The following is a 56,800-nucleotide window of genomic DNA, read 5'->3' as shown; positions in this document are numbered from 1 at the left end:
TCAACGCGATCCTTGCCGAAGCCGGCTGCAGCTTCGACGATGTGCAGGACGTGACACTGTTCATCGTCGATCCACAGGACAAGTTCGACACCATCTGGAACCTGGTGCGCGCGGAGTTCTGGGGGCCTGCGCCCTACCCGACCGTGACGGCGATCGGGGTCACCTGGCTGTATGGGTTCGATTTCGAGATCAAGGTGGTTGCCCGGTTGCCGGCGTAATCCCCACACCGTGTTGGAGCCACGGCCCTTTCACTCCAGCAAATTGACGATCCTCGGCGCCACCTCGCGTGCACTCACCTCGAGCAACGCAACGCTCACCGGCAACTTGAAGCGCCTGGGCCCGGCACTGCCCGGGTTGAGATAAAGCCGCCCTTCGCGCCAGTCGATGCACGGCTTATGGGAATGCCCGGTGATCACCACCCGCACGTCCCTGGCGAGCGTGTCGGGCACGTCGGCCTTGTCGTGCACCAGCAGGGTCGTCCATCCCCCCATGTCGAACTGGCGCACGTCCTCCAGCGCCTCGGCCCAGGGCAACCCGAGATCGTTGTTGCCCCGCACCACCTGCAGGGGGGCCAGTGCCGCCAGGGCATCGAGTATCTGCGGTTTGCCGATGTCGCCGGCATGGACGATCAGCTCGCAGCCTTGCAGCGCCGCGAGCGCTTCAGGTCGCAGCAGGCCATGGGTATCGGAGATGACGCCGACCTTCATGCACAGGCTCCCGGTATCGAGGATTGACCCGGCAATCATACCCTGCGATGGGCCTCGCAACGCCTCGGCTCGGTTATATCGGTGTCATATTGCCCTGTTCAACTGGGCCCTGGGGATGGCACATGCACAGACGCGGTGGCACCGTGGTAGCAACCTGCAACAGAACTCGGACGAAATGCGCCTTGCGCCCTTTCGATATGCGGCAAGTGAAGGCACAATGCGTGTCCTTTTTTTGGCCGGCCTGGCCGGGGGCCTTTAAATGATCAAGACGCCGTATTACCTCATCGACAAACAGAAGCTGCTGGGCAACATGCAGAAGATTGCCTACGTGCGCGAGCAGTCCGGGGCCAAGGCCCTGCTGGCACTGAAGTGCTTCGCCACCTGGTCGGTGTTCAACCTGATGCAGCAGTACATGGATGGCACCACCTCTTCGTCGCTCTACGAGCTCAAGCTCGGTCGCCAGAAGTTCGCCGGCGAAACCCACGCCTACAGCGTGGCCTGGGCCGACGACGAGATCGAGGAAATGCTCGCCAACTGCGACAAGATCATCTTCAACTCCATCGGCCAGTTGCAGCGCTTCGCCGAGCAGTCCGAAGGCAAGGTCCGCGGCCTGCGGGTCAACCCACAGGTGAGCAGCTCCGACTACCTGCTGGCCGACCCGGCGCGCCCGTTCAGCCGCCTGGGCGAGTGGGACCCGGACAAGATCGAGAAGGTCATCGGGCAGATCTCCGGCTTCATGTTCCACAACAACTGCGAGAACGGTGATTTCGGCCTGTTCGACAAGATGCTCTCGCACATCGAGGAACGCTTCGGCCACCTGCTGCACAAGGTCGAGTGGGTCAGCCTGGGCGGTGGTATCCACTTCACCGGCGAGGACTACGCCCTGGACGCCTTCTGCGCGCGCCTGAAGGCGTTCTCCGAGACGTACGGCGTGCAGGTGTACCTGGAGCCGGGCGAAGCGGCCATCACCCAGAGCGCCTCGCTGGAAGTCACCGTGCTCGACACCCTGTACAACGGCAAGCACCTCGCCGTGGTCGACAGCTCCATCGAAGCGCACATGCTCGACCTGCTGATCTACCGCCTCAACGCCAAGATGGCCCCCAACGACGGCGAGCACACCTACATGGTCTGCGGCAAGTCGTGCCTGGCCGGTGACATCTTCGGCGAGTACCAGTTCGATCGTCCGCTGGCCATCGGCGATCGCCTGTCGTTCATCGACGCGGCGGGCTACACCATGGTCAAGAAAAACTGGTTCAACGGTCTGAAGATGCCGGCCATCGTGGTCAAGCAGCTCGACGGCAGCGTCGAGGTGGTTCGCGAGTTCGGTTTCGAAGACTACGTGTCCAGCCTGTCCTGACGACAGGCCTTCAGTAAGGAGAAAGGGTTAAATTGAAGAAGAACGTTCTTATCATTGGTGCAGGAGGTGTCGCCAAGGTGGTGGCCCACAAGTGCGCGCAGCATAACGACGAACTCGGTCGTATTGCGATTGCGTCGCGGAACATCTCCAAATGCCAGGCCATCATCGACAGCGTCAAGGCCAAGGGTAGCCTCAAGGTGCCCGCCGACATCCAGGCCTTCGCGCTCAATGCCCTCGATGTCGAGGCGACCAAGGCGCTGATCCGCGAGACCGAATCGCAGATCGTGATCAACGTCGGTTCCGCCTTCCTCAACATGTCGGTGCTGCGTGCCTGCATCGATACCGGTGCCGCCTACCTGGACACCGCCATCCACGAAGAACCGGGCAAGATCTGCGAGACGCCGCCCTGGTACGGCAACTACGAGTGGAAACACCTCGAAGAGTGCCAACAAAAGAACATCACCGCCATTCTCGGCGTCGGTTTCGACCCGGGTGTGGTGAACAGCTACGCCGCCCTTGCGCAACAACAGTATTTCGACCGCATTGATTCGATCGACATCCTGGATGTCAATGCGGGCTCCCATGGCAAGTATTTCGCCACCAATTTCGACCCGGAGATCAACTTCCGCGAATTCACCGGGCAAGTCTGGAGCTGGCAGAACAGCCAGTGGACCAGCAACAAGATGTTCGAAGTCAAGCGCACCGACGACCTGCCGGTCGTGGGCTCGCAGAACCTCTACCTGACCGGCCACGACGAAGTCCATTCGCTGTCGAAGAACCTCGACGTGCCGAACATCCGCTTCTGGATGAGCTTCGGCGAGCACTACATCAATGTGTTCACCGTGCTGAAGAACCTGGGCCTGCTCTCCGAGCAGCCGGTCAAGACCGCCGAAGGCCTGGAAGTGGTGCCACTGAAGGTGGTCAAGGCCGTCCTGCCAGACCCGGCCTCCCTGGCCCCGGGCTACACCGGCAAGACCTGCATCGGTGACCTGGTCAAGGGCACCAAGGACGGCCAGCCACGCGAAGTGTTCATCTACAACGTGGCCGACCACGAGCAAGCCTACGCCGAGACCGACAGCCAGGGCATCTCCTACACCGCCGGCGTACCGCCGGTGGCCGCCGCCCTGCTGGTCGCCCGCGGCGACTGGGACGCCAAGCGCATGGTCAACGTCGAGGAGCTGTCGGCCGAGCCGTTCCTCAAGGCGCTGGACGTGATGGGCCTGCCGACCCGGGTCAAGGATGAGAAAGGCGATCGTCCCTGGGACGCCGAAGCCTAAGCGGCAAGACGAAGGGGCGCCATGAAGGCGCCCCTTCTGGTTTGTGCAGGGCGCACAAAGCTGGGGTCGTTACGCATCCCTTTTCCGACTGTTCCGGCGCCCTGGCAAGGCCGCTCCCATGTTAGTGCCCTCAGTCTGTGGGAGCGGCCTTGTGCCGCGAAAGGGCTGCAAAGCTGCCCCAATTGGCACAGTGCTTCAATCACCTGGAAGTGCTGGCCTATTCGCGGGGTAAGTCGAGTCATCGAACCACCGCCCTCATGGCTGCCACTGTCACCCAACGTTCACGCCACTGTCGTAATCTGCGGGACAACTCCATGCCAAAGGCCTCCGGCATGCCCCGCTTCCTCGCCCTGTTGCTCTACCTGTTCCCCCTGCTGGCCCTGGCCGAGCCGGCGCAGCTGCGCATCCAGGGCTCCAACACCATCGGCGCGGGCCTGGCACCGGCGCTCGTGCAAGGCTTGCTGCGTGCCCAAGGTGCCATGGCCATCGAGCAGACGCCTGGGGCCGTGGCCAATGAAAGCGAGATTCGCGCCCGTGACAGCCAAGGCCACCCCGTGCGCATCACGATCGCCGCCCACGGCTCCAGCACCGGCTTCACTGCCTTGGCGAGTGGCGAGGCGGACCTGGCTGCCGCCTCGCGCTCGATCAGCGACGACGAGGCGCAGCGCCTACGGAGCCTGGGCAACCTGCGCAGCAGCCGGTCGGAGCACGTCATTGGCCTGGACGGCGTGGCGGTGATCGTCCACCCCGACAACCCGCTGGCACAACTGACCATCACGCAACTGGCACAGGTGTTCTCCGGCCAGGTACAACGCTGGGAACAGCTGGGCGTACCCGGCGGAGCGATCCGCCTGTACGCGCGCGACGACCGCTCCGGCACCTTCGAGACCTTCAAGGCGCTGGTGCTCGACCCGCACCACAGCGAACTGGCCGCCCAGGTGCAACGCTTCGAATCCAGCGAAACGCTGGCCGAGCGGGTCAGGGCCGACCGCCAGGGCATCGGCTTCAGCAGCCTGGCCACGGTGCATGGGGCCAAGGTCCTGGCCATCGCCGAAGGCGACGCGCCGGCCATGCTGCCCAGACGCGCCCTGGTGGCCAGCGAAGACTATCCGCTGACACGACGGCTGTACTTCTACCTGCCCACCAATGCCCGCCCCCTGGCCCAAGCCCTGGTCGAATTCACCCAAGGCCCCGCCGGCCAGGCCATCGTCGCCGACCAGGGATTCGTCTCCCAACAGGTCAAGGCCCTGCCCGTGCCGATCCAGGCCAACATGCCGCCCCGCTACCAGGCCCTGGCCGGCGAGGCACAACGCCTGAGCGTCAACTTTCGCTTCCAGGAGGGCAGCGCCAGCCTCGACAGCAAGGCCCAGCGCGATGTACAGCGGGTCGCCGATTACCTGCGCCAGGCCGGCAAGCTGCAGCGCAAGGTGGTGCTGGTGGGCTTTGGCGACCCCAAGGACACCCCGGGGCGCGCTGCCCTGCTCTCGCGCCTGCGGGCGATGGCGGTACGCCGGGAACTGGCCCGGGATGGGGTGGAAACCAGGGAGGTGACCGGCATGGGGGATGAGCTGCCGGTGGCCGACAACGACGTCGAGCAGGGACGCCTGCGCAACCGTCGGGTCGAGGTGTGGGTGTACTGAACGTTGCGAACGGGGCCGCACAGCGGCCCCGAAAAGCGCTGGGCCTTTAGAAGTCGTACCGCGTGGTCAACATGAAATTGCGCGGGTCACCGTAGTAGCCACCGTTGTAGAAGCCCAGGTTGTTGAAGTACTTCTTGTCGGTCAGGTTGTTGCCGTTCAGGGTCACCGACAGCTGGTCGGTCACCTGGTACCTGGCCATGGCATCGAGGATCAGGTAGCTCGACTGGGTGTAGCGTTCGGTTTCGCCGTTGCCTGCCGGGCTGTCCAGGTCCTTCCACACCTTGCTCTGCCAGTTGGCCGAACCGCCGACGGTCAGCTTGTTCCATACGCCCGGCAGGCGGTAGGTGGTGGACAGGCGCAGCAGGTTCTCCGGCTCGATGGTGGAGATCTTGTGGTCGTCGCCATCCCGGGTGATGCGATGGGTGAAGCCCCCTTGCACGTGCCAGTCCGGGGTCAGCTCGCCGGCCACTTCCAGTTCGAAGCCACGGGTCTTGGCGCCCTGGATCGAGCGGTAGATGCCACGGTTGGTCACAGGGTCGGTCGCCGCGAACTCCGCGAGGTTGTCCTGCTGCACCTCGAACAGCGCCAGGCTGGCATTCAGGCGGCCGTCGAAGAACTCGCTCTTGATCCCCAACTCGTAGGCATCGCCCTCCTCCGGCTCGATCATCTTGCCGCTGGCGTCCTGTTCGCTTTCATGGGGCTTGAAGATGCTGGTGTAGCTGCCGTAGACCGACCAGGTGTCGTTCAGGTCGTAGACCACCCCGGCATAGGGCACGACCACGCCATTCTCCTCCAGGTCCTGGACCTTCTCGCGCTGGTCGGTCGCGGTGGTCAGGCGCGTGCTGTCCAGTTCCCAGTTGGACAGGCGGCTACCGACGATCACCGAGAGCTTGTCGGTTGGCTTGAAACGGGCGGTCAGGTAGGCAGCCTCTTCACGCAGTCGAGTATCGACCTTGGTGAGCGGGCGCCCCCAGTCCGGCTCAGGGAAATCGCCGGCCCACTGGTAGATATTGGCGCTGCCGAAAAAGAACGGCCAATTGTCCTCGTGGGCGCGGATATCACGGTGGGAAATCCCGGCCACCAACTCGTGCTCGCGGCCCAGCAACTGGAACGGGCCGCTGGCATACAGGTCGTAGGCGTTCTGGTCGGTCTTGTAGCGGTAGCGCCCCAGCCATACGCCCATGCCACCACCGGTGGCCGCATCGGGAAAGCCACTGGCCGCCGAGCCCAGGGTGGCCGGCGAATCGGTTTCGGTACGGCTGGCCGAGGCCTTGATCGTCCAGTCGTTGGCCAGGCGCTGCTCGAGGGTGACGAACAGGTTGTCGGCGGTGTTGTCCCACTGGCTCCACTTGGCGGCGGGGTTGAACGAGCGCGACATGGCGAAGTCGTTACCATTGTTATCCAGCAGCGGCGTCGACGGCCCCCACGAAGAACCTTCCGGGCGATTGGTCTGACGGCTGAGCCCGACGCTGAGCAGGGTGTCTTCCGACAGGTCGGCCTCGACGATGCCGTACATCACCTGCTTCTTCTCGGACAGGTTGTCCATGAACGACTGGCTGTCCTCATAGGCGGTGACGAAGCGTCCGCGCACGTTGCCGCCCGGCGTCAGTGCGCCACCGATGTCGAACTCGCCACGGTAGGTGTCCCAACTGCCGGCACCGAGGGAGGCATAGCCGGAGAGCTCGCGGGTCGGCCGCTTGCGCACCAGGTTGACGGTGGCCGAAGGGCTGCCGAAGCCGCTGAGCAGGCCGGTGGCGCCACGCAGCACCTCGACGCGGTCGTAGATGACCATGTCGGTCTGGTCGATGCCGTTGCCGAAGCGAAACGCCGCCGGAACGCCATCGATCTGGAAGTTATCGATCTCGAAGCCACGGGCCTGGAAGCTGGTGCGGTTGCTGTCGAGCTTGGTGACGGTCACACCGGGCGTCTTGCCGAGTACGTCACTGATGCTGGTGAGGTTCTGGTCGTCCATTTGCTGGCGGGTGATCACGCTCACTGACTGTGGCGTTTCCCGCGGCGACAGGGCCATGCGCGTGGCGGTACGGGTAGCGCCGGTGGTGTAGGAGCGGCTGCCCTCGGTAATCTCGCCCAGGCGAGTGTCGGTGATGGCGGTGGCGCCCAGCTCCAGAGGGCCCTTGCTGCTGGCGTCCTCGGCCCAGGCCATGCTGCTCGGTGCGGCCAGGCTTGCCGCAAGAACGGCCAATGCCAGCGGCTGGCGCCGCAAGCGAACGGTGACGGCATTCCCTGCCAGGTGGACCGCGTTCAGAGAGTGGTGCTGTTGCACGCTTGTTGACCCCTAGTTGATCTGTTTGCTCGATACGTTTGGGGGCTCATCACGGGATTTATTCTTGGTTTTGAATGCATTGCCGAACGGCATGCCCGCTCTGCGGCAGGCCGGAACGAATCTTAATGTTTTTCACGATTTATTTACAATTGGGAATTAATCTCAAATATTGGATCCAGGCAAAAAAATGTAACAGCACATCGGTCGGCATTCCTGGCAAAACAGGTCTAGGCTCAAGCCCATGTGATGCCGGGCCCCTCTGACGGCTGCCGAGCCGCCATGTCGGAATCACTGTTGCCATGCAACGTCGACAATCAAGGAGGGGCTATGGCGGCTCTACAGACATTCCTCACGACTTCTTTCCTCGGCACCAGCACCTGGTTGTGGCTGGTGTTCATCGCTATCGTCGTCGGCCTGCTGGTCCTGGACCTGGGCGTGCTGCACCGTGAGAACCGCGAGATCGAGATGCGTGAAAGCCTGCTGTTGTACTCAGGCTATTTCAGCGTCGGCGTGCTGTTCGGCGCATGGGTCTGGTACGAACTGGGCGCCCAGTCGGCCCTGGAGTTCTATACCGGGTTCCTGGTGGAACAATCGTTGTCGATGGACAATGTGTTCGTCATGGCGATGATCTTCGGCTTCTTCGCCATCCCTCGCCGCTACCAGCACCGGGTGCTGTTCTGGGGCATCCTCGGGGTGGTGTTCCTGCGGGCGATCATGATCGGCGTGGGGGCGGCGCTGGTGCAGAACTTCGCCTGGGTGCTGTACCTGTTCGGCGCCTTCCTGCTGTTCACCGGGGTGAAGATGGCCTTCTCGCGCCAGGAGAGCCATCCGGACCTGGCCAACAACCCGGTACTGCGCTTCGTGCGCCGACACATGCGGGTGACCGACCAACTCCACGGCGCGCACTTCTTCGTCCGCCTCACCCCACCAGGAACGCACAAGGCCTTGCGCTATGCCACCCCGCTGTTCCTGGCCCTGGTGCTGATCGAGCTGGCCGACCTGGTGTTCGCCGTCGACAGCGTGCCGGCGATCTTCGCCATCACCCAGGACCCGTTCATCGTCTATACCTCGAACATCTTCGCCATCCTCGGCCTGCGCTCGCTGTACTTCGCCCTCGCGGCGCTGATGCACCGTTTCGTCTATCTCAAGTACGCACTGGCCCTGGTGCTGATCTTCATTGGCTGCAAGATCTTCTACCATGGGCTGGTGGGCAAGGTGCCGGCGCTGTTGTCGCTGGGGGTGACGTTCGGGTTGCTGCTGGGTGGGGTGGTGTTGTCGTTGGTCAGGACGCGGGATGGGCATGCCAGTCCGGTAGCGGCCACTGTCGAAGATGCAAAGCCAGAAGCGCCGTCGTCAGCGGTTGACAGCAAATCAAGGAATGAAGAAAAGAAAGACCCGCATATGCGGGTCTGACTCTGGGCTTGACCATTACCGATGCGACTCAAGGCCGCTGGCTCCGTCGAACGTCAAGGCTGTGAAGATGAACAAGCGACGTTTTTCTTCGAGAGCGAAAACTGGGAACTCAACCGTGGCAACGTGACGTAATGACAAATCAGCCTTGTCGTTCTATCACCAGGCACCCGAGAAAAAACCAGAGACAGTCAATCGTTATCAGCCAAAACGCTATTTGCATTCTACACCTCAAACCAGGCGGGAACTTGCTAATTTCTTCTGCACTCAATAATCCCCTCCGTAGCCGAGATCCCAGAAATGTAACCAGGGCAATTACCGTACTGACCAGAAGGCAACGTGATCGCAGGCTTGCCCCCAGTATCGCTTCATTCGCTCCAGATACTGGTGATGGCAGAGTACGCGACCAAGGTAGTACAAGCTTGAAAACTTACTTCGTCTTTGCGAGCTGTATCAGCGCATACCCGACCATCATCCAACTAAAACCAACGATTGCCAGCCAAGTTGAGAGCACCAGCTTGCGTTTTAGGGCGTTAGGAAACCCCTTTAACTCCTCCAAACTAACAAGCCCCCTACGCGCATGATATCTAGGAAAAGAGAGAAGCCCACCCGCTAGGCAAACCACTATCCAGCGCGCCCGACAACTAGTGGTACCCAAAGAATTCTTCATTTGTTCCAAGTAAGGACTACTGCGTATCGACGACTTCACGATCTCGAACTCATGCGACCAAGCAACGTACGCGCTGATAGCCACTCCCGCCATCATGAAAATGAGTGGTGTAACCGTAAAGGCAAGCTGCACTTTCAATGGCCAGCTGTTTATATCAATCATGCTGACCGTCATAAGTTTTCCTCACCAAAAACTTGCCAAAGCCTTCGCCAGCAAGCCAACCCCGCCATACAGCGAAAAAGGTGTGGTGGCGTCGCCCTCTCGAAGGACCATACGCCTGTCGGACTCACACGCATGTGCCAGCTCCTTGTGCTTGATGAAGCCAAGGAACCTAGCAGCTCAGGAAGGGGCTTTTTCCCTGCTTGCGGCGTTATAGACGTTTCCTACAGCCAACACAGAATTTACGGTCAACCTGCACCATGTTAATGGCGACGCGGACTCCGCTAGCGACTTACTCCAACAGACGATCGATGCCCCCTGCGTCTATCTCAGGCAAGCGCTCGCCCCATCGCCAGCAAGCCCACGTTGCTCTGCATGACACACGATTTGTGAGCACCGCAGACCTCGGCGATGGGCTGCAAGGCAGCCCCAAGATGCCAAAGACAGGCTCCAATCAATGCCCGCCGCGCAACATCTCCCGCGGCACGTACTTGCCGATCTCGTACTTGCCAATGGCCGCTCGGTGCACTTCGTCCGGACCGTCAGCCAGGCGCAGGGTGCGCTGCATGGCATACATGTAGGCCAACGGGAAGTCGCCGCTGACCCCTGCCCCGCCATGCATCTGGATCGCCCGGTCGATCACCTTCAACGCCACGTTCGGCGCCACCACCTTGATCTGGGCGATCTCGCTGCGTGCCACCTTGTTGCCGACGGTGTCCATCATGTAGGCAGCCTTCAGGGTCAGCAGGCGCGCCATGTCGATCTCCATGCGCGAGTCGGCGATCTTGTCGACGTTGCCGCCCAACCGCGCCAGGGGGCGACCGAAGGCGGTGCGGCTCACCGCGCGCTTGCACATCAGCTCCAGGGCGCGCTCGGCCATGCCGATCGAGCGCATGCAGTGGTGGATGCGGCCCGGGCCCAGGCGCCCCTGGGCAATCTCGAAACCACGTCCCTCGCCGAGCAGCACGTTCTCGTAGGGCACCCGCACGTTCTCGAACAGCACCTCGGCATGGCCATGGGGAGCGTCGTCATAACCGAACACCGGCAAGGGCCGTACGATCTTCACCCCGGGCGCATCGGTCGGCACCAGGATCATCGAATGCTGCTGGTGGCGCGGCCCTTGCGGGTTGGACAGGCCCATGAAGATCATCACCTTGCAGCGCGGGTCACAGGCGCCGGAGGTCCACCACTTGCGGCCATTGATCACCCACGCATCGCCGTCGCGCACGGCGGTGGCGGCCATGTTGGTGGCGTCCGAGGAGGCCACGTCCGGCTCGGTCATGGCGAACGCCGAACGGATCTCGCCACGCAGCAATGGCTCGAGCCACTGGCGCTTCTGCGCCTCGCTGCCGTAGCGTACCAGCACCTCCATGTTGCCGGTGTCCGGCGCCGAGCAATTGAACGGCTCCGGCCCCAGCAGCGAACGCCCCATGATCTCGGCCAACGGCGCGTACTCAAGGTTGCTCAGGCCCGCACCGTACTCCGACTCGGGCAGGAACAGGTTCCACAGGCCTTCGGCACGGGCCTTGGCCTTGAGCTCCTCCATGATCGCGGTGGGCTGCCAGCGGTCGCCCTCGGCGACCTGGCGCTCGAACACCGGCTCGGCAGGATAGACGTAGGTGTCCATGAACGCGGTGACGCGCTCGCGCAGCGCCTGGACCTTGGGCGAATAGGCGAAATCCATGAGGGGTTACCTTCAGTCGATGAAGAACATGCAGCAGAGCCTAGAGCACCGGCGCTCCATCCACCTAGTCTATTTTCTATGTGTATAAACATTCATAACCGATATATGATCGGCCAATAATTCCAACAAAGAGCGGCGCCCATGAACCTCAGCAAGGTCGACCTCAACCTGTTCATCGTCTTCGATGCCATCTACACCGAAGCCAACCTGACCCGTGCCGGGCAGATCGTCGGCATCACCCAGCCGGCAGTGTCCAATGCCCTGTCGCGTCTGCGCGAGACCTTCAACGACCCGCTGTTCGTGCGCACCGCCCAGGGCATGGTGCCCACGCCCATGGCGCAGAACATCATCGGCCCGGTGCGCAACGCCCTCGCCCTGCTGCGCACCTCGGTGCAGGAAAGCCGCATCTTCAACCCGCAGCAAGCCAACAAGACCTTCCGCATCAGCATGACCGACCTCACCGAGGCGGTGATCCTGCCAGCGCTGTTCCAGCGCCTGCGCCGCCTGGCGCCTTCGCTGGTGATCGAGAGCTTCCTGTGCAAGCGCCGCGAGACCACCAAGGAGCTGGCCGCCGGGCGCCTGGACTTCGCCGTCGATGCGCCGCTGAACATCGATCCGCAGGTGCGCCACGTCAAGCTCATGCACGACCGTTATGTCTGCGCCCTGCGCCCGGGCCACCCGCTGGCCGACGGCAAGCTGACCCTCGACAGCTACCTGGGCATGACCCACATCCATATCTCCAGCCGCCGCAATGGCCTGGGCTACGTCGACCTGGCCCTGGGCAAGATGGGTGTGCAACGCAAGATCGCCCTGCGCTCGCAGCACTACCTGATGGCCTCCCAGGTGCTGCAGCAGACCGACATGGTGATGACCGTCCCCGAGCGCTTCGCGCGCCGCCACCAATTGCGCCATCTGCCCTTGCCGGTGGAAGTGCCGCCGCTGGAAACCCACCTGTACTGGCACGAGAGCACCGACCAGGACCCGGCCAACCGCTGGATGCGCGAGCAGATCATCGAGCTGTGCGAACGTGTGGTGGCGCAAGAGGAAAAAACCTCGGAACCGACCTGACCTGGCGAACGGTTAGAGATGAGCACCTTCAAATAAGAGAAATATTTCCTACAAAAAGACCAAAAATGGAAATATTTTCTTAGCCTCCAGAAAAAGAGCGAACAGAAGGCAAAATGCATCCCGCTGCGCCGCGTACGATGGCTCCATCGATCGCCATCCCAAGGCGACAAGCACGGACTCGCCCATCATGCCTAGCGCCCCGCTCTACTTCGACTATGCCGCCACGACCCCGGTCGACGACCGGGTCATCGAAACCATGCTCGCCTGCCTCGGCCGCGAGGCCAATTTCGGCAACCCCGCCTCCCGCGGCCATCACTATGGCCAGGCTGCCAGCGAGGCCGTGGAGCAGGCACGTCGCCAGGTGGCCGCACAGGTCGGCGCCGACCCAGCCGACCTGGTCTGGACCTCCGGCGCCACCGAGTCCAACAACCTCGCGCTCAAGGGCATCGCCCAGGGCGTCGAGCGACCGGGCCACCTGATCACCAGCCAGCTGGAGCACAAGGCCGTGCTGGATACCGTGGCCGAGCTGGAAGGCCTGGGCTGGACGGTCACCCGCCTGGCACCTGACCAGGCCGGCCTGATACGACCGCAGGCGGTGCACTCGGCGCTGCGCGAGGATACCCGGCTGGTCTCGCTGATGGCAGTCAACAACGAGCTGGGCACCGTCACCGACTTCGCCGCCATCGGCGACCTGGTGCGTGCCCATGGCGCCCTGTTCCATGTGGATGCGGCCCAGGCCGTGGGCAAGGTGGCCATCGACCTGGCCCGGGTAGCGGTCGACCTGATGTCGTTCTCGGCCCACAAGGTTTATGGCCCCAAGGGCATCGGCGCGCTCCATGTCGGGCCTCGGGCACGGGCAACACTGCGCGCGCAGATACATGGCGGCGGGCACGAGCGCGGCCTGCGCTCCGGCACCCTGGCCACCCACCAGATCGTCGGCATGGGCAGCGCCTTCGCCCTCGCCGGCCAGCCCGGCGACAGCGAGCACCAGCGCATCGAGCGCTTGAGCCAGCGCCTGCGCGAGGGCCTGCTGGCCCTGCCGGGGGTGAGCCTCAACGGCTGCCCTACCCAGCGCATTGCGCATACCCTGAACCTGTGCATCGATACCCAGGGTTTCAACAGTGCCGCCCTGGCCAGCGAGCTGGCGCTGTCCTCGACCTCGGCATGCAACTCGGCCAGCAACGCCGCCTCCCATGTGCTGCTGGCCCTGGGGCTGGATGAAAGACAGGCACGCAACAGCGTGCGCCTGAGCCTCGGGCGCTATACGACCGAGGCCGAGGTGGACAAGGCGATCGAGGTCTTCGCACGGGTGCTGACGGCAGCCAGCGCGTCGTTGTGGTGAGGGAGGGAGGCGCTGTCGCCGGCTCCCAGGCGGCAGCGTCTCGATGTTTGAACTCCGGCACGGCAGGTGGCTCCATCGGGTAACCACTCTTCGCCAGCGAAGGACCTGCCATGACCACCCGAGCCCTGCGCGAGCCCAGCACCACGGACCAGCACCTTTACGCCACCGATATCCCCGCGCGCCTCGATCGTCTGCCCTGGACCCGCTTCCACACATTGCTGGTGCTCGCCCTGGGCATCACCTGGCTGCTCGACGGCCTGGAGGTGACCCTGGCCGGCTCGGTGTCCGGCGCGCTCAAGGACAGCCCGGTGCTGCGGATGAGCAACACCGAGGTCGGCCTGGCCGGCGGCGCCTACATCGCGGGTGCCGTGCTCGGCGCCCTGTTGTTCGGCTGGCTGACCGACCGCCTCGGCCGGCGCAGGCTGTTCTTCGTCACACTGGCCTTGTATATCGGTGCCACGGCGGCGACGGCCTTCTCGTGGAACCTGGAGAGTTTCCTGCTGTTGCGCTTCCTGACCGGCGCCGGTATCGGCGGCGAGTACACCGCGATCAACTCGACCATCCAGGAGTTCACTCCGGCGCGTTTTCGGGGCTGGGTCGACCTGACCATCAACGGCACCTTCTGGCTAGGCGCCGCCCTGGGCGCACTGGGCTCGGTGGTGCTGCTCGACCCGGCGCTGGTCGGCGGCGAACTGGGCTGGCGCCTGTGCTTCGGCATCGGTGCGCTGCTGGGCCTGTTCATCGTGCCGATGCGCCTGTGGATCCCGGAAAGCCCGCGCTGGCTGATGATCCACAACCAGCCGCAGAAGGCTGAGCGCATCGTCGCCGGCATCGAGCGTCGCTACCGTGAGCGTGGTATCGAACTGCCGCCCATCGACCGCCCTCCCCTGCACCTGCACGCCCGCGACCACACGCCGCTGCGCGAAGTGTTCCACAGCCTGTTCGTCGATCATCGCCGCCGTGCGCTGGTGGGCCTGACCCTGCTCAGCGCCCAGGCGTTCTTCTACAACGCCATCTTCTTCACCTATGCGCTGGTACTGACCGATTTCTACGCGGTGCCCTCCGAAGACGTCGGCTGGTACGTGCTGCCCTTCGCCCTGGGTAATTTCTGCGGGCCGCTGCTACTCGGCAGGCTGTTCGATGTGGTCGGCCGACGCATCATGATCAGCGGCACCTACCTGGTTTCCGGCGTGCTGCTGACCCTCAGCGGCTACCTGTTCCAGCAGCAACTGATCGATGTCACGCAACAGACCATCGCCTGGATGGTGATCTTCTTTTTCGCCTCCGCCGCCGCCAGCTCCGCCTACCTGACCGTGGCCGAGACCTTTCCCCTGGAGATCCGCGCCCTGGCCATCGCCGTGTTCTACGCCTTCGGCACCGGCCTCGGCGGGTTGCTCGGGCCGACCCTGTTCGGTGCATTGATCGAGACTGGCGAGCGCAGCAACGTGCTGTACGGTTACCTGGTCGGCGCCGGGCTGATGATCGCCGCGGCCTGGGTGCAGGCACGCTGGGGCGCGGCGGCCGAACGCCAGCCACTGGAACAGGTGGCCAGGCCCCTATCGCAGGTGCGTGACCGGCGATAGGTCGCAGGTGACTGATTCTGGGGCGCGGGCGGCCCCGATCAGCCAGGTTTCAAAGGAAGGTGAACACGGCCGGCGCTGGCAGGCGCGACTTGTTCAGACCGGCGTTGAAGTCCTCCTCGCTGCGGTAACCCAGGCTCAGCAGCACCACGCTGGTGAAGCCACGCTCGCGCAGACCCAGTTCGGCATCCAGCACCTTGCTGTCGAAGCCTTCGATGGGGGTAGCGTCCAGCCCATGGGCGGCGGCGCCGAGCAGCGCGGTGCCCAGGGCCAGGTAGACCTGCTTCTCCATCCAGTGCTGCAAGTCCTTCTGGTCGAAACGGTGCAGGTCGACATAGCCAAGACGTGTCTGCGCCTGCCCGGCGCGAGCCTGCTCGGTGCGGAAACGGCCATCGGCGGCTTCCTGCTCCAGTACCGCCTGCAGGTGCGACTCGGGCATCTCGGTACGGGCGGCGAAGACGATCACATGGGAGGCGTCGAGGATCTTCGGCGTGTTGTAGGCGAAGGCTTCGGTGCTCCTGGCGATGCGCGCCTTGCCTTCGGCGCTGTCGGCCACCACGAAGTGCCAGGGCTGCGAGTTGACCGAGGACGGGCTGTGGCGCAGTTGCTCGAGCAGCGCGTCGACGGTGGCCTGGGGGATCTTGCGGCTGGCATCGTAGGCCTTGGTGGTGTAGCGACGTTTGGCGAGCGTAACGGTATCCATCGAAGCGGCTCCTTGGGGAGAATGACGTTGCCGGGCATCTTATCTTTCTTTTGAAAAAGAAAAACTGGCACAATGCAGCAACACTTTCACCCCTGGAGTGAAAATGCTGCGTATCACCGATCTGGCGTTGTTCGTCCGCAGCAGCGCCCTGGGCAGCTTCACCGCCGCCGCCCATGAGGCCGGCCTGCTCCCCGGCCAGGTCGCGGCGGCGATCAAGCGCCTGGAGCGCGAACTGGATGTACGGCTGTTCGCCCGCACCACCCGCAGCCTGCGCCTGACCGCCGAGGGCGAGCTGTACCTGCCCACCGCCCAGGGCGTGCTCGACACCCTGCGCCAGGGCCGCGACAACCTGCACGGCGCCCACAGCACCCTACGCGGCGTACTGCAGGTCTCGGCCCCCTCGGACCTGGGGCGCAACATTCTGCTGCCCTGGCTCAGCGCCTTTCGCCGCGAGCACCCGGACCTGAGCCTGCGTTTCTTTCTCTCCGACCAGGTGGCCGACCTGTACCGCGACCCGGTGGACGTCGCCATTCGCTATGGCCTGAACCAGGAAGCCAACTACATCGCCCTGCCCCTGGCCCCGTGGAACCGTCGGGTGCTGGTGGCCTCGCCCGGATACCTGGCCCGTCACGGGCGGCCGCGCACGCCCGAGGAGCTGCAGCAGCATGCCTGCCTGTTGTACCTGCAGCAGGGGCGGATCTACGACAAATGGCGCCTGGGCAGCCTTACCGTGCAGGTGCGGGGCCCACTGTTCAGCGACGATGCCGATGTGGTACGGCGCTGGGCACTGGAGGGGGAAGGCATCGTCTACAAGTCTTGGCTGGACGTCAGCGCCAACGTCGCCGCTGGCGAGCTGGAGGTCCTGCTGCCGGATCATCCCGGCGAACTGACGCCGGTGACCTTGGTGTGCCCACACCGCAAGCAACTGTCGCCGGCGGTGTCGCAGTTGCATCTATGGCTGCGTGAGCGTTTCGCCGCGCTCGAGCCCTGAAGCCGCTGTTCCATTAGTCAGTCAAACGGCATTGCGGCCGCCGCACGGTAGCGCTGCACGCTAGCCACCGCCAGCACCAGGCCAGCCAGCGCCACGCCACCGCCAACCAAGCCGATATGGGCCACGCCCAGTTGGCTGCTGACGATGCTGCCCAGCAACGCGCCGCCGCCGATACCGATGTTGTAGATCCCGGAGAACAGCGCCATGGCCACGTCGGTGGCGTCCGAAGCGAGTTTCAGGGTCTTGGACTGCAGCGACAGGCTGAAACTCAGGATCGCCACGCCCCAGACCATGCTCAGGGCGGCGAACAGGTAGAAATTGCCCGACAACGGCAGCAGCAACAGCAGGCAGGCCGCCAGGGACGCGATGGCCGCCACCAGGAAGCCCTGCGGAAAACGGTCGCTGTAGCGGCTGAACAGCACCGAGCCGAACACCCCGGCGCCACCGAACAGCAGCAGCAACAGCGTGGTGCGCTCGCCGCCGATCTGCGCCACATGCAGGGCGAACGGCTCGATGTAGCTGTAGGCAGTGAACTGCGCAGTGATCACCAGCGTCACCAGGACATAGGTGATCACCAGCGCCGGCCGCTTGAACAGGATCGGCAGGCTGCGCAGCGAGCCGGAGTTCTGGCTCGGCAGCAAGGGCAGCGACTTCATCAGGCAGAGCATGGTAGCCAGGGCCACCCCAGCGATGCTGAGGAAGGTGATACGCCAGCCCAGGGCTTCGCCCACCACACGCCCCAGGGGGATGCCCATGACCATCGCCAAGGTAGTGCCGGTGGCCAGCAGGCCCAGGGCCTTGGCCTGCTGGCCGGGCGGTGCCACACGCACCGCCAGCGAGGCGGTGATGGCCCAGAACACGGCATGGGCCAGGGCGATCCCGATACGGCTGACCAGCAACATGGCGAAACTCTGCGACAACCACGACAGCAGGTGGCTGAGGATGAACACCAGGAACACGAACAGCAGCAGGCGGCGCCGCTCGATGTTGCGCGTCAGCAGCATCATCGGCAGCGACGCCAGGGCCACCACCCAGGCGTAGATGGTCAGCATCAGGCCGACCTGGGCGGTACTCATGTCGAAGCTACGGCCGATGTCGCTGAGCAGCGCCACCGGGACGAACTCGGTGGTATTGAAGATGAAGGCCGCCAGGGCCAGGGCGATGACGCTCAGCCAGCTGCCGCCACCTGCGGTCGGCGGCAGGGTGGTGGGAATGGGTCCGTTCATGGATGGAAATCTGTTCTCCGCAGACAAGGCGACAGGACGCTCGCCACCTGCCCAGGTAAAAGGCAGGTGACGCACGGTTTGTTATTGGAAGGAATGCCCGGCATGGTACGCGTCCAACCAGGGCCTCACAACCATGACAGCAAGCGCAGTACCATGCCCGCTCAGCCTGGACACACCGCGGAACGTCGCGAGTACTGGCAGCATTACCTGGGCTCGACCATCAGTGCCCTGGACTGTCAGGGCAGCCTATTCGAGGGCAAGCCAGCTCTAATAGAAAAGATCGTCACCCATTGATTTATCAGGGGTCCATGGAAGCCGGATTACCGGATGGGCCGCACAGCGGCCTCAACCACAACTTCCCCTATCTACTGGCGCAGCACCATGGCCACGATGGTCGCCTGTAACTCATCCTTCGCCCGCCCGGCCTCCAACTCCCCCGCCGCCGCAGCCTGCGACAGCGCCTCTGCCGCCCCCACCAGCACCCGCAACCCAGCAGCGCCGATATCCCCCCTCGGCGCGAACGGCGCCAAGGCCTGTCGGCACTTCTCCAGGAACGGCCCCTCGTAGCTCCGCTTGAGCGCCTCCAGCTCCGGCGACCCGGCCAGCGCCGCGGACACACCAGGTATCTCGCGCCCCTGGGTCATCACGCACTCCACGTAGGCCGCGGCGATCACCCCGGCACGTACCTGCAGGCTGGCGGCGCTGACCGCCAACGCCGCCTCGAGCATGCCCGTCTGACGCGCGTCGTACTCCTCGTACAGCGCTACCAGCAATCCCGTGCGGGTTTCGAAATGGTCATACACCACCGGCTTGGTCACCCCAGCCTGCTCTGCCAGGCGCCCCAGGCTCAAGGCGTCGGTGCCCTCGTCGCGGATCAGTTGCCAGGCCACGTCGAGCAATTGGCGGCGCCTCGCCTCACGGGACAGGCGTTTGCGCGGCAGCGGTTTGTCATCGCTTGACATCGATTACCTACCAAAAGTAACTTACCAACAGTAACTTACTACGAGTATATAACGCCGCCCCCACTCACGCACCCTTTCACCTGGAGAACCGCCATGCATGCCCTGATCGTCATCGGCCACCACGACCCAGAATCATTGACCCATGCCCTCGCCCAACGCATCGCCGACGGCCTGGCCAGCGCCGGCCACACGGCCGAAATCGCCGACTTGGCCCGAGAAGGCTTCGACCCCCGCTTCGGCCTGGCCGACCATGCCGTGCATCGTCGCCTGGCCCCACCGCCGGCGGATGTGCTCGCCGAGCAGGCGCGCATCGAGCGCGCCGATGCGCTGGTGCTGGTTTACCCGGTCTACTGGTGGTCGCTGCCAGCGCTGCTCAAGGGCTGGGTCGAGCGTGTGTTCAGCAATGGCTGGGCCTTCGACTACCAGGTCAACGGCCCGACCATCAAGAAACTCCAGGGCCTTACCGTGCACCTGGTCGGCGTCGCAGGTGCCGATGCCGGTACCTTCGAGCGGCATGGCTACGGCGAGGCGATGCGCGTGCAAATCGAACACGGCATCTTCGACTACTGCGGTGCTCAGGTACTGAGTTCGAACGTGCTCACCGACAGCGAGGGCCAGGATCCCAAGGGCCACCTGCGCACCGCCTGGCAACTGGGCCAGCAGTTGTTCGAGCCGGCCCGCAACCAAACAGCATAGGAACCCGACCTTGCTTGCCCATGCCTTAGCCCGTCAGCGACCATTCGGCCAACGGCCAGTAGCGACCCTTGCGTGACTCGTAGAGGGTGAAGTGCCGGACAGCGAGGAAGAACGCCGGTGCCGCCGCGGCTTCCGGCGGCTGGCCACGGAAGTCCCTCGACAGCGTCAGGTGTGGCCGATACTCGCGGACCTGCTCGGCAATGCCCAGCGGCAGCGCCGCCTGTTGCAGGGCATAGACCAGTTGCCGCAGCGCCGGTGGCGTCTCCCCAGGTTCGAGCACCAGCACACCGGCGCGCTGCCACACCTGCAAGCGGTCGAGCAGCAGGCGCAAAGGCGCGTCCGGGCGCGTGAGATTGTCGACCGCAGCGCACAGGGCCGGCAACCGCGCGGCATCCACATCGCCCAGAAACAGCAGGGTCAGGTGGAAGTTCTCGGCCGGTACGGGCCTGCCGCTGCGCAGCCCCAGGCTGCGCCGCCACTGGGCGATGGCACGGCGCTGGGCATCGCTGACCGGCAAGGCGAAGAACAGGCGCTTGAAGGGTGCGCCGCTGGGGCGTGAATCCTGGGCCATGCATGCTCCTCGATCTGTGGGGCGCCAGCCCCGAGTGTACGCTCACCTCGATACCTGGCAGATGAACCAGGATGAAACGTTTGCGCCTTCCACTTAAGACGGGTGCACAGGCCTGGCACGATTGTTTATGCTGGCGGGCTCAAGCCATGGCGCATGGCCATTTCGACAAGTATCCGTTCATGAAAATCGCACTCGTCCTGATCTTCGCACTCTCGATCGCCTATGTTCACTTGCGCGGTCGGGTTCGCCACAAGCTGACCCGCCAACTGGGCGATCACTCCAGCTTCCTGGCTCCGGTCAACAGCTTCCTGTACCTGTTCTCCCAGCACCCGGCCAAGCCCTACCTGCCGGTCGAGTCCTTCCCCGAACTGCAGCCGCTCAAGGACCACTGGCGGGAAATCCGCGAGGAGGCCCAGCAACTGCTGCACGTGGGCGAGATCAAGAAATCCGACAACTACGACGACGTCGGATTCAATTCGTTCTTCAAGACCGGCTGGAAGCGTTTCTACCTGAAGTGGTATGGCGAGAGCCACCCCTCGGCGATGAAGCTGTGCCCACGCACCACCGAGTTGCTGCAGGGTATCGGCTCGGTCAAGGCGGCCATGTTCGCCACCCTGCCGCCAGGCGCCAAGCTGGTGCGCCACCGTGACCCCTATGCCGGCTCCTACCGCTACCACCTGGGCCTGGACACGCCCAACGACGACGGCTGCTACATCGATGTCGATGGCCAGAAGTACGCCTGGCGCGACGGCGAGGCAGTGGTGTTCGACGAGACCTACATCCACTACGCCGCCAACACCACCGAGCACAACCGCATCATCCTGTTCTGCGACGTCGAGCGCCCGCTCAAGTACCGCTGGGCGACCGCCTTCAACCGCTGGTTCAGCCGCAACGTCATGGCCGCCGCGGCGGCCCCCAACGACGCCAACGACAAGACCGGCGGCATCAATCGCCTGTTCACCCGCATCTACCGCATCCGCGAGCGCGGCAAGGCCCTGAAGAAGCGCAACCGCACCCGCTACTACCTGGAAAAGTGGGCGGTGGTCGCGGCGCTGGTGCTGGTGTTCATCTACATCTGAAGCGAAGACGCTGCCCTGGCCATCACAGCCCCTCCAGAGCCTCGTTCTTCGACTAGCCTGAAAGCTCCTGTCACCACCGAACAAGGTGAAAACCATGAGCATGATGGACTGGGACGCCTACCGTAGGCAGTTGATGGCCGGCATCGGCGATCTCAAGCAATTGTCCCCCGATACCGTGGCCGGCTACATGACTGCCAGCGGTGCCGGGGCCAAGACCAACCACCTGGATGCCAAGACCCGCGAGCTGATCTCCCTGGCCGTGGCGGTGACTACCCGCTGCGACGGCTGCATCGCCGTGCACTCCCAGCAGGCCGTCAGGCACGGCGCCACCCGTGAGGAAATCGCCGAGGCGCTGGGCGTGGCGGTGGCGATGAACGCCGGTGCCGCGCTGGTCTACTCGGCCCGCGCCCTGGATGCGGTCGGCAAGGCGAGCGACTGAACGCCTCCGGCGCCGCAGCCCTTGCGCGGCGGCGCCGGGCCACCCAGACTTGGCGGCCAAGCCCGTGCAGGAGCCGCCATGATCCACATCCGTCCCATGACCCCGGAAGACTTCGAACGCTTCTGGCCCACCTTCCAGGCCATCGTCCAGGCCCGCGAAACCTATGCCTTCGACCCCGGGCTCAGCGTCGAGCAGGCCCGCCAGCTCTGGCTGGAGCTGCCCCTGCGAACCCTGGTGGCCGAGGCGCATGGCGAGTTGCTCGGCTCGTACTACCTCAAGGCCAACGCCGCCGGCCCCGGCGCCCACGTGGGCAATTGCGGCTACATGGTCGCGCCGGCCGCCCGCGGCCGTGGCGTGGCGCGGCTGATGTGCGAGCACTCGCAAAAGCTGGCACGCCAGGAGGGCTTCCTGGCCCTGCAGTTCAACTCGGTGGTGGCGACCAACGAGGTGGCCGTGGCGCTGTGGCACAAGCTCGGCTTCGAGACCGTCGGCCGCCTGCCCAAGGCCTACCGGCACGCTCGCCTGGGGCTGGTGGACTGCCTGGTGATGTACAAGTGGCTGGCGGACGAGCCGGTGGTGGAGAAGCCCGCCCTGCTGATCGGGCGCAAGAACATCGAGGCCAGGGTATCGCGTCGGCGCGGACGCTGATCGCCCTCCTGGACCAGCGCAAGCTGCATCCGAACGATTGACTCCCCACCCGTTCGGTGGTCAGATGCGCGCCAGTTTCAGGTGTCCTGCGCCGCCGCGCGCAGGGTGAAACGGGAAGCCGGTGCGTCGTTGCCACGACAAGTCCGGCGCTGCCCCCGCAACGGTAGGCGAGCGAACCCTTCGACATACCACTGTGCGCATGCATGGGAAGGTGAACGGTTCATGCTCCTCGCAAGCCCGGAGACCGGCCTGGAGCTTTTCGTTGGCAACCCGCGGTGGGCGGGCGCAGGCCGGTTTTCGCGTGCGCGCCTGCGTACGTGCTTGGTCGTCTATGCGTTGTTTCCACCGGGATCCATTCATTCCTGCGACAGTGGAACGACATGTCCCGTATCTCCAAGCTTCATACTCTGGCGGCCTGCCTGGCCGTTTCCCTTCCGGCCCTGGCCGATGAACACGACGGGCCAGTACTGGCCCTGCCCTCCACGGCCATCACCGACACCCGCGACGAACAGGTCGTCGACCTGGCCACGCCGACCCGGGCCGGTTCGCGCCTGAACCTGAGCGCCCTGGAGACCCCGGCCAGCACCAGCAGCATCAGCGCCGGGCAGATCCAGCAGCGTAACAACCTCACCGTGCAAGACGCGGTGACCCGCTCGCCAGGCATCACCTCGGTCGGCACCCCAGGCAACGGCGGCACCGCCCTCTCCGCCCGCGGCTTCACCGGCCACAGCTCGGTGATGACGCTGTTCGACGGCTCGCGCCTGTACACCGGCGCCGGTACCCAGAGCTTCCCGGTCGATCCGTGGATGGTCGAGCGCATCGACGTGATCCGTGGCCCGGCCTCGGTACTCTATGGCGAAGGCGCCACGGGCGCGGTGATCAACGTCATCCCGAAAAAACCCTTCGCCGGCGAAATCCGCAACCACCTGCGCCTGGGCTACGGCTCCTGGGACCGCCAACAGCTCGGCCTGGACAGCGGTGGCAGCCTGAGCGAGCGCCTGAGCTACCGGGTCACCCTGAACACGCAGCAAGGCAACGTCTGGGTCGATCGCGGCGACTCGCGCAACCTGGCCCTCAGCGCCGCTCTGCGCTTCGACGCCAGCGACGACCTGAGCTTCACCCTCGCCCACGAGCGCGGCGATGCCGAGCCGATGAACTACTTCGGCACCCCGCTGATCGACGGCCACTACCGCGACAGCCTGCGCAAGAAGAACTACAACATTCGCGACGACGTCCAACGCTATCACGACGAGTGGACCCGCCTCGACACCGACTGGACGATCAACGACCACCTCAGCGCCAGCAACCAGCTGTACTACATCAAGAGCCGCCGGCACTGGCGCAACGCCGAGGACTACACCTGGGATGCCGACCGCGGCCAGCTCGAACGCGGCAGTTACCTGGAGATCAAGCACAACCAGGAGCAGATCGGCGACCGCCAGAGCTTCACCTTCGACCACAGTCTGTTCGGCCTGGCCAGCAAGACCGTGGTGGGTGCCGAGTACAACAGGATCCGTTTCAACGTCGACAACAACTCGCCGTACGAAGACGTGGGCGGCGACTACATCGACCCCTGGCAGCCGGCACCGGGCGGGTTCCACAGCCGATCGGCGCTGCGCCCACAGACCCTGTCCACCACCCGCACCTTCGCGCTGTTCGCCGAGAACCGCACCCAGCTCACCGATCGCCTGTCGCTGGTCACCGGTGTACGCCGTGACCAGAACCACATCGATCGGGACAACCTGGTCAGCGACACCCGCAGCGACCGCAGCCTGCAGGGCGGCAACTGGCGCGCGGGCCTGCTCTTCGCGGTGACCGACGAGCTGTCGCTGTACGGCCAGTACTCCACCAGCGAGGACGGGGTCAACAACCTCATCAGCCTCAACCCGACGCAGATGAACTATGACCTGACCGAGTCGAAGCAGACCGAACTGGGCCTCAAGCAACGCTTCTGGGACGGCCGTGGCGAGTGGACTCTGGCGGCCTACCACATCGTCAAGAAGAAGCTGCTGGTGGACGACCCGGTCACCCACGAGAAGCAGCAAGCCGGCCAACAGACCTCCGACGGCCTGGAGGCGACCCTGGAGCTGGCCCTGGCTAACCAGTGGCAGGTATCGGCCAACGCCGCCGTGGTACGCGCCAAGTACGATGACTTCGATGAAAGGGTCGGCGGCGTTCCCCAGGACCGCGCCGGCAACCGCCCGGCCAACGTGCCGCGCCGTACCGCCAACCTGTGGCTGAGCAAGGGTTTCGGCCAGACCGTGGATGCCGGCATCGGCCTGCGCTACGTCGACGAGCGCTACGCCAACACCGCCAACAGCCAGAGCGTCCCCGGCTACACCGTGGTCGATGCCAACCTCGGCTGGCAGGTGCTGCCGGACGTGCGCCTGGGGCTGCAGTTGAACAACCTGTTCAACCGTGACTATGTGGTGGCCGCCCACAGTGGTGAGCAATGGCTGCTCGGCGCGCCACGGTCGTACTTCGCGACGGTCGACTACAGCTTCTGACCTGAGCGGCTTTCTCCAATTGAGCGGTACTGGGGCTGCTTTGCAGCCCATCGCACAGCCCCCCACCTGAAAAAGCGCTATCGAACCTCAACAAATAGTTATAAGATAACATTTCATCTCACAATCCCTCTTGCCTGCCCCCATGACAAGCGCCTCCCCCACCCCAACCCTGCTCACCCAGCGCCTGCAAAGCATCGACGCCCTGCGCGGCCTGGTCATCCTGTTCATGCTGCTGGACCACGTGCGCGAAACCTTCTTCCTGCATCGCCAAGTCAGCGATCCGATGGCCATCGACGCCACCGAGCCGGCCCTGTTCGCCAGCCGTACCCTGGCCCACCTGTGTGCGCCGGTGTTCGTGCTGTTGACCGGCCTCAGTGCCTGGCTCTACGGCGAGAAGCACCAGGGCCGTGGCGACGTCTCGGCGTTCCTGTTCAAGCGTGGCCTGTTCCTCGTGGCGCTGGAATTCACCTTGGTCAACTTCGCCTGGACCTTCCAACTGCCGCCAAGCGTGATCTACCTGCAGGTGATCTGGGCCATCGGCCTGAGCATGATCGCCCTGTCGCTGCTGGTCTGGCTGCCGCGCGCGGCGTTGATCGCCATCGGCGCGCTCATCGTCGCCGGGCACAACCTGCTCGATGGGCTGCACGTCGCCGAAGGGTCGATGATGCACGTGCCCTGGGCCATCCTGCATGACCGTGGCTGGCTGGCGTTCTCCGAAACCCTTCGCCTGCGCACTTCCTACCCGGTGCTGCCGTGGATCGGCGTGATCGCCCTGGGCTATGGCCTGGGCCCGTGGTTCGCCCGCGGCAGCGATGCCGGCACGCGCCAGCACCGCCTGCTGCTGGCCGGCGCCCTCGCCCTGCTCGGTTTCATCGCGCTGCGCCTGCTCAACGGCTACGGCGAAGCGCCCTGGAGCGTCTACCCGACCCTGGTGCAGACCCTGATGAGCTTCTTCAACATCACCAAGTACCCACCGTCGCTGCTGTTCCTGGCCCTGACCCTGGGCTTCGGGCTGCTCCTGCTGCGCGGTTTCGAGCGCGCAGGCCAGGCGCGCTGGATCGGTGTGCTGGCGGTGTTCGGTGCTGCGCCGATGTTCTTCTACCTGCTGCACCTGTATGTGCTGAAGCTCCTGTACCTGGCCTGCGTCGCCCTGTTCGGCCTGAACCAGGGCGACTACTTCGGCTTCGACGGCATCGGTGCGGTATGGCTTACCGCGATCCTGCTGGCCGTGGCACTGTACCTGCCAGTGCGCGGGTTCGCGCGCCTGAAATCCCGTCGCCGCGACATCGCCTGGCTCAAGTACTTCTGAATGCCCGACGCCTCGATCCACCTGTTTTCGCAGCACTCCATGCCGCGACGCACCGTCCCTGCGCTTCTGGCCAGCGCCCTGTGTGCGCCGCTGGCCTTGGCCGACTCCGCCCAATACCAATCCAAAGGCTTTGTCGAAGACAGCAGCTGGCACCTGCTCAACCGCAGCGTGTTCGACCAGCGCGACTATCGCCATGGCGCACGCAACAGCAGCGCACGCAACGCCTACAAACCTCGCACCGAACGCAACGGCAAGGCCGAGGAATGGGCCTACGGCCTGATGGGCACCTTTCAATCTGGCTTCACCCAAGGCTTGGTCGGAGTCGGCGTCGATGCCCACGCCTACTTCGGCGTGCAACTCGACAGCGGTGGCGGCCGCGCCGGCAAGGCCCGGCTGCTGGGCGTGGACAACCAAGGTCACCCCAAGAACGAATACAGCCGCGGTGGCGCAGCGGTGAAGCTGCGCGTAGCCAACACCGTGCTGGCCTATGGCGAGCAACGGGTGAAGACCCCGGTGTTCAGTTCCTCCGACAGCCGCCTGCTGCCCGAGACCGCCACCGGTTTCTTCCTCAGCAGCAACGACATCGACACGCTCAAGCTGGTGGCCGGACACTTCAACGAAAGCACCGACCGCCATGCGTCGAGCCACGACCAAGGCTTCGTGGTGAACTACTCCAATGCCCGCCAGGGCGACAGCGTCGACCTCGCAGGCGCGGTGTGGAACCCTGACGCCGCATTCAGTGCCAGCCTCTACACCTCGCGCTACGCAGACACTTGGAACCAGCACTACCTCGGCAGCACCCTCAGCCATGCCCTGGATGACCGACGCAGCCTGAGCCTGGACCTGAACCTGTACCGCACCACCGACACCGGCAAGGCCCTCTCCGGGCGCATCGACAACACCACCTGGAGCCTGGTCTCGCGCTACCGCCAAGGGCCGCATACCTTCAGCCTCGGTTGGCAGCAGGTGGATGGCGATACCCCGTTCGACTACGTAACCCGTGGCGCGATCTTCATCGGCAACGCCGTGCAGCTGTCCGATTTCAACGCCCCCAATGAAAAGTCCTGGCAGGCGCGGTACGACCTGGACATGGCCGCCTACGGAATACCAGGGCTGAACCTGAGCGCCCTGTACGTGCGTGGCTTCGACATCGACGGCAGCCATGCCGACCCCAACGGAGGCTATGCCTACCTGGGCTACGGCAAGGGCGGCAAGCACTGGGAGCGCGACCTGGAGGCGCGATACGTGGTACAGGGCGGCAAGGCCAAGGGCACGGCGTTCTCGTTGCGGCACAACGTGCACCGGGGCAACACCGCGCAGGCGGAGTTGGATGCCGACCAGATTCGCCTGGCCGTCGAGTATCCACTGACAGGTGGATTCTGACAGCAGGCCACAAGGCCCATCGCCTGAACGAGCCGCCCGATTGATGGTATGGTGCCAGGCGGTCCCCTCCCACCACGCGCCCAAGGCCACCCGATGCCACGCCTTCGCACACTGCTGCCCTTGCTCTTGCTCGGCGTTCTCGCCGCCTGCGACCAGAAGCCCACCCGTGAAGAGCAGATCCTGGCCAACCTGCCCTTGCAGGAGGCCTACGATCACAATATCGACAGGATGGCCACGTTGCTGACCAAGACCCACCCGCAACTCTCCAAGGAGGCCATCGAGGGCGTGCTGCGCAAGCACCTGACGGTGCAGGACCAGCGCCAGGACCTGTTCAAGCTCTACAGCGAGAAGCACTTCGACGATGCCGAGTTCGACACCATCGTCGCAGCGACCCGCGACCCCGTGAAGGCCAGGGCGCTGAACGAAACCGAGGAAGGCCAGCGGCTCAGCGAGAAACTGACCCGCCTGATGCGTGAAAGCGCCAACGATGAAAAGGCCCAGGCACGGGCCCAGGAACGCATGCAGCAGATAGAGGAAGACCTGGCCGGGCTGGAGACAACCGGCGACTGATACGACACTGCGCGCAGCCCTGCGCTGTACCGATAGCCGCCATCCCTCATAACAGGTAAGGTTATCCCCTTCCCCCATCGATGAGGTCAGGATTGCCACACGCCAAGAAAGGCCTGCGCCTGGATCTGCGCACGCTGATCCTCGTTCTCTGCGCACTCACCGCCGTGGTGATGCTGCTGACCAGCTACTTCGCCAGCTACCGGGTACAACGCCAGTTACTGATCGACCACGCCCTGGAGGCCAACCGTGTCTATGCGGCGAAACTGGCGTCGATCACCGAGACCTTCCTCGGCAGCACGCTGCAGCAGTTGGCCGTCAGCGCCCAGCTGCAAGGGCAGCGACTGGATGAACCCATGGCGCTGCAGGCAGAAACCGAACGCCTGATGCAGCAGGGCAATGTCTTCAACTCGGTATTCGTGGTCGATGCCCAGGGTGTGCTGCGGGCGATCTCGCCAGCACCGCTGCGCAAGATGCTCGGCACCCGCCTGCAGACGCCCGGCGCACTGGAGGCGCTGCGGGAGCGACAGACGCTGGTGTCCATGCCCTTCCTCTCGGTGGCCGACAACCTGGTGGTGGCCTTGTCGCAGCCGATCCTCGACAGCCACGGCAAGTACCTGGGCTATGTGGGCGGCAGCCTGTACCTGCGTGAACAGAACATCTTCAACAGCCTGCTCGGCGAACACTTCTACAAGGACGGCTCCTACCTCTATGTGGTCGATCGCAACCGGCGCCTGCTCTATCACCCGGACGCCCAGCGCGTCGGTACGCTGGTCAAGGGCAACATCCTGGTCGACCAGCTCGCCACCCTAAACAGTGGCACCCAGCAGGTGGTCAACAGCGATGGCGTGGAAATGCTCGCAGGCTTCGCCACGGTGCCAAGCACCGGTTGGGGCGTGGTGGCCCAACAGCCCCTGGCACAGACCGTGGTCCCGCTGCGCCAGCTGATCCTCGATGTCATCGACATTTCCGTGCCGCTCGCCCTGGCCGGCAGCCTGGCCCTGTGGTGGCTGGCCCTGGCCATCACCCGCCCGCTCTGGCAACTGGCCGCCGGCGCACGGGCACTGGACAGGGTCGGAACCGCGGCGCACCTGCACCAGGTCAGGGCCTGGTATTTCGAGGCCGCCGAACTCAAGCGCGCCTTGCTGTTCGGCCTGAACCTGCTGCAAGAGCGCATAGGCAGGCTGCGCCAGGACGCCCAGACCGACCCGCTCACAGGGCTGGGCAACCGCCGCAGCCTGGAGCTCAGCCTGGCACAGTTGGAGGCCGAAGGGCGCGACTTCTGCGCAGTGGTGCTGGATGTCGATCATTTCAAGCGCATCAACGATGGCCACGGCCACGATATCGGCGACCAGGTATTGCGCCGCTTGGCGGAGCTGATGCGCGGCTGTTGCCGGGAGGGCGACGTCCTGTGCCGCACCGGTGGCGAGGAGTTCCTCATGCTGCTGCCGGGGGCCAGCCTGGAGGTCGCCACCAGCGTGGCGCAGCGCCTGCGCCTGTGCGTGCAGGACACGCCCATCGAGCCGGTAGGTGCGGTGACCGTTTCCCTGGGCATCGCCCACTGGCAAGCGACGGGCATGGATACACCGGCCGATACGCTCAGCCGGGCGGACCGGGCGCTGTATGCGGCCAAGCAGGATGGACGCAACCGAGTGAAGGTCGCGCCTGGCGAGGCGTAGAGGCCGGTGTGACGCGCGGTAGATGTAACAAGCCTTGTCTTAATACTGTCATCTTTGCTTCATAGGATTGTCCCTGTTCTGACATTTTCCATTCAGGGATGAACTGTCCATGCGTCGTGTCGTATTCAATCAGAAAGGTGGCGTCGGCAAGTCCAGCATCGCCTGCAACCTCGCCGCCGCCAGCGCCGCTGAAGGTTACCGGACACTGCTGGTCGACCTCGATCCCCAGGCCAACGCCACCTACTACCTCACGGGGCTTGCCGGCGACGCGATCCCCTCGGGCATCGCCGACTTCTTCCGCCAGACCCTCTGCGCCACGGCGGCCGGCAAGAAGAGCCGCGTGGCGATCACCGAGACCCGCTACGACAACCTGCACCTGATCACCGCCAGCCCGGACCTGACCGACCTGCAGACACGCCTGCAGAGCAAGTTCAAGATCAACAAGCTGCGCAAGCTGCTGGTGGCGCTCGCCGAGGACTACGAACGGATCTACATCGATACCCCGCCGGCGTTGAATTTCTACACCTTCAGCGCCCTGGTGGCGGCCGAACGCCTGTTGATCCCGTTCGATTGCGACCGTTTTTCGTACCAGGCGCTGCGCAGCGTCATGGCTGAGGTGGAGGAGCTGCGCCAGGACCACAATACGGCGCTCCAGGTCGAGGGCGTGGTGGTCAACCAGTTCGCCGGACGCACCGCCCTGCACCAGACCCTGGTCGATCAGTTGCGCGCCGAAGGCTTGCCGGTGCTGCCGGTGTACCTGGGCAGCTCGATCAAGATGCGAGAGTCCCACGAGGCCGCGATACCGTTGGTGCACCTGGCACCGCGGCACATGCTGTCGCTGGCGTTCGCCGACTTGCTGGATGTGCTGGAGCGGGCGGCCTGATACGTCAACGGAGCATCAGTCAAGGCTTTGCAGACGATGGCGCGCACGCGACCTCCCGACCTATGACTTGCACGCATAACCCGTTGACTTCTTCTCCCTACTGCTCCTTCTCCCCCGCCTGATACAACTGGCCGCGACATCGCCCAAGAACAACAACGAGCGTCGCGCCATGCCTGCATCCCCACGTTCTCGCATGCCCCTCCTTGCGCCAGCACGCTGCGTCGTTGCCCCAGGTTTCGTTCATTCCATCCATTGATCGAGGTATCCCATGCAGCCACTCGCCCTATATATCGGTGAAGGTTTCGAAGGCCCAGGCGTCAACGCCGCGCACATCAACATCCTGCTCGGTCCGCGCAACGGCCCGGCCGGCCAGGCCTTCGCCAACAGCCTCGCCTCGCCCAGCCAGGGTCACTGCCCGTTCATGGTGATCGCCCAACCGAACATCCCGGTCAAGCCGATGACCCTGTACGTGAACAAGGCCGAGATCAACGGCGAGCTGCACGGCAACGCCACCTGGGGCGCATCCCAGGCCGGCATCGCCAAGGCCGTGACCGAGGCGCTGCTCGACGGCACCCTGCCGGCCGAGGCCGAGGACGAGTGGGCCATCGTTACCGCCAACTGGGTCAACCCCGCCTGCGATGACCTCGATGCCGTCTACCTGAACAACTACAACGCCTGCCGCACCGCGATCCGCGCCGCCCTCCAGGGCCTGCCGGCGCGCGCGCAACTGGCCGATGTGGTCGATCGGATCACCAACCCCTTCTACACCCCGAAAGCCTGAGGTGCCCGCCATGCAATACATCCGTCTGGGCCACTCGGGCCTGCAGGTCTCCAAGCTGTGCCTCGGCACCATGAACATGGGCACCCCGCAGTGGAAGCCCTGGATCTTCGATGAAGCGGCCAGCGAGCCGATCGTCCGCCATGCCCTGGACAAAGGGGTCAATTTCATCGACCTGGCCGACTTCTACTCCGCCGGCGTCGGCGAGGAAGTGGTCGGTCGCATCCTCAAGCGCCTGGTGCGCCGCGACGACGTCGTGGTCACCACCAAGGTGGGCTACGGCACCCGCAGCGGCATCAACGCCAGCGGCCATTCGCGCAAGCACATCTTCGACGGCATCGATGCCTCGCTCAAGCGCGCGGGCATGGACTACTTCGACGTGTACATGCTGCACTTCTTCGACATCAACACCCCGGTCGAAGAGACCATGGAAGCGCTCAATGACATCGTGCGCGCCGGCAAGGCCCGCTACATCGGCGTCTCGACCATGCTCACCGGGCAGTTGGCGAAGATCCTTCTGGCCTGCGAGCGCCACGGCTGGGCCAAACCGATCAACATGCAGTTGCAGCTCAACTGCGCCTACCGCGAGGAAGAGCGCGAGATGATCCCGTTCTGCCGCGACCAGGGCCTGGGCGTGTCGGTGTTCAGCCCGCTGGCACGCGGCCTGCTGACCGGCGACGCGCAGTCCACCCGCAACCAGACCGACTTCTTCACCCAGCAGATGTACAGCGACGAGGTGTCGTTCGAGATCGCCCGTTCGGTACAGCGCGTCGCCCAGCGCCACGGCGTGTCCAACGCCCAGGTGGCCCAGGCCTGGGTGCTGCGCCACCCAGGCGTCGACAGCATGCTGGTCGGTGCCGACTCCACCGCACAGTTCGACAGCGCCCTGGCGGCCCTGGAAATGCACCTGGACGACGAGGACCTGTACGAGCTGGAACGTAACTACACCCCCTGCGACCTGATCAACGACTACACCGCTGGCAAGCGCATCCTGCGCGTGACACGTCCGCCGCGTGGCGCTTTCGCGATCCAGGAGGCGGTGGCATGAATGCACTGCTCAAAAGCGGCCACTACATCGACGGCCAGTGGCTGGAAAGCGGCCCCACCTACCCGGTGTTCAACCCCGCCAGCGGCCAGGTCATCGTCGAGGTAGCGCGTGGTGGTGCCGAGCAGACCAATGCCGCCATCGCTGCCGCCGAACGTGCCCTGCCGGCCTGGCGTGGCAAGCTGGCCAAGGAGCGCGCGGTGATCCTGCGGCGCTGGTCCGAACTGATGCTCGAGCAACGCGACGCGCTGGCTACCCTGCTCAGCCGCGAGCAAGGCAAGCCGCTGGCCGAGGCCAAGGGCGAAGTGGCCTACGCGGCAAGCTTTCTCGAATGGTTCGCCGAGGAAGCCCGGCGCGTCTATGGCGACATGATCCCCTCGCCCAAGGCCGACGCCCGGGTACTGGTGGCCAAGGAGCCGATCGGCGTAGTGGCAGCGATCACCCCATGGAACTTCCCCCTGGCCATGGTCACCCGCAAGGTCGGCCCAGCCCTGGCCGCTGGCTGCACGATGATCCTCAAGCCCTCCGAGGAAACCCCACTGTCGGCCTTCGCCCTGGCGGTTCTGGCCGAACGGGCCGGCGTACCGGCGGGCGTGTTCAACATCGTCTCCGGCGACGCCCCAGCCATCGGTGGTGCGCTGCAGGCCTCGAGCGTGGTGCGCAAGCTGTCGTTCACCGGTTCCACTGCCACCGGCAAGCTGCTGATGCGCCAGGCCGCCGACACCTTGAAGAAAGTCTCGCTGGAGCTGGGCGGCAACGCCCCGTTCATCGTCTTCGACGATGCCGACCTGGACGCTGCGGTACGCGGGGCCATGGCCTCGAAATTCCGCAACACCGGGCAAACCTGCGTGTGCGTGAACCGCTTCTACGTGCAGGATGGTGTCTACGAGGCCTTCACCGCCAAGCTCGTCGAAGCCGTGCAGGCCCTGCGCGTGGGCGACGCATTGCAGGGCGAGAGCGATCAGGGCCCGCTGATCAACCAGGCGGCGCTGGCCAAGGTCGAGCAGCACGTGGGCGATGCTCTGGAGCAAGGTGCGCGGTTGCTCTGCGGCGGCCGCCGGCACGCCCTGGGCGGCACTTTCTACGAGCCGACCGTGCTGGCCGATGCACAGCCAGGCATGCTGATCGCCGGCGAGGAGACGTTCGGCCCGGTGGCCGCGTGCTCCCGCTTCAAGGACGAAGCCGAGGTACTGCGCCTGGCCAACGATACGCCCTACGGCCTGTCGGCATACTTCTACAGCCGCGACATTGGCCGCGTCTGGCGCATGGCCGAAGGCCTGGAAGCCGGCATCGTCGGCGTCAACGAAGGGATCATCTCCACCGAGGTCGCGCCCTTCGGCGGCATCAAGGCATCGGGCATGGGCCGCGAAGGCTCGAAGTACGGCCTGGACGACTACCTGCAAATCAAGTACGTGCTGATGGGCGGCCTGCACACCTGACCCGACACGTCCCCCCACGTACCGTGCCCCGCTCGGGGCGCGGTGCCCCCGCAAGGCCCTGACCCAACAAGAACAACGAGGTGTCAACATGACGGGACAGACAGTCAAGATCGATGACCTACCGATCGGTCGCTTCCATATCAAGATCGCCGGCCTGACCTTCGGCGCCCACTTCACCGACGGCTACATCCTGGGCCTGATCGGTATCGCCTTCACCCTGATCAACCCGCAGATGCAGCTCAACCCGTTCTGGCAAGGCCTGATCGGTGCCTCGGCGCTGTTCGGGCTGTTCTTCGGCAGCCTGTTCTTCGGCTGGATCTCCGACCGCCTGGGGCGGCAGAAGATCTTCCTGATCAGCTTCGTGCTGATCACCCTGGCCTCGGTGATGCAGTTCTTCGTCGAGAGCGCGATGCAACTGTTTCTTTGCCGGGTGCTGATCGGCATCGGCCTGGGCGGCGACTTCAGCGTCGGCCACGCCATGCTCGCCGAGTTCTCGCCACGCAAGCACCGCGGCGTGCTGCTCGGCTCGTTCAGCGTGATCTGGACCTTCGGCTACGTCGCCGCAACCTTCGTCGGTACCGCTCTGCTGCCAATGGGCGACGACGCCTGGCGCTGGATGCTGGCCTCCTCGGCGATCCCGGCGGCGTTGATCCTCATCGCCCGCATCGGCACCCCCGAGTCGCCACGCTGGCTGGTGCATCAGGGCCGGGCCGAGGAGGCCCGCGCCATCGTGCACAAGCACCTGGGGCCGCACGTGGTGCTCGACGACGAGATCGCCCGGCCGAGCCAGGCCGGCTTCGGCGCACTGTTCAGCCGCGAATACCGCAAGCGTACGGCGTTCAACTGCCTGTTCTTCATCTGCATCGTCATGCCCTACTTCGCCATCTATACCTTCCTGCCGTCGATCCTGCGCAAGATGGGGTTGGCCGAGGGTTTGGGCACCGAGATGATGCTCAACGCCCTGCTGATCGTCGGCGCACTGCTGGGAATCTGGTGCACGGTGAAGTTCAGCCGCCGCGGATTTCTCATCAACAGCTTCCTGGTCCTGGCGGCAGCGCTGTTCCTGCTGGTGCTGATGCCCGGCAGCATGGCCTGGGCGATGGTCGCGCTGTTCGGCCTGTTCACCCTGGTGCTGTCGGCGGTGAGCAACCTAGTCGGCGTGTACCCGGCCGAAAGCTTCCCCACCGAGGTGCGCGCCAGCGGCATCGGCCTGGCCACTGCAGCCAGCCGACTGGGGTCGGCGGTGAGTACCTTCCTGCTGCCGGTGAGCGTGGCCGGCATCGGACTGAACCCGACCATGGCGATACTCGGCGGGATCCTGTTGTTCGGCGCCCTGGTGTCGATGGCCTGGGCGCCGGAGACCAAGAGCTTGTCGCTGAACGAGGCGTGTCGGGGGGATGCGGCAGGTAACGGGGACGTGCGCAAGGCGGCCGTTGTGTAGCAAGGAGCGCAGCGGCCCTGAGCGTCTTGAGGTGAACAGCACCTGCAGAACCGGCCCGATCGCCTCAGGGATTGCTCACTGTCGCCAGCCACTCGGCGAACCGCTCGACCTTCGACAGCCCGCGCTTGTCCGCCGGCACCTCCAGCCAGTAGCCATAGGGCCCGATCACCTCTACCGGGGTGATCGGCAGCAGGCTGCCGCTGGCCAGCTCGCGCTCGATCATCTGCCGGTCGATCACCGCCAGGCCACCCCCAGCCAGGGCGGTGTGGATCACCTGGTCGAGGGTACTGAACTCGATGCCGCTGCCCGCATCGATGTCGTCGCGACCGGTGGCCGCCAGCCAGTTCTCCCAGACCTTCAGGCGCCGCCCCTCGTGGAGGATGTGCAGCAACGGGTGATGGCTCAGGCAGGGCTCGCGGCCGTCCTCGAACAGTTCCGGGCTAGCCACGGCGATGTGACGCTCCATCACCAGCAACTGACGACTGCCGGCCAGCGCTTGCTCGCGGCTGAACAGGATGCGGCAGTCGAGCTCGCCGGGATGCTCGTCATCACGCTGACTGGTGACGCTCAGGCTGATGTCGGGATAGCGCTGCATGAAACCGCGCAGACGCGGCGACAGCCAACGAGTGGCCCAGGTCGGCGGAGCGAGGATTCGCAGGCGCTGCCGCAAGTTGGGCACCCGTACGGCCTCCAGGGCTCGCTCGATGCGGTCGAAGGCCTCGCCCAGGTGCGGCGCCAGGGCGTTGCCCGCCTCGGTCAGGGCCAGCCCGCGCGGGCCACGCACGAAGAGGATCACGCCCAGGTAGTCCTCCAGGTGCTTGATCTGCCGGCTGACCGCGCCCTGGGTGACGTTGAGCGCATCGGCGGCGCGGTTGAAGCTGCGATGCCGCGCGACTTCCTCGAAGACCTTGAGCATGTTCAGGGGTGGCAGGGTACGCATGGCGGAGTCGCTGGTCGTTGTTTTTGTAGGACGATTCTACAGGTATGCCGCGCGCCGCAAACATGCGTTTTTCTCGGGTTACTGCTGCGTATTGGTCGTTTGTGCCGGGGCAAGGACCTTGGATAGGGTCGCTGACAGCCGGAGGTGGCATAGGGCCGCTGCCCGCGATACGGGCCACGCGGCGATCCCTTGCTCCCCCAACCCCGGATAACGACAAGAAACCACCCGAGGTCCCACTGTGTCCCCACTCCACCTGCGTCCCAGCCACCTGCTGTTCCCTGCCCTGCTGACCCTGGCGCCTCTCGCCCAGGCCGTGCCGATCACCGACCATCTCGACGTCGGCGGCGCCATCCGTGCACGCTTCGACCACGACCCGGACCGCAAGCTCGACAAGGCCGGCCTGGACACCATCATGTTGCGTGCCACCTACACCTCCGACAGCTGGATCGGTGCCGTGCGCTACCGCTTCTATGGCAAGGCCTACCCCTACCAGTACACCGACCAGGTCGGTGACATCGCCTTCGCCGAGTACGCCTGGATCGGCTACAGGTTCGACCCCGATCGCCAGGTGCAGGTCGGCCTCAACCAGATCCCGTTCGGCCTGCAGCCCTACTTCGGCAGCACCTTCTATGAAACCCTGGGCAACGTCATCGGCCTCGAGGACGTCGAGGCAGTAGGGGCCAAGTACATCCACCAGCAAGGCGACTGGAACCTGCAACTGGGCCTGTATGGCCGCCCGGCCTGGCCCGGGCGCGGCACCAGCAATGGCAGTACTTACTCCAGCGTGGTCACTGCCGCGGACGACTACGTTGCAGACGGCAATCGCAACCAGGAGCGGCAGATCGCCGTGGCGCGCCTGGCGCGCACCTTCGCCCTGGGCGACTGGCAATCGGAGGTAGGCGTCTCGGGGCTGACCTCGCGCCTGGAGAACCGCGACACCCACGACGCCGGTCGGCGCAATGCCGTGGCCCTGCACTACCTGGGCAACGACGGCCCCTGGGGCGTGCAGCTGCTGGCGGCGCGGCAACAGATGTCGCCGCGCAACCCGGACAACGGCGAACGGGTGACCTTCGGCGGCTACGACGGCACCTACAATGTCGCCAGCCGCGGTAACCTGTATGTCGGCGACCTGGCCTACAGCTTCCCCGGCACCTTCCTCGGCGACTGGGTCAGCGCAGTCAAGGTGTACGGTAACTACAGCCGCTTCGACAAGTCGGCCCAGGGCTTCGACACCTCCGAGCGCTTCATCCTCGGCACGTCGTTCTCGGTGCGCAGCTTCTACATCGCGGTGGAATGGCTCAACGGCCGCAACGACCCCTACATCGGCGGCAGCAGCTACACCGAGAGCCTGGCCCGGGGTGGTACCGACCATTGGGAAAACCAGCTGTACGCCAACATCGGCTATTACTTCTGACCCGTACGCTGCAGGAGAAACCGGCGAGTGAAACGCAAGATCCCGGCACTCAACGCCCTCAAGGCCTTCGAGGTGGCCGGTAGCACCGGCAGCTTCACCCGCGCGGCGGAACTGCTCAACGTCACCCAGAGCGCCGTCAGCCGCCAGGTCCGCCAGTTGGAGGAGCAACTGGGCGAGCCCTTGCTGCAGCGCCGTCACCACCACCTGCAACTGACCGATGCCGGGCGCACGCTGCTGCACGCCTTGCAGCAGTCGTTCGACCGCATCGAACTGACGGTGCGCGGCATCCAGCAGCGCCAACACCTCACGCGCATTCGCCTCAACGCCCCGCCGACCTTCGCCAGCCGCTGGCTGCTGCCGCGCCTGGGGCGCCTGCGCGAAACGCATCCGGAGCTGGAAGTGACCCTCACCACCCACTTGCAGGACAACCTGGCGGAAATCGCCACCCTGGACTGCGCGATCCGCTTCGGCAACGGCGAATGGGATGGCCTGGACAGTTCGCTGCTGATGCACGAGCGGCACATCGCGGTATGTTCGCCGTCGTTGCTGGCCCAGCAGGAAGAGCGCAGGGCTGACGTGCGCAACATGACCCTGCTGCATGTGCTGGCCCGCGAGGACCAGCGCTACCTGACCTGGCGCCACTGGCTGGATGCGGCGCGGATCCAGGGCGTCGACCTGCGTGGCGGCTATGAGTTCGACCTGCTGGACCTGGCCATTCGCGCGGCCATCGATGGCCTGGGCATCACTATCGCCGATCGCCAGATGGTCGCCCGCGAGCTGGCTGCCGGGCAGTTGGTGCAGGTGCTCGACGTACAGGTCGACGGGCACCAGTCGTACTGGTGGGTGACCCGCCCGGAGCAGGAGTTGCCGCCCCATGTGGAACGCTTTCGCGACTGGCTGATGCAGGAGGTGTGGCTGGCCGAACGCAACCTGGGCGGACCGTCGGAGGTGGCGGGCTGCGAGTGAGTGCGCCGTTGTATTGGGGCCGCTTCGCGCCCCGTCGCCGGCAAGCCGGTAGTCCAGGGGCCGAGTCGACCGCGAATGATGCGGCTTGCAGGGCCATGTGAGGCCTGCCGGCGATGGGCTGCGCAGCAGCCACTGGGTAACATGCGTTTTGCGCACGTTACCCCCACCTATTAATCGTTTGTTCCCCGCCCCCACCTGCGACAAATTGTCCGCCATAACCCACAAGAAACGACGGCCTCCCGCACCGGCCCCGCGCCCGCTGGCCAGCCTTCGTGGGCCCGTTCAACCCGCAAGCGGAACCCTCCATGCGTACAGAGCAGAACTTCATCGACGGACGCTTCGTCGAGCCGATCGCCAATCAACGGCTGACCGTGCTTAACCCCGCCACCGGCCAGGTCGCCGGCAGCGTGGCTGCCGCCAGCCATGAACAAGCCATCCACGCCGTCGCGGCCGCCACGCGCGCTCAGCGCGCCTGGGCGGCGCTGCCGGCAATCGAGCGCGGCCAGCACCTGCGCCGCCTGGCCGATGCCCTGGAGGCCTGCGCCGACGACATCGGCGCAGCGCTGGCCGCCGAATCCGGCAAGGCCCCCGATGAAGCCCGCAACGAAGCGCTGTACGCTGCCGAGATCACCCGCTACCACGCCGAGTGGGCACGGCGCATCGAGGGCGAGGTGATCCCCAGCGACAGCCGCGACGAGACGATTCTGCTCAAGCGCGAGCCCATCGGCGTGGTCGCCTGCCTGATCCCGTTCAACTACCCGGTCTACACCTTGCTACGCAAGGTCGCCCCAGCCCTCATCGCCGGCAACACGGTGGTGGTGCGGCCGAGCAACAACACACCGCTGTCGGCCTTCGCCATCGCCCGCGCCGTGCGCCGGGCACAGCTGCCGAATGGCGTGGTGAACATCCTGGCCATGCAACACGAAGTGGCCGCCACCCTGTGCACCCAGCCCACCGTGGGCATGATCACCCTGACCGGCAGCGTGCGTGCCGGGCGCACAGTGCTGGAGTACTGCAAGGCCAACATTGCCAAGCCATCGCTGGAGCTGGGCGGCAAGACCCCGGCGATCATCGAGGCCGATGCCGACCTCGAGGCTGCGGCAACGGCCATCGTGGCGTCCAAGACCACTCACTGCGGCCAGTTGTGCACCGCCATCGAACGGGTCTATGTACAGGCCAGCGTGCATGACCGTTTCCTCGCCCTGCTGCGCGAGCGATTCGCCGCCGTACGCTGCGGCGACCGGGCCATCGACCCGGCCTGCATGGGCCCGCTGGTCAGCGCCGCCGCCCGCGAGGAGATCCACGCCAAGGTCCAGCGCGCCATCGCCGCCGGTGCCCACCTGGAAGCCGGTGGCTACTGGCCGGCCGGCGCGGGCAACTTCTACCCCGCCACCTTGCTCAGCCATTGCCGCCAGGACATGGAGATCGTCCAGGAAGAGACCTTCGGCCCGGTGTTGCCGGTGCTGTCCTACGACACTCTGGACGACGCCCTGGCCATGGCCAACGACCACCAGTTCGGCCTGTCGTCGGTGCTCTACAGCGAGCACTACCGCAGCGCCATGAAGGTGGCCAGTGCCATCGAGGCCGGCGAGCTGTACGTCAACCGCACCCCTGCCGACCCGTACCAGGGCTACCACGCCGGCTGGAAGCGCTCGGGGCTCGGCGGTGACGACGGCAAGCACGGCATGCTCGAGTTCACCCAGACGCGCCTGGTGGTGCTCAAGCATTGACCGACACCGGCGCGCGGCCCGTGCGCCCTTCGCAACCCTTGGGGCGACAGCCCCGCCCGCGAGAACCACAATGAAAAAAACAATAAATACCGAGGCACTTGCCGTGCCCGCAGCTGCCGCCAACCTGTCCCGCTACCTGCAGTTGGCGTTGCTGGTGCTGGCCGCCGGGGGCATCTATCCGATGCTGTACCTGCGCCAGGTGTACCAAAGCACCATGCTCGAGGCCCTGGCCATCAGCAACAGCGAGCTGGGCTACCTGTACTCGATCCTCGGCACCGCCTTCCTGGTCAGCTACCTGCCCAGCGGCTGGCTGGCCGATCGCCTGTCGCCGCGCTTGCTGATCAGCTTCTCGCTGGTCGCCACCGGCCTGCTCGGTGTGTGGTACGCCCAGTTGCCGGGCTTCGAATCGCTGCTGGCGATCTTCTGCGGTTTCGGCATCACCACCGGGCTGACCTTCTGGGCATCGCTGATCAAGCGGGTCAAGATGATCGCCGGTGAGGCCGAGCAGGGCCGCTTCTTCGGCGTACTGGACGGTGGCCGCGGGTTGGTCGAGGCGCTGCTGGCGACCGTCGCCATCGCCCTGTTCGCCCAGGTTGCCGACGACAATGCCGGCAGCGCCCTCGGCTTGACCCGGGTGATCCACTTCTACGCTGCCTGCTGCGTAGTGCTCGGCCTGCTATTGGTGCTGGTGCGCGACCCGCAGGGCAAGGCCCGCGACGGCTCCCCCCGGGAGAAGGCCAACCTGCTGCACGACCTGCGCACCCTGGCGGCGATCCCCGAACTGTGGTTGGTCACCGCCATCGTCTTCTGTGGCTATCACTTCTTCTGGGCCACCTACAGCTTCTCGGCCTACCTGCAGGAAGGCGGTTTCGGCCTGAGCGCCACCGCCGCCGGCCTGATCACCACCCTCAAGCTGTGGATGCGGCCGCTGGGCGGCATCGGTGGCGGCTGGCTGGGTGACCGCTACTCGAAGGTTGGCGTGCTGGCCTGGGCGATGGTCCTGGCGGCGCTGGGCATGATCGGCCTGATCGTGCTGCCGAGCCTGCGCGCATTGGGCGTACTGGTATTCCTGGTGATCTTCATCGGCCTGATGACCTACGCCATCCGCGGCCTGTACTGGGCGATCCTCGACGACTGCCAGGTACCGCTGCGGGTCACCGGCCTGGCCATCGGCATCATCTCTCTGGTCGGCTACTCGCCGGACGTGTTCCTGCCTCTGCTCAATGGCTGGATCATCGACCGCTTCCCCGGTTTTCTCGGCTACCAGATCTATTTCTCCTACGTCGTGGCGATGGGCCTGCTCGGTGTCGTCGCCACCCTGGTCCTGAACAGACGCATTCAAGCAAAGGCAGGCAAAGCATGAAGATCGTATCCCTCCAGACCCACGTGGTGGCGGTACCGCCACCGCACATCGGCGGCATGTACTGGCTGTTCGTGACGCTCAAGACCGACTGCGGCATCGAAGGCGTCGGCGAGATCTACGCGGCGACCTTTCACCCCCGTGCCATGGTACCGGTGATCGAGGACGTGTTCGCCCGCTACCTGCTCGACCAAGACCCGCACCATATCGAGCGTTTCTTCCGCCGCGCCTATTCCAGCGGTTTCACCCAGCGCCCGGACCTGACCATGATGGGCGTTGTCAGCGGCCTGGAGATGGCCTGCTGGGACATCATCGGCAAGGCGGCGAACAAGCCGGTGTACGAATTGCTCGGCGGCCAGGTGCACGAACGCCTGCGCGCCTACACCTATCTGTATCCGCTGAACGCACGCGGCGAATACGACTACAGCGACCCGGACCTGGCCGCCGAGTGCGCCGTACAGAACATGCAACTGGGCTTCACCGCACTGAAGTTCGACCCGGCCGGCCCCTACACAGCGTTCTCCGGCCACCAACTATCGCTGGAGGTGCTGGAGCGTTGCGAGGCCTTCTGCCGACGCATCCGCGAGGCGGTCGGCAACCACTGCGACCTGCTGTTCGGTACCCATGGGCAGATGGTGCCGTCCTCGGCCATCCGCCTGGCCAGGCGCCTGGAGAAGTACGACCCGTTGTGGTTCGAAGAGCCGATCCCGCCGGGCCAGGAAGAGGCCATGGGCCAGGTCGCGGCGAAGACCAGCATCCCCATCGCCACCGGTGAGCGGCTGACCACCAAGTACGAGTTCTTCAGGCTCATGCAGGCCGGCGGCGCCTCGATCCTGCAGATGAACGTCGGGCGCTGCGGTGGCCTGCTCGAAGGCAAGAAGATCGCCAGCATGGCCGAGGCCTACTACGCGCAGATCGCCCCGCACCTGTACAACGGCCCGATCGGCGCAGCGGCGAGCTTCCAGCTGGCCGCCTGCACGCCGAACTTCCTGATCCAGGAAAGCATCGGTACCTGGGACGGCTTCCACGCCGAGATCCTGAAGAAACCGTTGCAGTGGGAGGACGGCTACATCATCCCCTCCCGCGAACCGGGCCTGGGGGTCGAGCTGGACATGGCGGTGGTGCGTCGCCACAGCGGCTACGAGGGCGAGCGCCTGCACCTGCAGATGGCGCCGGACCCGGTCGACGTCAAGGACGTCTCGCCAGCCAAGGGCTGAGCGCCGTGCCGCTCCCAGGGAGCGGCCCTCCATTCACAGGGTTAGCTATACATGAAAGATTTCGACTACATCATCGTCGGCGCCGGATCGGCCGGCTGCATCCTCGCCGCACGCTTGAGCGCGTGTGGCCGCTACAACGTGTTGCTGCTCGAGGCCGGCGGCAAGGACAGCTCGCCGTGGTTCAAGCTGCCGGTGGGTTTTGCCAAGCTCTACTACAACCCCACCTTCAACTGGATGTACTACAGCCAGCCCCAGGCCCAGTTGGCCGGGCGCAGCCTGTATGCACCACGGGGCAAGGTCCAGGGCGGCTCCGGCTCGATCAACGCAATGATCTACGTGCGCGGCCAGGCCCATGACTTCGACGACTGGGCGGCCAACGGCGCCGAAGGCTGGTCGTTCAAGGACGTGCTGCCATATTTTCGCAAGCTCGAGTCCCACCCGGCCGGCGACAGCGAGTACCACGGCGCCAGCGGGCCGATCGGCATCACGCCGATGAAGGGCCAGGCACACCCGATCTGCGACGCCTTCCTCGAGGCCTGCGGCCAGCTCGGCTACCCGCGCAGCGAGGACTTCAACGGCAAGCGCTTCGAAGGTGCTGGTATCTACGACGTCAATGTGCGCGACGGCCGCCGTTGCTCCAGCAGCTTCGCCTACCTGCACCCGGCCCTGGGCCGGCGCAACCTCAGCGTGGAGCACCATGCGCTGGTCGAATGCGTGCTGTTCGAGGGTTCGCGCGCCAGCGGCGTGCGCATTTCCCAGCGCGGGGTACAGCGCACGTTCCACGCCAGGCATGAGGTGATCCTCGCCGCTGGCGCGGTGGATACCCCGAAGATTCTCCAGTTGTCCGGCATCGGCGACCGTGCGCTGCTATCGCAGCACGGTATCGAGACCCTGCATCACCTGCCGGCGGTGGGCAAGAACCTGCAGGATCACCTGTGCGTGAGCTATTACTACAAGGCCAGCGTGCCGACACTCAACGATGCATTCGGCTCGCTGCTCGGCAAGCTCAGGCTCGGCCTGCAGTACCTGCTGACCCGCAAAGGCCCGCTGGCGCTCAGCGTCAACCAGGCTGGCGGTTTCTTTCGCAGCGACGAGCACCAGCCGTACCCCAACCTGCAGCTGTATTTCAACCCGCTGTCGTACCGAATCCCCAAGAGCAACAAGGCCAGCCTGGAGCCAGAGCCTTATTCCGGCTTCCTGCTGTGCTTCAACCCATGCCGCCCAACCAGCCGTGGCGAGATCCGCATCGCCTCGCGCGACCCGGCCGCCCCGGCGCTGATCGACCCGAACTACCTGAGCACGCAGAAGGACATCGACGAAGCTATCCAAGGCAGCCGACTGGTACGCCGCATCATGCAGGCACCGGCGCTCGAGGCGATCACCCTGGAGGAAGTGCTGCCCGGCCCGACGGTGGACGACGACCAAGCCATGCTCCAGTACTTTCGCGAGAACTGCGGGTCGATCTACCACCTGTGCGGCAGTTGTGCCATGGGGAGCGACACGGCCACCACGGTGGTGGACAGCCGCCTGGCGGTACACGGGCTGCAAGGGCTGCGCATCGTCGACGCCTCGGTGTTCCCCAACGTGACCTCGGGCAATACCAATGCGGCGGTGATGATGGTGGCGGAGAAAGGGGCGGACCTGATCCTCGAGGATGCCGCACGCGAACAGCCCACCGCGGAGGCCCAAACCGAGCCGGCGCGGCGTTCGGCCTGAAGCAGGGCCGGCTTTACGGCCGCCCCCAACCGGCATTGCGACAATCCACCACACCGGCCCTCTATCCCGGCGATCCATCCGAATGATAGATTCGCCGCCATGAAAACCTCCCGCCGGACACGCTCGCTGACCGCCTGGACGCTCTACGCCAGCGTCCTGTTCAGCCTATTGCTGTGCGGCCTGCACCACGGCCAGATGAACGGCCTGCGCCTGGCCGGGCTGGAAGGTGGTTTCTGCTCGGTGTCCAGCGACCATGGCCCGGCCATCGACCTGGCCGGTGCTGGCGGCGATGCGCACATGGCCCAGCTCGACTGCCCGGTGTGCTCGTCCTTCGCCCTGGCTGTCCCGCTGTCCACTGCCGGCTGGTCCTTCGCCGCGCGCCAGGGCAACGCCCCCTCACCCATCGTCGTACGCAGTTGGGCGCAGCCGCCGCCGCGCGACCTGCGCCCGGCCCTCAATCCTCGCGCCTCCCCCGCCGTCCTTCCCGCAGCAGCAACCTACGCCTGACCTTGGCCGGGCGCACTGGCGTGCGCGGCCGGTCAGCCATGACCTTTGCGTGGAAGACACAACAACATGATTCGCAACACCTCCCTGGTGCTCCTGTTGGGCACCTGCACCTCTGCCTGGGCGGCCCCTGCGCCCATCGAACTGACCGCCACCACCGTCGATGGCGAACGCGAAGCCCCCTCGGGCGTGCAACTGGACGAACCGATCCGCACCGGCTCGCGGCTTGGCCTGACGGCACGGCAGACACCCGCCTCGGTGAGCGTCTCGGACCGCAACGTGATCGAGGCGCGCGGCGCCAAGGACACCCAGGACGTGATCAATGCCATGACCGGAGTGAACGCCTCGGCCAACCCAGGCTATGGCGGCTTCGTGTCCTACCGGGGCTTCACCCAGAACCAGGTCACCCAGCTGTTCAACGGCATCAACCTTGGCTACAGCAGCGCCACCCGCCCGCTGGACGCCTGGGTGATCGACCGCGTCGAGCTGATCGGCGGGCCGTCGTCGTTCCTGCATGGCGCCGGCGCCGTGGGCGGCTCGATCAACTACATCAGCAAGCTGGCCAGCCGCGACGCACAGACCTTCGACGGCCGGCTGCGCTACGGCAGCTACGATGATTCCGAGATCGCCTTCGGCATCAACCAGGCCCTGGCCGACAACCCCGCCGATGCCCGGCATTTCGCCCGCCTGGACTTCAGCCACGGGCATGGCAACGGCTATGTCGACCGCAACGAACGCTGGACCGACAGCCTGGCCTTCTCCGTGCTCAGCGACCTGTCGCCCAACCTCACCCATACCCTGGCACTGGAGTACCAGGAGGACAAGGAAGACAGCCCCTACTGGGGCTCGCCGATCCTGCCGGGCCGTAGCACCATGAAGATCGACAAGAGCCGCCGCTTCGAGAACTACAACGTCGGCGACGGCCGCTACGAACAGCGGGTGCGCTGGTTGCGCTCGATCCTCGATTACCAGCTCGGCGACAGCACCAGCGTGCAGAACACCCTGTACCACTACAACGCCGAGCGCGACTATCGCAACCTCGAAAGCTACCGCTACGACAACGACGGCAAGGTCGTGCGCGCCAGCCCCTACCTGCAGCGCCACCAGCAGAACGTGCTGGGCGACCGGGTAGAGCTGCGCCACGACAACCAGGTGCTGGGCCTGGCCAGCCAGTGGTCGCTGGGCCTGGATTACTCGCGCATGCGCCAGACCCTGTACCCGACCTCCGGCAGCTGGAGCGACGTGGTCGACCCGGAGCATTTCGACCCGGGCAGCTTCGATGACATCCCCGGGGTGAACGCGGGCCTCACCAAGCAACGCCGCCACGAGGTGACCAACCGTGCCTTGTTCGCCGAGAACCGCTTGCAGCTGACCGAACGCCTGGCCCTGCTCACCGGCCTGCGCTACGACTACCTGGACATGGAGGTGACCAACTATGGCACGGTCACGCCCACCAGCCCGGCGTTCTTCGAACGGCGCTGGGAGCCGCTGAGCGGCCGTGTGGGGCTGACCTACGAGCTGACACCTTCGGCCAGCGTCTACCTGCAGTACAGCACCTCCGCCGACCTGCCTGCCGGCTCGCTGGCCTCGGCGACCTACTCCAACGTGGGCCTGTTCGACCTGTCCAAGGGCGAGCAGTGGGAGGCCGGCAGCAAGTTCGACTTCCTCGACGGGCGTGGCGCGGCGACCGTGGCGGTGTACCAGATCGTGCGCAAGGATTTCGCCGTGCGCGATTCCCGCGATCCCAACCTGACCGTCCAGGCCGGCCAGCAGACCTCTCGCGGCATCGAGCTGTCCGCGCGCCTGCAGGTCACGCCGCAACTGCTGGCCGAGGCCAACTATGCCTATGTCGACGCGCAGTACGACGAATTCAACGAGGCAGTCAATGGCGTGTCGGTGTCGCGCAAGGGCAATGCCCCGGTGAACGTGCCGGCCAACGTCGGCAACCTGTGGCTGACCTACAGCTTCGGCCCGGCCTGGGCGGTGGGGATGGATGCGCGCTATGTCGACTCGGTGTACGCCGATAATGCCAACACCCTCAAGGCACCGGCCTACACCCTGCTGGGCGCCTTCGCCCGCTACCGGTTGGACGAACACACCGCGCTCACCGCACGGGTGCGCAACCTGACCGATGAGCTGTATGCCAAGCAGGCCTATGGCGGGCAGTACTACATGGGCGCGCCGCGGACGTTCGAGGTGGCCATGGACCTGCGCTTCTGAGGGGCCAGGCGAGGGCTGGCTGAGGCCCCTGCCTTGGGGCCGCTTCGCGCCACGGAAGACCGGTACGGCGGTCGAAACAGGCATCCCGATGTCGCCCATGAAGAAGCACCCGCCCCCCGCTGCCGGTCTACTGGGCCAGACAACAACGATGGCGCGGCCTGACCGCGCCACTTCCGTCCAGGCTGCCTACCCAGACCGGAGAGCATCCGCATGCCCGCACCCCATGAGGTATCCCCCGCCACCCTGCGCCGGGTGATCGCCGCCTCGGCCATCGGCAACTTCGTCGAATGGTTCGACTTCGCCGTCTATGGTTTCCTCGCCACCCTGATCGCCAGCCAATTCTTCGCCAGCGGCGATGCCAGTGTCGCCCTGCTCAAGACCTTCGCCGTGTTCGCCGTGGCCTTCGCCCTGCGTCCGCTGGGTGGCATCGTCTTCGGCGCGCTGGGCGACCGCCTGGGGCGCAAGCGCATCCTGTCGCTGACGATCCTGCTGATGGCTGGCTCCACCACCCTGATCGGCCTGCTGCCGACCTACGCCAGCATCGGCCTGGCCGCCCCGGCGCTGCTGACCCTGGCCCGCTGCCTGCAAGGCTTTTCCGCCGGCGGCGAATACGCCGGCGCCTGTGCCTACCTGATGGAACATGCCCCCAACGACAAGCGCGCCTTCTATGGCAGCTTCGTCCCTGTCTCGACCTTCTCCGCCTTCGCCTGCGCGGCCGTGATCGCCTACGCCCTGGAAGCCAGCCTGTCGCCCGAGGCGATGAACGCCTGGGGTTGGCGCATTCCCTTCCTGGTGGCCGCGCCCCTGGGGCTGGTCGGCCTCTACCTGCGTTGGCGCATGGAGGAAACGCCGGCGTTCCGCGAAGCCATGGCGCAGAGCAAGCAGGGTAAAGAGCACGCCCATTCGCCGCTCAAGGAAACCCTGCGCCACCATGGCCGGGCGATCCGCAACCTCGGAGCGTTCATCTCGCTGACGGCGCTGTCGTTCTACATGTTCACCACCTACTTCTCCACCTACCTGCAGATGGTCGGCAACCTGACCCGCGCCCAGTCGCTGCTGGTGTCCACCGTGGCCCTGCTGTTCGCTGCCGTCGGCTGCCCGCTGGCCGGGGCCTTTTCCGACCGGGTCGGCCGGCGCCGGACCATCGGCTTCACCTGCCTGTGGGTGATGGTGGCGGTGTTCCCGGCCTACTGGCTGGCCAGTTCCGGGTCGCTGTCCGGGGCGCTGCTGGGGGTGATCCTGCTGGCGGTCGGCGCCCTGCTCAGCGGTGTGGTCACCGCCGCGCTGCTCTCGGAGAGCTTCCCGACCCGCACCCGCTACACCGCCTCGGCAATCACCTACAACGTGGCCTACACCCTGTTCGGCGGCACCGCACCGCTGGTGGCCACCTGGCTGATCAGCCAGACCGGCAGCAGCCTGGCGCCGGCGTTCTACCTGGTGGTCATCGCCCTGGTAGCGCTGGTGGGAGGGCTGGCCCTGCCGGAAACCTCGCGGATCTCGCTGCATGACGAAAGCTGCGGCAGCCAGCAGCCCCAGGCGGTCAAGGAGCTCGGTTAGGCGCTGTACCCGGCGTGCTCTTCGCGGCGGGGTTGGTTCAGGCAACCCCGCCGCGTTCGATAATCGCCCACTTTCATTCGCCAACGGTGCCCTTCAATTGACAAAACTAACCAGGTAGTACAATTATCAGGCATCCAACAACAACAAAGCGATGCCCGCCATGACACCCTTGATCCTCGTGCTCAACGGCCCCAACCTGAACCTGCTCGGCACCCGCGAGCCGGCCAACTACGGCCATGAAACCCTTGCCGACCTGGCCCACGGCTGCGCCGACAGCGCGCACGCGCTGGGCCTGCAGATCGAGTTCCGCCAGACCAACCACGAAGGCGAGCTGATCGACTGGATCCACGCTGCCCGCGGCCGTTGTGCCGGAATCCTGATCAACCCCGGTGCCTGGACCCACACCTCGGTGGCGATCCGTGACGCCCTGGTGGCCAGCGAACTGCCGGTGATCGAGGTGCATCTGTCCAATGTGCACAAACGCGAGCCGTTCCGGCACATCTCGTTCGTGTCGTCGATCGCCATCGGGGTCATCTGCGGCCTGGGTAGCCACGGCTACCGCCTGGCTCTGGCACACTTCGCCCGGTTGCTCGGGGAGCAGGCCGCATGAACCGCCCGAGCATCCTCGCCGGGCTGATCGGCCGCGGCATCCAGGCCTCACGCACCCCGGCGCTGCACGAACGCGAAGGCGATGCCCAGGCCCTGCGCTACCTCTACCGGCTGATCGATGCCGACCAACTGGGCCTGGACGACAGCGCCCTGCCCGGCCTGCTCGAGGCCGCCCAGCACACCGGCTTCACCGGGCTGAACATCACCTACCCCTTCAAGCAGGCGATCCTGCCGCTGCTCGACGAACTGTCGGAGGAGGCCCGCGGCATCGGTGCGGTGAATACCGTGGTGCTCAAGGATGGCAAGCGGGTCGGCCACAATACCGATTGCCTGGGCTTCGCCGAAGGCTTCCGGCGTGGCCTGGCGGACGTGGCGCGACACCAGGTGGTACAGATGGGCGCCGGTGGCGCGGGCTCGGCGGTGGCCCATGCCTTGCTCGGCGAAGGGGTTCGGCGGCTGGTGCTGTTCGATGTGGACAGCGCCCGTGCCCAGGCGCTGGTGGACAATCTCCAAGCCCGCTTCGGCAACGATCGCGCCGTGCTGGGCACGGACCTGGCCGATGCACTGGCGACCGCCGACGGCCTGGTCAACACCACGCCGGTGGGCATGGCCAAGCTGCCTGGCACACCGGTGCCAGTAGAGCTGCTGCACGCCCGGCTATGGGTGGCGGAAATCATCTACTTCCCCCTGGAGACCGAACTGCTGCGCCATGCCCGGGCCCTGGGCTGCCGCACGCTGGACGGCGGGAGCATGGCGGTGTTCCAGGCGGTGAAGGCGTTCGAGCTGTTCAGCGGGCGGGTGGCGGATGCCGGTCGGATGCAGGCGCACTTCGCCAGTTTCCTGTGAAAGCGGGGGCGCTTCGCGCCCCAGCATCAGAACAAGCCTCAAGCCGGCCCCTGCAAGGGGCATCATTCGTGGCCGACTCGGTCCGAAGGGCTGGGTAATCGCTCATCCAACAACGCCTGGATCACCTTCTCCTGCCCGCCATAGTCACCCTCCCCGAAATGCACATGGCGCACCTGCCCCTGGCGATCGACGAAGTAATGGGCCGGCCAGGCCTGGTTACCCCAGGCGTTCCAGACCCGGTAGTCGTTGTCCACCGCCACCGGATAGCCGATGCCGAGCCTGGCCACCTGTCGGCGCAACTGGCCGATGTCGTGCTCGTAGTCGTACTCCGGCGTGTGCACACCGACCACCACCAGCCCCTGGTCGGCATAGCGCCGTGCCCAGTCGTCGACATGCGGCAGGCTGCGCTGGCAGTTGATGCAGTCCCAGGTCCAGAAGTCCACCAGCACCACCTTGCCCTTGAGCGCCTCGGTGTCCAGCGGCGGCGAGTTGAGCCAGGCGCTGGCGCCAGACAGCGACGGCATGGCGCCGTAGCTGTCGCGGGCCAACAACTGGCCGGCCAGGCCCAGCCCCGTCAGCGCCAGCAGCACGCCGCCGGCCTTCAGCAACAAGCGTCGATCAGCTTTCATGGCAACCGCCAGTGGCGTAGGTGCGGTATTCCACGCTCTGGTGCCGGCCCTGGGAGTCCAGGTAGTCCATGCGGGTGTTGACCACCCCGCAGGCATTGCTCTGGTCGTCCATCACCGACAGGACTTTTTGTACGTCCAGCCGGTCGCCATAGCGGTACTGCATCACCCGGCTGTCTTCCGTCGGGCTGGTCGCAGCCTGGGCGGCGATGGCACCGAGGCCGAGCACGGCGAACAGGCTGGCGCTGGCGAAGGTCTTGAAGTTCATGGCATCTCTCCTGTGCAAGGTTTGCAGGTGGGGAGTGGAATCTCCCCGGTCGAGAGCCATTTCACGCTCGCCAGGTATCGCGGATGTGTCCAAGCAGCGGGCGACGTGCTTCTTCCTGTATCCCTGGCGGCGCGGGATACACTGCAATACAAAACCCCGCAGGCAAGCGCCCCCGCCCCCGGTACACTGCGCCCATCCCACCCAGACAGGAACCCTCCGATGGAACACGTCGATCACATCCTGATCGTCGACGACGACCGGGAAATCCGCGAGTTGGTCGGCAACTACCTGAAGAAGAACGGCCTGCGCACCAGCATCGTCGCCGATGGCCGGCAGATGCGTACGTTCCTCGAGGCCAACAGCGTCGACCTGATCGTCCTCGACATCATGATGCCCGGCGACGACGGCCTACTGCTGTGCCGCGAACTGCGCGCCGGCAAGCATCGCAATACGCCGGTGCTGATGCTCACCGCCCGCAACGACGAAACCGACCGCATCATCGGCCTGGAGATGGGCGCCGACGACTACCTGACCAAGCCGTTCTCCGCCCGCGAGCTGCTGGCGCGGATCAACGCCGTGCTGCGCCGCACGCGGATGCTGCCGCCCAACCTGACCATCAGCGAAAGCAGCCGACTGATCGGCTTCGGCCACTGGCGCCTGGACACCACCGCCCGCCACCTGCTCGACACCCAAGGCACGCTGGTAGCCCTGAGCGGCGCCGAATACCGCCTGTTGCGGGTGTTTCTCGACCATCCGCAGCGGGTACTCAGCCGCGAGCAACTGCTCAACCTGACCCAGGGCCGCGAGGCGGACATCTTCGACCGCTCCATCGACCTGCTGGTCAGCCGCCTGCGCCAGCGCCTGGGCGACGATGCCCGCGAGCCGACCTGCATCAAGACCGTGCGCAGCGAGGGCTACGTGTTCTCCCTGCCGGTGCAGTTGCTCGAGTCGCCGTCATGAGGTGGCCACGTACCCTGGCCTCGCGCCTGGCCCTGATCTTCCTCACCGGGCTGGTACTGGCCTACGGGCTGTCGTTCAGCCTGCAGTTCTACGAGCGCTACATCAGCAGCCGCTCGATGATGCTGAGCAACCTGGAACTGGACGTGGCCACCTCGGTGGCCATCCTCGACCGCTTGCCGGCTGCCGAGCGCGCCACCTGGCTGCCGCGCCTGGCGCGCCACAGCTATCGCTACCGGCTGGACCAGGGCGAAGCCGGCCAAGCCATGCCCAGCGAGGCGCCCCCCATGGCTGCCGAGTCGATCGTCAAGGCGATCGGCCAGGACTATGCCCTGACCTTCCAGGAGATTCCCGGCCCGCATGCGCATTTCCAGGTACACCTGCGCCTGGCCGACGGCGCGCCGCTGACCATCGACGTCACCCCGGCGGGCGTGCCATTGGCGTCGTGGTTGCCGGTGGTGCTGCTGGTTCAACTGGTGCTGCTGTTGCTCTGCACCTGGCTAGCGGTACGCCTGGCGATCCGCCCGCTGACCCGCCTGGCCAGGGCGGTGGACGACCTCGACCCGGACCGGCCAGGCCCACAGCTGGACGAAAGCGGCCCTCGCGAGGTGCGCTACGCCGCCGTGGCCTTCAATGCCCTGCAGGCGCGTATCAGCGCCTACCTCAAGGAGCGCATGCAACTGCTGGCGGCCATCTCCCACGACCTGCAGACGCCGATCACGCGGATGAAGCTGCGGGTCGAGGTGATGGACGACGGCCTGGAGAAGGACAAGCTGTGGAGCGACCTGACGGCCATGGAGCATCTGGTGCGCGAAGGCGTGGCCTATGCCCGCAGCATGGACAGCAGTACCGAGGCGCCCTGCCGGGTCAACCTCGATGCCTTGCTCGACAGCCTGGTGTTCGACTACCAGGACAGCGGCGCGCAGGTCGAGCGCCTCGGCAGTACCGATGTCACCCTGCATACCCGCCCCCATGCCTTGCGCAGGGTGCTGGTGAACCTGGTGGACAATGCCCTGAAGTTCGCCGGGGCGGCGCAGCTGGAGGTCAGCCATCGAGATGGTGTCACGCGGATATGCGTACTCGACGACGGACCCGGTATTCCCGCCGACGAGCTGGACGAGGTGCTCAAGCCGTTCTACCGGGTCGAGGGTTCGCGCAACCGCAGTACCGGCGGTACCGGCCTGGGGCTGGCCATCGCCCAGCAACTGACCCAGGCCATGGGCGGGCAACTGACCCTGAGCAACCGGGCAGGTGGCGGGCTCTGTGCCCAGGTCGAGTTGAGGTGAAAGCGACCTTCCCCTTCGCGAGCAAAGCCACCGCTACAGCACCTGGGGCTGCTTTGCAGCCCCAATGCACGGCCACCTAGGCACCAACCTCTACACAACGATACACAACCCCCAGCCCACCGACACACTGCAGATACCCCGCCCCCGCACACTCCCGGACACATCAAGGCGACAGCCCCCGCCGTCGCCGGACACCCTGGGAGCCTCACGCATGAAACCTTCCGCCCTACCCTCCGGTTGGAGGCTGTTCGCCGCCCTGGCCGGCCTCACCCTGCTGATGACCGCCGTGGTACTGGCCGCCCACCCACTGGGCTCGGACGGCCTGCGCAGCGCCATCCGCGCCACGGCGCGCAGCTCCTTCGCGCTGTTCCTGCTGGCCTTCCTCGCCTCGTCGCTGGTCACCCTGCTGCCCGGGACCAGCAGCCGACGCCTGCTGCGTGAGCGGCGCTACCTGGGGCTGGCCTTCGCCTTCTCGCACAGCGTGCACGCCGTACTCATCTACCTCTATGCCCGGCAGTACCCCGAACTGTTCTGGGCAGGTCGCACGGTCACCTCCAGCCTGCCGGGCACGGTCGGCTACCTGTTCCTCCTGCTGCTGACCCTGACCTCGTTCAAGGCTCCCATGCGCCTGCTCGGCGCCGGCCCGTGGAAGGCCCTGCACAGCACCGGCAGCTGGGCCCTGGCGGCGGTGTTCTGCCTGTCGTTCTACAAGCGCATCCCCATGGGCGGCTGGTACCCGCTGGCCTTCGCCCTGATGTTCGCCGCCATCGCCCTCAAGCTCACCGCCAAGCTGGCTCAGCGCAAGCGCCGCGCCGTAGCCGTCCCTTCCTGCTGATTGCGAGATGCCCACCATGACCACCCTGACCCGCACCTTCACCACCCTCGAGCGTTTCGGCCAGTGGAGCGCCGACCTGCCGCTACGGCTGTTCCTGGCCTGGGAGTTCTTCGAATCCGGCTGGGAAAAACTCAACGGCAGCAACTGGTTCGCCGACCTGCAAGCGAGCTTTCCTTTCCCCTTCGACCTGTTGCCGGCAGGCCTGAACTGGCAACTGTCGTTGTGGGCCGAGCTGCTCTGCCCGCTGCTGCTGTTGCTCGGCCTGGGCACCCGCCTGGCCTCGGCGGTACTGATGGTGGTGACCCTGGTGGCGATCGCCGCCGTGCACTGGCCGGCACACTGGTCGAGCCTGGCGGAGCTGGCGCAAGGCTATGCGATCACCGACCAGGGCCACGGCAACTTCAAGCTGCCGCTGATCTACCTGGTGGCCTTGCTGCCGCTGTTGCTCAAGGGTGCCGGCCGCCTGAGCCTGGACCACTGGCTGTGGGCCAGGCGCCGGGGCGCAGCGCTGTAGCGCTGCTCGCCCCGGGCATGGCTGCACCCGCTCAGCGGTGCATTCCGGCGCCTGCCATACAGGTGTACTATCAGGCCGCCACGGCCCACGACAACAAACACCTCGAGGCTCGATTTTCTCTGCCCTGACGAACGACACCTCAGCCTGCACAGGAAGATCGGACATGCTCCAGCCCTCCCCAGCCGCCCCCAGGACCTACGGTTTCCTGGTGCTGCCCAACTTCACCACCATCGGCCTGGCCTCGGCGGTGGAGACCCTGCGCATGGCCAACCTGGCCGCCCGGCGCACCCTGTTTCGCAGTGTGCTCATCGCCGCCACCCCCGACCCGGTCACCGCCAGCAACGGCATGCGCATCCTGCCCGACCACGGCATCGCCGATGCCCCGGCGCTCGACGCCCTGTTCGTGGTGGGCGCCAACCCGATCAGCAACGACCGCAGCACCCGGCCACTGATCGACTGGCTGCGCCAACTGGCGCGCCAGCGCGTGCCGCTGGGCGGCATCTGCACCGGCAGCCATCTGCTGGCGCGGGCCGACCTGCTCAAGGGCTACCGTTGCACCATCCATTGGGAAGACATCGAGGCGCTGAAGGAGCGCTTTCCCGGCATCATCATCTCCAACCAGCTGTTCGAGCTGGACCGCGACCGCTACACCTGCTCCGGTGGCGTGGCTGCCATGGACATGATGCTGCAGCTGGTGGCGCGCCAAGATGACGGCCTGGCCATCGCCGCCAAGGCCGCCGAACTGCTGCTGTGCGATCGTGTACGTGGCGAGCGCGAGCGCCAGCGGGTACCCCTGCGTACCCTCCTGGGTACGGCCCAGCCCAAGCTCAGCCAGGTGGTGGCGATCATGGAGGCCAACCTGGAGGAGCCGCTGGGCCTGGAGGAGCTGGCCAGCCTCAACGACGTGACCGTGCGCCAGTTGGAGCGGCTGTTCCACAAGTACCTGCAGCGCACGCCCAGCCAGTACTACCTGGAGCTGCGCCTGTCACGGGCCCGGGAGCTGCTGCTGCGCAGCGATGCGCAGGTTCGCGAGATCGCCCTGGCCTGCGGCTTCACCTCGCCTGCGCATTTCTCCAAGAGCTACAGCCGCTTCTTCGGCCTGTCGCCGCTGGGTGAGCGGCGGCAGGCTTCGTTGCATTGAAGGGTATGAGGCTTGCCCTTCATCCCCAGGTTTCAGTCCTTCAACGCCCGGTGCGCCGTCTCCCGACAGGCCAGCATCGCCACCAGGGCCACCGCGGCCGCCGCCAGCAGGTACCCGGCCGGCGCCAGCTTGTTGCCCGTCAGCTGGATCAGCCAGGTAGCGATGAACGGCGCGGTCCCCCCGAACAACGCATTGGCGATGTTGAAGCTCAGGGCGAAGCCACTGAAGCGCACCCGGGTCGGGAAGATCTCGGCCAGCAGGCACGGCAAGGTGCCGTCGTTCATCGCCAGCATCGCGCCGAAGAGGATCTGGATCGCCAGGATCACCAACAGCGGCTGGTGGTCGAGCAGGCTGAACAGCGGCACGGTCAGGCCCAGGAACAGCAGCGAGGCGACCACCAGCATGGCCTTGCGGCCAAAGTGGTCGGACAGCCGGCCCATGAGGAAGATCAGGCCGATGTAGGTGGCCAGCGACACCGTCGAGGCGATGAACGAATCCCGCTCGCTCATGCCCATCTCGTTGGACAGGTAGGTGGGCATGTAGCTCAGCAGCAGGTAGAAGGCCACCGCG

52 protein-coding genes and 1 riboswitch (2 of these 53 only partly in view) are annotated in these 56,800 nt (G+C 65.6%); of the genes, 40 read left to right on the top strand and 12 right to left on the bottom strand.

Annotated features, from left to right (window positions below; genetic code table 11):
- Window positions 1-218: the 3' portion of a RidA family protein gene (locus NJF35_RS15175; protein ID WP_225789640.1), read on the top strand. The gene continues 178 nt to the left of window position 1, outside the view; 218 of the gene's 396 nt are visible here — the last part of the coding sequence; the start codon falls outside the window, past its left edge; it ends in the stop codon at window positions 216-218.
- Window positions 219-248: 30 nt separating this feature from the next.
- Here NJF35_RS15175 and NJF35_RS15170 read toward each other — a convergent pair whose 3' ends face one another.
- Window positions 249-707 (bottom strand): metallophosphoesterase family protein, encoded by a 459-nt coding sequence (locus NJF35_RS15170; RefSeq protein ID WP_225789641.1) that lies wholly within the window; start codon window positions 705-707, stop codon window positions 249-251.
- Window positions 708-966: 259 nt separating this feature from the next.
- On the opposite strand from NJF35_RS15170, the gene NJF35_RS15165 reads away from it, so the two are divergent.
- The 3 genes from NJF35_RS15165 to NJF35_RS15155 all read left to right on the top strand — a co-directional run bounded on the left by NJF35_RS15165 (window position 967) and on the right by NJF35_RS15155 (window position 4,981).
- Window positions 967-2,064 (top strand): carboxynorspermidine decarboxylase, encoded by a 1,098-nt coding sequence (locus NJF35_RS15165; protein ID WP_253091225.1) that lies wholly within the window; start codon window positions 967-969, stop codon window positions 2,062-2,064.
- Between the two features lie 32 nt (window positions 2,065-2,096).
- Window positions 2,097-3,341, top strand: a complete 1,245-nt coding sequence (locus NJF35_RS15160) for a saccharopine dehydrogenase family protein (protein WP_253091224.1) — start codon at window positions 2,097-2,099, stop codon at window positions 3,339-3,341.
- Between the two features lie 332 nt (window positions 3,342-3,673).
- Window positions 3,674-4,981, top strand: coding sequence for a substrate-binding domain-containing protein (locus tag NJF35_RS15155; protein ID WP_253080342.1), 1,308 nt, complete (start codon window positions 3,674-3,676; stop codon window positions 4,979-4,981).
- A 46-nt stretch (window positions 4,982-5,027) separates the two neighbouring features.
- On the opposite strand, the gene NJF35_RS15150 is transcribed toward NJF35_RS15155, so the two are convergent.
- Window positions 5,028-7,265 (bottom strand): TonB-dependent siderophore receptor, encoded by a 2,238-nt coding sequence (locus NJF35_RS15150; RefSeq protein ID WP_253091223.1) that lies wholly within the window; start codon window positions 7,263-7,265, stop codon window positions 5,028-5,030.
- Between the two features lie 327 nt (window positions 7,266-7,592).
- Here NJF35_RS15150 and NJF35_RS15145 point away from each other — a divergent pair, with 327 nt between their 5' ends.
- On the top strand, window positions 7,593-8,678 hold the full coding sequence (locus tag NJF35_RS15145) for a TerC family protein (protein WP_225789645.1): 1,086 nt from the start codon (window positions 7,593-7,595) through the stop codon (window positions 8,676-8,678).
- A 427-nt stretch (window positions 8,679-9,105) separates the two neighbouring features.
- Here the strand turns inward: NJF35_RS15145 and NJF35_RS15140 are convergent, their stop codons facing one another.
- Window positions 9,106-9,519, bottom strand: a complete 414-nt coding sequence (locus tag NJF35_RS15140; protein ID WP_225789646.1) for a hypothetical protein — start codon at window positions 9,517-9,519, stop codon at window positions 9,106-9,108.
- Between the two features lie 439 nt (window positions 9,520-9,958).
- A complete protein-coding gene (locus tag NJF35_RS15135; protein WP_225789647.1) occupies window positions 9,959-11,188 on the bottom strand; it encodes an acyl-CoA dehydrogenase in 1,230 nt (409 codons plus the stop codon).
- 141 nt (window positions 11,189-11,329) lie between these two features.
- Here NJF35_RS15135 and NJF35_RS15130 point away from each other — a divergent pair, with 141 nt between their 5' ends.
- From NJF35_RS15130 to NJF35_RS15120, 3 genes are all read left to right on the top strand, one after another.
- Window positions 11,330-12,256 (top strand): LysR family transcriptional regulator, encoded by a 927-nt coding sequence (locus NJF35_RS15130; protein WP_225789648.1) that lies wholly within the window; start codon window positions 11,330-11,332, stop codon window positions 12,254-12,256.
- A 187-nt stretch (window positions 12,257-12,443) separates the two neighbouring features.
- Window positions 12,444-13,598, top strand: a complete 1,155-nt coding sequence (locus NJF35_RS15125; protein WP_253091222.1) for a cysteine desulfurase family protein — start codon at window positions 12,444-12,446, stop codon at window positions 13,596-13,598.
- A 110-nt stretch (window positions 13,599-13,708) separates the two neighbouring features.
- Window positions 13,709-15,181 carry an MFS transporter gene (locus NJF35_RS15120; RefSeq protein ID WP_253080316.1) on the top strand — a complete coding sequence of 491 codons (1,473 nt, stop codon included), beginning with the start codon at window positions 13,709-13,711 and terminating at the stop codon, window positions 15,179-15,181.
- A gap of 49 nt (window positions 15,182-15,230) precedes the next feature.
- Here NJF35_RS15120 and nfsB read toward each other — a convergent pair whose 3' ends face one another.
- Window positions 15,231-15,881 carry an oxygen-insensitive NAD(P)H nitroreductase gene (nfsB, locus tag NJF35_RS15115; protein ID WP_225789651.1) on the bottom strand — a complete coding sequence of 217 codons (651 nt, stop codon included), beginning with the start codon at window positions 15,879-15,881 and terminating at the stop codon, window positions 15,231-15,233.
- A 103-nt stretch (window positions 15,882-15,984) separates the two neighbouring features.
- On the opposite strand from nfsB, the gene NJF35_RS15110 reads away from it, so the two are divergent.
- Window positions 15,985-16,872 (top strand): LysR family transcriptional regulator, encoded by an 888-nt coding sequence (locus NJF35_RS15110; RefSeq protein ID WP_225789652.1) that lies wholly within the window; start codon window positions 15,985-15,987, stop codon window positions 16,870-16,872.
- A 17-nt stretch (window positions 16,873-16,889) separates the two neighbouring features.
- Here the strand turns inward: NJF35_RS15110 and NJF35_RS15105 are convergent, their stop codons facing one another.
- The gene (locus NJF35_RS15105; protein WP_225789653.1) at window positions 16,890-18,098 is read right to left on the bottom strand and encodes a sugar transporter; all 1,209 of its coding nucleotides are present in this window, start codon (window positions 18,096-18,098) and stop codon (window positions 16,890-16,892) included.
- A 102-nt stretch (window positions 18,099-18,200) separates the two neighbouring features.
- Here NJF35_RS15105 and NJF35_RS15100 point away from each other — a divergent pair, with 102 nt between their 5' ends.
- Entirely contained in the window at window positions 18,201-18,392 is a 192-nt protein-coding gene (locus tag NJF35_RS15100; RefSeq protein WP_225789654.1) for a hypothetical protein, read from the top strand.
- Window positions 18,393-18,463: 71 nt separating this feature from the next.
- On the opposite strand, the gene NJF35_RS15095 is transcribed toward NJF35_RS15100, so the two are convergent.
- Window positions 18,464-19,060 (bottom strand): TetR/AcrR family transcriptional regulator, encoded by a 597-nt coding sequence (locus NJF35_RS15095; RefSeq protein ID WP_253091221.1) that lies wholly within the window; start codon window positions 19,058-19,060, stop codon window positions 18,464-18,466.
- A gap of 93 nt (window positions 19,061-19,153) precedes the next feature.
- On the opposite strand from NJF35_RS15095, the gene NJF35_RS15090 reads away from it, so the two are divergent.
- The gene (locus tag NJF35_RS15090) at window positions 19,154-19,756 is read left to right on the top strand and encodes an NAD(P)H-dependent oxidoreductase (RefSeq protein ID WP_253091220.1); all 603 of its coding nucleotides are present in this window, start codon (window positions 19,154-19,156) and stop codon (window positions 19,754-19,756) included.
- 25 nt (window positions 19,757-19,781) lie between these two features.
- On the opposite strand, the gene thpR is transcribed toward NJF35_RS15090, so the two are convergent.
- The gene (thpR, locus tag NJF35_RS15085; protein ID WP_225789657.1) at window positions 19,782-20,327 is read right to left on the bottom strand and encodes an RNA 2',3'-cyclic phosphodiesterase; all 546 of its coding nucleotides are present in this window, start codon (window positions 20,325-20,327) and stop codon (window positions 19,782-19,784) included.
- Between the two features lie 179 nt (window positions 20,328-20,506).
- On the opposite strand from thpR, the gene lpxO reads away from it, so the two are divergent.
- From lpxO to NJF35_RS15020, 13 genes are all read left to right on the top strand, one after another.
- Window positions 20,507-21,406, top strand: coding sequence for a lipid A hydroxylase LpxO (lpxO, locus tag NJF35_RS15080; RefSeq protein WP_225789658.1), 900 nt, complete (start codon window positions 20,507-20,509; stop codon window positions 21,404-21,406).
- Between the two features lie 94 nt (window positions 21,407-21,500).
- Window positions 21,501-21,845 carry a carboxymuconolactone decarboxylase family protein gene (locus NJF35_RS15075; RefSeq protein ID WP_225789659.1) on the top strand — a complete coding sequence of 115 codons (345 nt, stop codon included), beginning with the start codon at window positions 21,501-21,503 and terminating at the stop codon, window positions 21,843-21,845.
- A gap of 78 nt (window positions 21,846-21,923) precedes the next feature.
- Window positions 21,924-22,493 carry a GNAT family N-acetyltransferase gene (locus tag NJF35_RS15070; protein ID WP_225789660.1) on the top strand — a complete coding sequence of 190 codons (570 nt, stop codon included), beginning with the start codon at window positions 21,924-21,926 and terminating at the stop codon, window positions 22,491-22,493.
- A gap of 62 nt (window positions 22,494-22,555) precedes the next feature.
- Window positions 22,556-22,761, top strand: a riboswitch (cobalamin riboswitch).
- Window positions 22,762-22,873: 112 nt separating this feature from the next.
- Window positions 22,874-25,000 (top strand): TonB-dependent receptor, encoded by a 2,127-nt coding sequence (locus tag NJF35_RS15065; protein ID WP_253091219.1) that lies wholly within the window; start codon window positions 22,874-22,876, stop codon window positions 24,998-25,000.
- Between the two features lie 142 nt (window positions 25,001-25,142).
- The gene (locus tag NJF35_RS15060; protein ID WP_253080321.1) at window positions 25,143-26,309 is read left to right on the top strand and encodes a DUF1624 domain-containing protein; all 1,167 of its coding nucleotides are present in this window, start codon (window positions 25,143-25,145) and stop codon (window positions 26,307-26,309) included.
- 39 nt (window positions 26,310-26,348) lie between these two features.
- Window positions 26,349-27,692: an OprD family porin gene (locus NJF35_RS15055; protein WP_253091229.1), complete on the top strand. Its 1,344-nt coding sequence runs from the start codon at window positions 26,349-26,351 to the stop codon at window positions 27,690-27,692.
- Window positions 27,693-27,785: 93 nt separating this feature from the next.
- On the top strand, window positions 27,786-28,262 hold the full coding sequence (locus tag NJF35_RS15050) for a hypothetical protein (protein ID WP_253080322.1): 477 nt from the start codon (window positions 27,786-27,788) through the stop codon (window positions 28,260-28,262).
- Between the two features lie 92 nt (window positions 28,263-28,354).
- Window positions 28,355-29,938 (top strand): sensor domain-containing diguanylate cyclase, encoded by a 1,584-nt coding sequence (locus NJF35_RS15045; RefSeq protein WP_253091218.1) that lies wholly within the window; start codon window positions 28,355-28,357, stop codon window positions 29,936-29,938.
- A gap of 109 nt (window positions 29,939-30,047) precedes the next feature.
- The gene (locus tag NJF35_RS15040) at window positions 30,048-30,821 is read left to right on the top strand and encodes a ParA family protein (protein ID WP_253091217.1); all 774 of its coding nucleotides are present in this window, start codon (window positions 30,048-30,050) and stop codon (window positions 30,819-30,821) included.
- A gap of 268 nt (window positions 30,822-31,089) precedes the next feature.
- The gene (gene fae, locus NJF35_RS15035) at window positions 31,090-31,602 is read left to right on the top strand and encodes a formaldehyde-activating enzyme (RefSeq protein WP_225789666.1); all 513 of its coding nucleotides are present in this window, start codon (window positions 31,090-31,092) and stop codon (window positions 31,600-31,602) included.
- A gap of 10 nt (window positions 31,603-31,612) precedes the next feature.
- Window positions 31,613-32,647, top strand: a complete 1,035-nt coding sequence (locus tag NJF35_RS15030; RefSeq protein WP_225789667.1) for an aldo/keto reductase — start codon at window positions 31,613-31,615, stop codon at window positions 32,645-32,647.
- Window positions 32,644-34,083 carry an NAD-dependent succinate-semialdehyde dehydrogenase gene (locus NJF35_RS15025; protein ID WP_253091216.1) on the top strand — a complete coding sequence of 480 codons (1,440 nt, stop codon included), beginning with the start codon at window positions 32,644-32,646 and terminating at the stop codon, window positions 34,081-34,083. The genes NJF35_RS15030 and NJF35_RS15025 overlap by 4 nt, the downstream gene beginning before the upstream one ends.
- Before the next feature lie 88 nt (window positions 34,084-34,171).
- Window positions 34,172-35,524: an MFS transporter gene (locus tag NJF35_RS15020; RefSeq protein WP_225789669.1), complete on the top strand. Its 1,353-nt coding sequence runs from the start codon at window positions 34,172-34,174 to the stop codon at window positions 35,522-35,524.
- 64 nt (window positions 35,525-35,588) lie between these two features.
- On the opposite strand, the gene NJF35_RS15015 is transcribed toward NJF35_RS15020, so the two are convergent.
- Entirely contained in the window at window positions 35,589-36,464 is an 876-nt protein-coding gene (locus tag NJF35_RS15015; protein WP_225789670.1) for a LysR substrate-binding domain-containing protein, read from the bottom strand.
- A gap of 238 nt (window positions 36,465-36,702) precedes the next feature.
- On the opposite strand from NJF35_RS15015, the gene NJF35_RS15010 reads away from it, so the two are divergent.
- From NJF35_RS15010 to NJF35_RS14960, 11 genes are all read left to right on the top strand, one after another.
- Entirely contained in the window at window positions 36,703-37,878 is a 1,176-nt protein-coding gene (locus NJF35_RS15010; protein WP_410896979.1) for a hypothetical protein, read from the top strand.
- 27 nt (window positions 37,879-37,905) lie between these two features.
- Complete coding sequence (locus NJF35_RS15005; RefSeq protein ID WP_225789671.1) at window positions 37,906-38,844, top strand: LysR substrate-binding domain-containing protein; 939 nt, start codon at window positions 37,906-37,908, stop codon at window positions 38,842-38,844.
- Window positions 38,845-39,149: 305 nt separating this feature from the next.
- Window positions 39,150-40,574, top strand: a complete 1,425-nt coding sequence (gene aldA, locus NJF35_RS15000; protein ID WP_225789672.1) for an aldehyde dehydrogenase — start codon at window positions 39,150-39,152, stop codon at window positions 40,572-40,574.
- 70 nt (window positions 40,575-40,644) lie between these two features.
- Window positions 40,645-41,937 (top strand): MFS transporter, encoded by a 1,293-nt coding sequence (locus NJF35_RS14995; protein ID WP_225789673.1) that lies wholly within the window; start codon window positions 40,645-40,647, stop codon window positions 41,935-41,937.
- Window positions 41,934-43,151 (top strand): mandelate racemase/muconate lactonizing enzyme family protein, encoded by a 1,218-nt coding sequence (locus tag NJF35_RS14990; RefSeq protein WP_225789674.1) that lies wholly within the window; start codon window positions 41,934-41,936, stop codon window positions 43,149-43,151. Before NJF35_RS14995 ends, NJF35_RS14990 begins: the two co-directional genes overlap by 4 nt.
- A gap of 51 nt (window positions 43,152-43,202) precedes the next feature.
- Window positions 43,203-44,867: a GMC family oxidoreductase gene (locus NJF35_RS14985; RefSeq protein ID WP_225789675.1), complete on the top strand. Its 1,665-nt coding sequence runs from the start codon at window positions 43,203-43,205 to the stop codon at window positions 44,865-44,867.
- A gap of 99 nt (window positions 44,868-44,966) precedes the next feature.
- Entirely contained in the window at window positions 44,967-45,374 is a 408-nt protein-coding gene (locus NJF35_RS14980; protein ID WP_225789676.1) for a DUF2946 family protein, read from the top strand.
- 66 nt (window positions 45,375-45,440) lie between these two features.
- Complete coding sequence (locus NJF35_RS14975) at window positions 45,441-47,591, top strand: TonB-dependent receptor (protein ID WP_253091215.1); 2,151 nt, start codon at window positions 45,441-45,443, stop codon at window positions 47,589-47,591.
- A 210-nt stretch (window positions 47,592-47,801) separates the two neighbouring features.
- Window positions 47,802-49,148: an MFS transporter gene (locus NJF35_RS14970; RefSeq protein ID WP_253091214.1), complete on the top strand. Its 1,347-nt coding sequence runs from the start codon at window positions 47,802-47,804 to the stop codon at window positions 49,146-49,148.
- A 160-nt stretch (window positions 49,149-49,308) separates the two neighbouring features.
- Window positions 49,309-49,758 (top strand): type II 3-dehydroquinate dehydratase, encoded by a 450-nt coding sequence (aroQ, locus tag NJF35_RS14965; protein WP_225789679.1) that lies wholly within the window; start codon window positions 49,309-49,311, stop codon window positions 49,756-49,758.
- Window positions 49,755-50,603: a shikimate dehydrogenase gene (locus tag NJF35_RS14960; RefSeq protein WP_253080326.1), complete on the top strand. Its 849-nt coding sequence runs from the start codon at window positions 49,755-49,757 to the stop codon at window positions 50,601-50,603. The genes aroQ and NJF35_RS14960 overlap by 4 nt, the downstream gene beginning before the upstream one ends.
- Before the next feature lie 62 nt (window positions 50,604-50,665).
- Here the strand turns inward: NJF35_RS14960 and NJF35_RS14955 are convergent, their stop codons facing one another.
- Both NJF35_RS14955 and NJF35_RS14950 read right to left on the bottom strand, forming a co-directional pair.
- A complete protein-coding gene (locus NJF35_RS14955) occupies window positions 50,666-51,232 on the bottom strand; it encodes a thioredoxin family protein (protein ID WP_225789681.1) in 567 nt (188 codons plus the stop codon).
- Window positions 51,222-51,497, bottom strand: a complete 276-nt coding sequence (locus NJF35_RS14950) for a DUF2790 domain-containing protein (protein ID WP_253080327.1) — start codon at window positions 51,495-51,497, stop codon at window positions 51,222-51,224. The genes NJF35_RS14955 and NJF35_RS14950 overlap by 11 nt, the downstream gene beginning before the upstream one ends.
- Before the next feature lie 219 nt (window positions 51,498-51,716).
- Here NJF35_RS14950 and NJF35_RS14945 point away from each other — a divergent pair, with 219 nt between their 5' ends.
- The 5 genes from NJF35_RS14945 (at window position 51,717) to NJF35_RS14925 (ending at window position 56,230) form a co-directional block, all read left to right on the top strand.
- Window positions 51,717-52,457: a response regulator gene (locus NJF35_RS14945; protein WP_225789683.1), complete on the top strand. Its 741-nt coding sequence runs from the start codon at window positions 51,717-51,719 to the stop codon at window positions 52,455-52,457.
- Window positions 52,454-53,740 (top strand): sensor histidine kinase, encoded by a 1,287-nt coding sequence (locus tag NJF35_RS14940; protein ID WP_225789684.1) that lies wholly within the window; start codon window positions 52,454-52,456, stop codon window positions 53,738-53,740. Before NJF35_RS14945 ends, NJF35_RS14940 begins: the two co-directional genes overlap by 4 nt.
- Window positions 53,741-53,951: 211 nt before the next feature.
- Window positions 53,952-54,575 (top strand): ferric reductase-like transmembrane domain-containing protein, encoded by a 624-nt coding sequence (locus NJF35_RS14935; RefSeq protein WP_253091213.1) that lies wholly within the window; start codon window positions 53,952-53,954, stop codon window positions 54,573-54,575.
- 16 nt (window positions 54,576-54,591) lie between these two features.
- Window positions 54,592-55,089 carry a DoxX family protein gene (locus NJF35_RS14930; protein WP_253091212.1) on the top strand — a complete coding sequence of 166 codons (498 nt, stop codon included), beginning with the start codon at window positions 54,592-54,594 and terminating at the stop codon, window positions 55,087-55,089.
- A 163-nt stretch (window positions 55,090-55,252) separates the two neighbouring features.
- On the top strand, window positions 55,253-56,230 hold the full coding sequence (locus tag NJF35_RS14925; RefSeq protein WP_253091211.1) for a GlxA family transcriptional regulator: 978 nt from the start codon (window positions 55,253-55,255) through the stop codon (window positions 56,228-56,230).
- A 32-nt stretch (window positions 56,231-56,262) separates the two neighbouring features.
- On the opposite strand, the gene NJF35_RS14920 is transcribed toward NJF35_RS14925, so the two are convergent.
- Window positions 56,263-56,800, bottom strand: the final stretch of a protein-coding gene (locus tag NJF35_RS14920; protein ID WP_225789688.1) for an MFS transporter. The gene runs 782 nt beyond the window's last position; the window shows 538 of its 1,320 coding nt (coding positions 783-1,320); the start codon falls outside the window, past its right edge; the stop codon is at window positions 56,263-56,265.

This window comes from Pseudomonas guariconensis, from assembly GCF_024127895.1.
GTDB classification, from domain to species: Bacteria; Pseudomonadota; Gammaproteobacteria; order Pseudomonadales; family Pseudomonadaceae; genus Aquipseudomonas; species Aquipseudomonas guariconensis_B.
The sequence above is the reverse complement of the archived record's forward strand: the minus strand, read 5'-3'. Positions and strand labels throughout refer to the sequence as shown.

Coding starts and splice junctions, on each gene's coding strand:
- fae (WP_225789666.1), top strand. CDS start 31,090: ATGCAGCCACTCGCCCTATATATCGGTGAAGGTTTCGAAGGCCCAGGC.
- NJF35_RS15065 (WP_253091219.1), top strand. CDS start 22,874: ATGTCCCGTATCTCCAAGCTTCATACTCTGGCGGCCTGCCTGGCCGTT.
- NJF35_RS14925 (WP_253091211.1), top strand. CDS start 55,253: ATGCTCCAGCCCTCCCCAGCCGCCCCCAGGACCTACGGTTTCCTGGTG.
- NJF35_RS15025 (WP_253091216.1), top strand. CDS start 32,644: ATGAATGCACTGCTCAAAAGCGGCCACTACATCGACGGCCAGTGGCTG.
- NJF35_RS15015 (WP_225789670.1), bottom strand. CDS start 36,464: ATGCGTACCCTGCCACCCCTGAACATGCTCAAGGTCTTCGAGGAAGTC.
- NJF35_RS14985 (WP_225789675.1), top strand. CDS start 43,203: ATGAAAGATTTCGACTACATCATCGTCGGCGCCGGATCGGCCGGCTGC.
- lpxO (WP_225789658.1), top strand. CDS start 20,507: ATGAAAATCGCACTCGTCCTGATCTTCGCACTCTCGATCGCCTATGTT.
- NJF35_RS14960 (WP_253080326.1), top strand. CDS start 49,755: ATGAACCGCCCGAGCATCCTCGCCGGGCTGATCGGCCGCGGCATCCAG.
- NJF35_RS14940 (WP_225789684.1), top strand. CDS start 52,454: ATGAGGTGGCCACGTACCCTGGCCTCGCGCCTGGCCCTGATCTTCCTC.
- NJF35_RS15165 (WP_253091225.1), top strand. CDS start 967: ATGATCAAGACGCCGTATTACCTCATCGACAAACAGAAGCTGCTGGGC.
- NJF35_RS14935 (WP_253091213.1), top strand. CDS start 53,952: ATGAAACCTTCCGCCCTACCCTCCGGTTGGAGGCTGTTCGCCGCCCTG.
- NJF35_RS15125 (WP_253091222.1), top strand. CDS start 12,444: ATGCCTAGCGCCCCGCTCTACTTCGACTATGCCGCCACGACCCCGGTC.
- aroQ (WP_225789679.1), top strand. CDS start 49,309: ATGACACCCTTGATCCTCGTGCTCAACGGCCCCAACCTGAACCTGCTC.
- NJF35_RS15020 (WP_225789669.1), top strand. CDS start 34,172: ATGACGGGACAGACAGTCAAGATCGATGACCTACCGATCGGTCGCTTC.
- NJF35_RS14950 (WP_253080327.1), bottom strand. CDS start 51,497: ATGAACTTCAAGACCTTCGCCAGCGCCAGCCTGTTCGCCGTGCTCGGC.
- NJF35_RS14970 (WP_253091214.1), top strand. CDS start 47,802: ATGCCCGCACCCCATGAGGTATCCCCCGCCACCCTGCGCCGGGTGATC.
- nfsB (WP_225789651.1), bottom strand. CDS start 15,881: ATGGATACCGTTACGCTCGCCAAACGTCGCTACACCACCAAGGCCTAC.
- NJF35_RS15095 (WP_253091221.1), bottom strand. CDS start 19,060: ATGTCAAGCGATGACAAACCGCTGCCGCGCAAACGCCTGTCCCGTGAG.
- NJF35_RS15075 (WP_225789659.1), top strand. CDS start 21,501: ATGAGCATGATGGACTGGGACGCCTACCGTAGGCAGTTGATGGCCGGC.
- NJF35_RS14980 (WP_225789676.1), top strand. CDS start 44,967: ATGAAAACCTCCCGCCGGACACGCTCGCTGACCGCCTGGACGCTCTAC.
- NJF35_RS15120 (WP_253080316.1), top strand. CDS start 13,709: ATGACCACCCGAGCCCTGCGCGAGCCCAGCACCACGGACCAGCACCTT.
- NJF35_RS14945 (WP_225789683.1), top strand. CDS start 51,717: ATGGAACACGTCGATCACATCCTGATCGTCGACGACGACCGGGAAATC.
- NJF35_RS14990 (WP_225789674.1), top strand. CDS start 41,934: ATGAAGATCGTATCCCTCCAGACCCACGTGGTGGCGGTACCGCCACCG.
- thpR (WP_225789657.1), bottom strand. CDS start 20,327: ATGGCCCAGGATTCACGCCCCAGCGGCGCACCCTTCAAGCGCCTGTTC.
- NJF35_RS14955 (WP_225789681.1), bottom strand. CDS start 51,232: ATGAAAGCTGATCGACGCTTGTTGCTGAAGGCCGGCGGCGTGCTGCTG.
- NJF35_RS15155 (WP_253080342.1), top strand. CDS start 3,674: ATGCCCCGCTTCCTCGCCCTGTTGCTCTACCTGTTCCCCCTGCTGGCC.
- NJF35_RS15110 (WP_225789652.1), top strand. CDS start 15,985: ATGCTGCGTATCACCGATCTGGCGTTGTTCGTCCGCAGCAGCGCCCTG.
- NJF35_RS15105 (WP_225789653.1), bottom strand. CDS start 18,098: ATGAACGGACCCATTCCCACCACCCTGCCGCCGACCGCAGGTGGCGGC.
- NJF35_RS15055 (WP_253091229.1), top strand. CDS start 26,349: ATGCCGCGACGCACCGTCCCTGCGCTTCTGGCCAGCGCCCTGTGTGCG.
- aldA (WP_225789672.1), top strand. CDS start 39,150: ATGCGTACAGAGCAGAACTTCATCGACGGACGCTTCGTCGAGCCGATC.
- NJF35_RS15100 (WP_225789654.1), top strand. CDS start 18,201: ATGGTACGCGTCCAACCAGGGCCTCACAACCATGACAGCAAGCGCAGT.
- NJF35_RS15030 (WP_225789667.1), top strand. CDS start 31,613: ATGCAATACATCCGTCTGGGCCACTCGGGCCTGCAGGTCTCCAAGCTG.
- NJF35_RS14995 (WP_225789673.1), top strand. CDS start 40,645: ATGAAAAAAACAATAAATACCGAGGCACTTGCCGTGCCCGCAGCTGCC.
- NJF35_RS15140 (WP_225789646.1), bottom strand. CDS start 9,519: ATGACGGTCAGCATGATTGATATAAACAGCTGGCCATTGAAAGTGCAG.
- NJF35_RS15040 (WP_253091217.1), top strand. CDS start 30,048: ATGCGTCGTGTCGTATTCAATCAGAAAGGTGGCGTCGGCAAGTCCAGC.
- NJF35_RS15135 (WP_225789647.1), bottom strand. CDS start 11,188: ATGGATTTCGCCTATTCGCCCAAGGTCCAGGCGCTGCGCGAGCGCGTC.
- NJF35_RS15130 (WP_225789648.1), top strand. CDS start 11,330: ATGAACCTCAGCAAGGTCGACCTCAACCTGTTCATCGTCTTCGATGCC.
- NJF35_RS15050 (WP_253080322.1), top strand. CDS start 27,786: ATGCCACGCCTTCGCACACTGCTGCCCTTGCTCTTGCTCGGCGTTCTC.
- NJF35_RS15090 (WP_253091220.1), top strand. CDS start 19,154: ATGCATGCCCTGATCGTCATCGGCCACCACGACCCAGAATCATTGACC.
- NJF35_RS15070 (WP_225789660.1), top strand. CDS start 21,924: ATGATCCACATCCGTCCCATGACCCCGGAAGACTTCGAACGCTTCTGG.
- NJF35_RS15170 (WP_225789641.1), bottom strand. CDS start 707: ATGAAGGTCGGCGTCATCTCCGATACCCATGGCCTGCTGCGACCTGAA.
- NJF35_RS15060 (WP_253080321.1), top strand. CDS start 25,143: ATGACAAGCGCCTCCCCCACCCCAACCCTGCTCACCCAGCGCCTGCAA.
- NJF35_RS15145 (WP_225789645.1), top strand. CDS start 7,593: ATGGCGGCTCTACAGACATTCCTCACGACTTCTTTCCTCGGCACCAGC.
- NJF35_RS14930 (WP_253091212.1), top strand. CDS start 54,592: ATGACCACCCTGACCCGCACCTTCACCACCCTCGAGCGTTTCGGCCAG.
- NJF35_RS14975 (WP_253091215.1), top strand. CDS start 45,441: ATGATTCGCAACACCTCCCTGGTGCTCCTGTTGGGCACCTGCACCTCT.